Source organism: Hymenobacter plasmatis, assembly GCF_020711255.1.
GTDB lineage: Bacteria > Bacteroidota > Bacteroidia > Cytophagales > Hymenobacteraceae > Hymenobacter.
In genome coordinates, this window is record NZ_JAJFAW010000035.1 from 1 (window position 1) to 44,660 (window position 44,660).

Annotated in this window: 35 protein-coding genes, 1 tRNA gene and 1 other RNA gene; 22 read left to right on the forward strand and 15 right to left on the reverse strand. The window is 58.9% G+C overall.

Going from position 1 to position 44,660, the window contains the following annotated elements; all coding sequences use genetic code 11:
* Nucleotides 1-219 precede the first annotated feature (219 nt).
* Nucleotides 220-628: RNase P RNA component class A (gene rnpB / locus LJ738_RS19590), an RNA gene on the forward strand.
* Between the two features lie 173 nt (nt 629-801).
* Here the strand turns inward: rnpB and LJ738_RS19595 are convergent.
* Together LJ738_RS19595 and LJ738_RS19600 are read right to left on the reverse strand one after the other, a co-directional pair.
* Complete coding sequence (locus tag LJ738_RS19595; protein WP_227788046.1) at nt 802-1,260, reverse strand: c-type cytochrome; 459 nt, start codon at nt 1,258-1,260, stop codon at nt 802-804.
* An 8-nt stretch (nt 1,261-1,268) separates the two neighbouring features.
* Entirely contained in the window at nt 1,269-2,555 is a 1,287-nt protein-coding gene (locus tag LJ738_RS19600) for a PQQ-dependent sugar dehydrogenase (protein WP_227788047.1), read from the reverse strand.
* A gap of 296 nt (nt 2,556-2,851) precedes the next feature.
* On the opposite strand from LJ738_RS19600, the gene LJ738_RS19605 reads away from it, so the two are divergent.
* Nucleotides 2,852-4,015, forward strand: coding sequence for a sigma-54-dependent transcriptional regulator (locus LJ738_RS19605; protein ID WP_227788048.1), 1,164 nt, complete (start codon nt 2,852-2,854; stop codon nt 4,013-4,015).
* A gap of 223 nt (nt 4,016-4,238) precedes the next feature.
* Here the strand turns inward: LJ738_RS19605 and LJ738_RS19610 are convergent, their stop codons facing one another.
* Nucleotides 4,239-5,255: an acyl transferase gene (locus LJ738_RS19610; protein WP_227788049.1), complete on the reverse strand. Its 1,017-nt coding sequence runs from the start codon at nt 5,253-5,255 to the stop codon at nt 4,239-4,241.
* 118 nt (nt 5,256-5,373) lie between these two features.
* Between LJ738_RS19610 and LJ738_RS19615 the strand changes: the two genes are divergently transcribed.
* Nucleotides 5,374-5,952 (forward strand): hypothetical protein, encoded by a 579-nt coding sequence (locus LJ738_RS19615; RefSeq protein WP_227788050.1) that lies wholly within the window; start codon nt 5,374-5,376, stop codon nt 5,950-5,952.
* A 24-nt stretch (nt 5,953-5,976) separates the two neighbouring features.
* Here the strand turns inward: LJ738_RS19615 and LJ738_RS19620 are convergent, their stop codons facing one another.
* Entirely contained in the window at nt 5,977-8,397 is a 2,421-nt protein-coding gene (locus LJ738_RS19620) for an alpha-ketoacid dehydrogenase subunit alpha/beta (protein WP_227788051.1), read from the reverse strand.
* A gap of 247 nt (nt 8,398-8,644) precedes the next feature.
* Between LJ738_RS19620 and LJ738_RS19625 the strand changes: the two genes are divergently transcribed.
* The 10 genes from LJ738_RS19625 (at nt 8,645) to LJ738_RS19670 (ending at nt 23,762) form a co-directional block, all read left to right on the forward strand.
* The gene (locus LJ738_RS19625; RefSeq protein ID WP_227788052.1) at nt 8,645-9,415 is read left to right on the forward strand and encodes a DUF1573 domain-containing protein; all 771 of its coding nucleotides are present in this window, start codon (nt 8,645-8,647) and stop codon (nt 9,413-9,415) included.
* A 109-nt stretch (nt 9,416-9,524) separates the two neighbouring features.
* A complete protein-coding gene (locus LJ738_RS19630; protein WP_227788053.1) occupies nt 9,525-10,046 on the forward strand; it encodes a VOC family protein in 522 nt (173 codons plus the stop codon).
* Between the two features lie 125 nt (nt 10,047-10,171).
* Nucleotides 10,172-11,299 carry an alanine dehydrogenase gene (gene ald / locus LJ738_RS19635; RefSeq protein ID WP_227788054.1) on the forward strand — a complete coding sequence of 376 codons (1,128 nt, stop codon included), beginning with the start codon at nt 10,172-10,174 and terminating at the stop codon, nt 11,297-11,299.
* 239 nt (nt 11,300-11,538) lie between these two features.
* A complete protein-coding gene (locus LJ738_RS19640) occupies nt 11,539-13,452 on the forward strand; it encodes an LTA synthase family protein (protein WP_227788055.1) in 1,914 nt (637 codons plus the stop codon).
* A 203-nt stretch (nt 13,453-13,655) separates the two neighbouring features.
* Entirely contained in the window at nt 13,656-14,540 is an 885-nt protein-coding gene (locus LJ738_RS19645; protein ID WP_227788056.1) for a hypothetical protein, read from the forward strand.
* A gap of 373 nt (nt 14,541-14,913) precedes the next feature.
* Entirely contained in the window at nt 14,914-15,585 is a 672-nt protein-coding gene (locus LJ738_RS19650; protein WP_227788057.1) for a response regulator transcription factor, read from the forward strand.
* A gap of 270 nt (nt 15,586-15,855) precedes the next feature.
* Nucleotides 15,856-17,205, forward strand: coding sequence for a sensor histidine kinase (locus LJ738_RS19655; protein ID WP_227788058.1), 1,350 nt, complete (start codon nt 15,856-15,858; stop codon nt 17,203-17,205).
* Nucleotides 17,206-17,898: 693 nt separating this feature from the next.
* On the forward strand, nt 17,899-18,984 hold the full coding sequence (locus LJ738_RS19660; protein WP_227788059.1) for an efflux RND transporter periplasmic adaptor subunit: 1,086 nt from the start codon (nt 17,899-17,901) through the stop codon (nt 18,982-18,984).
* 151 nt (nt 18,985-19,135) lie between these two features.
* Nucleotides 19,136-22,324: an efflux RND transporter permease subunit gene (locus tag LJ738_RS19665; protein WP_227788060.1), complete on the forward strand. Its 3,189-nt coding sequence runs from the start codon at nt 19,136-19,138 to the stop codon at nt 22,322-22,324.
* The gene (locus tag LJ738_RS19670; protein WP_227788061.1) at nt 22,317-23,762 is read left to right on the forward strand and encodes a TolC family protein; all 1,446 of its coding nucleotides are present in this window, start codon (nt 22,317-22,319) and stop codon (nt 23,760-23,762) included. The genes LJ738_RS19665 and LJ738_RS19670 overlap by 8 nt, the downstream gene beginning before the upstream one ends.
* A 253-nt stretch (nt 23,763-24,015) precedes the next feature.
* Here LJ738_RS19670 and LJ738_RS19675 read toward each other — a convergent pair whose 3' ends face one another.
* Complete coding sequence (locus tag LJ738_RS19675; protein WP_227788062.1) at nt 24,016-24,369, reverse strand: hypothetical protein; 354 nt, start codon at nt 24,367-24,369, stop codon at nt 24,016-24,018.
* A gap of 208 nt (nt 24,370-24,577) precedes the next feature.
* A complete protein-coding gene (locus LJ738_RS19680) occupies nt 24,578-25,039 on the reverse strand; it encodes a type I restriction enzyme HsdR N-terminal domain-containing protein (protein WP_227788063.1) in 462 nt (153 codons plus the stop codon).
* Nucleotides 25,040-25,158: 119 nt separating this feature from the next.
* Here LJ738_RS19680 and LJ738_RS19685 point away from each other — a divergent pair, with 119 nt between their 5' ends.
* Together LJ738_RS19685 and LJ738_RS19690 are read left to right on the forward strand one after the other, a co-directional pair.
* The gene (locus LJ738_RS19685) at nt 25,159-25,929 is read left to right on the forward strand and encodes an AMP nucleosidase (RefSeq protein ID WP_068195905.1); all 771 of its coding nucleotides are present in this window, start codon (nt 25,159-25,161) and stop codon (nt 25,927-25,929) included.
* 170 nt (nt 25,930-26,099) lie between these two features.
* A complete protein-coding gene (locus LJ738_RS19690; protein WP_227788064.1) occupies nt 26,100-27,767 on the forward strand; it encodes an amidohydrolase in 1,668 nt (555 codons plus the stop codon).
* A gap of 191 nt (nt 27,768-27,958) precedes the next feature.
* Here LJ738_RS19690 and LJ738_RS19695 read toward each other — a convergent pair whose 3' ends face one another.
* From LJ738_RS19695 to LJ738_RS19710, 4 genes are all read right to left on the reverse strand, one after another.
* A complete protein-coding gene (locus tag LJ738_RS19695; protein WP_227788065.1) occupies nt 27,959-28,468 on the reverse strand; it encodes a DinB family protein in 510 nt (169 codons plus the stop codon).
* Nucleotides 28,469-28,520: 52 nt separating this feature from the next.
* Entirely contained in the window at nt 28,521-29,948 is a 1,428-nt protein-coding gene (locus LJ738_RS19700) for an MFS transporter (protein WP_227788066.1), read from the reverse strand.
* A gap of 358 nt (nt 29,949-30,306) precedes the next feature.
* A tRNA-Ser gene (locus tag LJ738_RS19705) sits at nt 30,307-30,394 on the reverse strand.
* Between the two features lie 118 nt (nt 30,395-30,512).
* Entirely contained in the window at nt 30,513-31,598 is a 1,086-nt protein-coding gene (locus tag LJ738_RS19710; protein ID WP_227788067.1) for an asparaginase, read from the reverse strand.
* A gap of 144 nt (nt 31,599-31,742) precedes the next feature.
* On the opposite strand from LJ738_RS19710, the gene LJ738_RS19715 reads away from it, so the two are divergent.
* Entirely contained in the window at nt 31,743-33,248 is a 1,506-nt protein-coding gene (locus LJ738_RS19715) for a malate:quinone oxidoreductase (RefSeq protein ID WP_227788068.1), read from the forward strand.
* 117 nt (nt 33,249-33,365) lie between these two features.
* On the opposite strand, the gene LJ738_RS19720 is transcribed toward LJ738_RS19715, so the two are convergent.
* The gene (locus tag LJ738_RS19720) at nt 33,366-34,103 is read right to left on the reverse strand and encodes an SDR family oxidoreductase (protein WP_227788069.1); all 738 of its coding nucleotides are present in this window, start codon (nt 34,101-34,103) and stop codon (nt 33,366-33,368) included.
* A gap of 132 nt (nt 34,104-34,235) precedes the next feature.
* On the opposite strand from LJ738_RS19720, the gene LJ738_RS19725 reads away from it, so the two are divergent.
* Nucleotides 34,236-34,790 carry a GNAT family N-acetyltransferase gene (locus LJ738_RS19725; protein WP_227788070.1) on the forward strand — a complete coding sequence of 185 codons (555 nt, stop codon included), beginning with the start codon at nt 34,236-34,238 and terminating at the stop codon, nt 34,788-34,790.
* Between the two features lie 92 nt (nt 34,791-34,882).
* Nucleotides 34,883-35,638: a hypothetical protein gene (locus tag LJ738_RS19730; RefSeq protein WP_227788071.1), complete on the forward strand. Its 756-nt coding sequence runs from the start codon at nt 34,883-34,885 to the stop codon at nt 35,636-35,638.
* Between the two features lie 91 nt (nt 35,639-35,729).
* Here LJ738_RS19730 and LJ738_RS19735 read toward each other — a convergent pair whose 3' ends face one another.
* Nucleotides 35,730-36,515, reverse strand: a complete 786-nt coding sequence (locus LJ738_RS19735; protein WP_227788072.1) for an arylamine N-acetyltransferase family protein — start codon at nt 36,513-36,515, stop codon at nt 35,730-35,732.
* A 42-nt stretch (nt 36,516-36,557) separates the two neighbouring features.
* Entirely contained in the window at nt 36,558-37,427 is an 870-nt protein-coding gene (locus tag LJ738_RS19740; RefSeq protein WP_227788073.1) for an SDR family NAD(P)-dependent oxidoreductase, read from the reverse strand.
* Nucleotides 37,428-37,520: 93 nt separating this feature from the next.
* Between LJ738_RS19740 and pncA the strand changes: the two genes are divergently transcribed.
* A complete protein-coding gene (gene pncA / locus LJ738_RS19745; RefSeq protein WP_227788074.1) occupies nt 37,521-38,144 on the forward strand; it encodes a bifunctional nicotinamidase/pyrazinamidase in 624 nt (207 codons plus the stop codon).
* A gap of 28 nt (nt 38,145-38,172) precedes the next feature.
* On the forward strand, nt 38,173-38,496 hold the full coding sequence (locus LJ738_RS19750) for a hypothetical protein (protein ID WP_227788075.1): 324 nt from the start codon (nt 38,173-38,175) through the stop codon (nt 38,494-38,496).
* A 20-nt stretch (nt 38,497-38,516) separates the two neighbouring features.
* On the opposite strand, the gene LJ738_RS19755 is transcribed toward LJ738_RS19750, so the two are convergent.
* Both LJ738_RS19755 and LJ738_RS19760 read right to left on the reverse strand, forming a co-directional pair.
* Complete coding sequence (locus LJ738_RS19755) at nt 38,517-39,710, reverse strand: acetyltransferase domain-containing protein (RefSeq protein ID WP_227788076.1); 1,194 nt, start codon at nt 39,708-39,710, stop codon at nt 38,517-38,519.
* A 199-nt stretch (nt 39,711-39,909) separates the two neighbouring features.
* Complete coding sequence (locus LJ738_RS19760; protein ID WP_227788077.1) at nt 39,910-40,980, reverse strand: metallophosphoesterase; 1,071 nt, start codon at nt 40,978-40,980, stop codon at nt 39,910-39,912.
* A 389-nt stretch (nt 40,981-41,369) separates the two neighbouring features.
* Between LJ738_RS19760 and LJ738_RS19765 the strand changes: the two genes are divergently transcribed.
* Together LJ738_RS19765 and LJ738_RS19770 are read left to right on the forward strand one after the other, a co-directional pair.
* A complete protein-coding gene (locus tag LJ738_RS19765) occupies nt 41,370-42,446 on the forward strand; it encodes a mechanosensitive ion channel family protein (RefSeq protein ID WP_227788078.1) in 1,077 nt (358 codons plus the stop codon).
* 547 nt (nt 42,447-42,993) lie between these two features.
* Nucleotides 42,994-44,319, forward strand: a complete 1,326-nt coding sequence (locus tag LJ738_RS19770; protein ID WP_227788079.1) for a glycosyltransferase family 4 protein — start codon at nt 42,994-42,996, stop codon at nt 44,317-44,319.
* The last annotated feature ends 341 nt before the right edge of the window (nt 44,320-44,660 follow it).

A 44,660-nucleotide genomic window follows, 5' to 3' on the forward strand; every position in this document is an offset into this window, starting at 1 on the left:
TTTCTGGCGCTCTTTGCGCGGCCTACGCTCGTTCATGGAATTCAGAACTAGTGTATAGCTCTGGCCGGACGAGACATTGATTAACAACTTCAATCCTACTTGGGAGGCGATTGATTTGGAAACATGGACGGGGTAAAGCCTAACGAAGCGGGCGAGATGCTTCGACAAACTCAGCATGACGGCCTGTGTGGATGTTCGGGAAGGTGTACCTTTGCAGCAGTGATGGGTCGCCCCACCGCGGCGCTTTCGGGCGACGAGGAAAGTCCGGGCAACGCAGAGCACCCTGCTTCCTAACGGGAAGGACTGGCGCGCATAATGCAAACCAGGACAGCCAGTGCCACAGAAAACTACCGCCTACGTACCGGCTTCGGCTGGTGCCGGCAAGGGTGAAAAGGTGCGGTAAGAGCGCACCAGCGGGCGGGTGACCGTCCCGGCTGGGTAAACCTCAGGGGTTGAAAGACCAAATAAGCTGGTACGCCGGCGCTCCTTCAGGAGCATCGGCACCGGGCGGCTCGTCCGGCGCCAGCGGGTAGGTTGATGGAGCCTTTCCGCAAGGACTGGCCTAGATAAATGGTGGGGACGCGCCCTCGGGCGCGGACAAAACCCGGCTTATAGACCCGTCACCAATCATCAAAAAGGCCGCCGCAACTTCTGTTGCGGCGGCCTTTTTGATGATTGTCTTAATTCATCTGTCATGCAGAGCGCAGCGAAGCATCTTCTCACGGCTCAACGATTTGTTCAGTCGGGATAAGATGCTTCGCTGCGCTCTGCATGACAGGAAGTGTGACAAGGCAAGGCATCCTACTTCTTATTCGCAACGCGCACGGCTTTCACCTCACTCGCTTTCACGGCGCTGGCTTTGTTGCCGAAGCTATTGCGAACGAAGGTGAGCACGTCCGCCATCTGCTGGTCGTTTAGGTAATCCTGCGACGGCATCACGTTGTTGTACGGTTCGCCGTTGATGTCCACGCCTTGCAGGCCGTTGAGCAGTACGCGAACCAGGCGGGTTTTGTCGCCCAGCACGTAGTCGGTTTTCGTGAGCGGCGGGTTCAGGCCGTCCACTCCCCCGCCGTCGGCCTGGTGGCAGGTGAGGCAGTATTGGGTGTATATGGATTTGCCCTGGAGCAGGGATGCGGCTGGCACACCTGCCGTAGCCGTTTTTTTAGCGGGGGTTTTGGCTTTGGAGGCCGGCTTTTTCTGGGCCAGGGCGGGGCCGCCGGCCAGGGCCAGCAGCGCCAGCCCAACGAGGGTCTTCTTCACAAACGCGCTTATTTCTTGTTGTACACAATGCGGTAAATCGTGCCCTTCTTGTCGTCGGAGACATAGAGCGAGCCGTCGGCACCCTGGGCTAAGCCGCAGGGCTTGTGGTCGGCGCGGCCGGTGGCCACTTTCTCAGACGAGCCGGCGAAATTATCCGCAAACACTTCCCAATCGCCGGAGGGCTTGCCGTCTTTGAACGGCTGGAACACCACGTAGTAGCCTTTCTGCGGCTCGGGGGCGCGGTTCCAGGACCCGTGGAAAGCGATGAAGGCGCCGTTGCGGTATTTCTCCGGAAACATTGTGCCGGTGTAGAACAGCAAGGCGTTGGGCGCGGTGTGGGCCGGGTAGGCCGCGGCGGGCTCGATGTAGTTGCCGGGCGATACTTTCTTGCCGTCGCCGCCGTACTCGGGCGCCATCATGCGCTTGTGCTGGGTGTTGTCGTAGTACATGTAGGGCCAGCCGGCGTTGTCGCCTTTTTTCAGCGCGTACAGGCACTCAGCCGGCAGCTCCGCCGATTGCTTGGTGTCGTAGAGCTCCGGAAAGATGTCGTGGAGCTGGTCACGGCCGTGCTGCATCACATAGAGCTGGTTGGTTTGGGAGTTCCAATCCAGCCCAACCACGTTCCGCAGGCCGGTCGCGTAGCGGGTGCCGGTACCGTAGGTCTGGTTGAGCTTATCGGCGCGGAACTGCCAGATTCCGCCCGCCGAATCCAGTATCGGGCAGTTGGGCATGCCCAGCGAGCCCTTCTGCCGGTCCTTCACCTGGCAGGAGTTGGAATACGCCCCAATGTTGACGTAAATGTTGCCCTCCTTGTCGAGGGTGATTGATTTGCTCTCGTGCTGGTGCCGGTTTATCAGGCCCGTGACGATTTTTTCGGGCTGCGTGGGGTTGGTCACCTCGCCTTTGCTGTTGAGCTTGTAGCGGAACACTTCCTCGTCGGAAGTAGCGTACAGATAGCCGGCGTTGGCATACACGCCCGTGCCGCCGTAGCTGCCAAAGCCGCCCGTGATGGTGGCTTTGCCGGTGGGGCCTTCGTGCAGTACCAGAATGCCTTTGCCCTCTTTGTTGGGCCGGTTCAGCTTCACGTAGATGTTGCCTTGGGGCGTCACGGCCAGGTGGCGGGCGCGCGCACCAGTTTCGGCCACCACCAGAGCACCGAAGCCGGCTGGCAGCTTTAGCCCCGCATTGTCCGCGTCAGCCGTGACTACGGCGACCTTGGTGGTCAGGGAGTACAAGGAAAGGCTCCCGACAATGGCCGTGGATAGCAGCAGGCCGCGGGATAGAGCGTTTTTCATGAGTTGAGCTGATTCAGTAAGATTGATTTTTGCGGTGGCGAGTGGCAATTGGGCTGATTGGGGAGCCAGTCAAACAGAAATTGAGCTGAATAAAGGCATTGCCCGCAGCTGGTACCTGCTGTCCTTCTTGGAAATGCTCCAACTCGATTAATCCAGTTGGGGTTTCCAGGTCAGCCGTAGCCTGCCCGGCGATGAGGCGAAGATAATGGCAGATGGCGACGGCGCCCGATTCTACGGTCCGCCTTTGTCGGGCTGCTTTTCGTTACTTTCGGCCCCGACTTACCTACCCATTGTCCATGCCCCGCATTCTCATCATCGACGACGAACGCGCGATTCGTCACACGCTCAAAGAAATCCTCGAGTTCGAAAATTACACCGTCGACCAGGCCGAAGACGGCCCCGCCGGCCTCGACATGCTCATCCAGCAGAAGTACGACGTGGTGCTCTGCGACATCAAAATGCCCAAGATGGACGGCCTCGAAGTCCTGACCCGCGCCCAGGCCATGGGCGCCGATGCTGCCTTCATCATGGTATCGGCTCACGGCAGCATCGACACGGCCGTGGAAGCCACCAAAAAAGGCGCCTACGACTTCCTATCAAAGCCGCCGGACCTCAACCGCCTGCTCGTGACGGTGCGCAACGCCCTCGACCGCACCAAGCTGGTGAGCGAAACCAAGACGCTGAAAAAGAAGCTCTCCGTCACCAAAGGCTCAGAAATGGTGGGTTCCTCGGCCGCACTGGCCGCCGTGCGCAAGGCCATTGCCAAGGTAGCCCCCACCGACGCGCGCGTGCTCATCACCGGTCCCAACGGTGCGGGCAAAGAGATGGTGGCGCGCCAGCTCCACGAGTTGAGCCAGCGGGCCAACGGCCCCATGGTGGAAGTAAACTGCGCCGCCATCCCGTCGGAATTGATTGAAAGCGAACTGTTCGGCCACGAAAAAGGCTCGTTTACTTCGGCCGTCAAGCAGCGCATCGGCAAGTTTGAGCAGGCCGACGGCGGCACGCTTTTCCTGGACGAAATCGGCGACATGAGTCTGTCGGCCCAGGCCAAGGTGCTGCGCGCGTTGCAAGAGAACAAAATCACCCGCGTGGGCGGTGAGAAAGAGATTCCGGTGAACGTGCGTGTACTAGCCGCCACCAACAAGGACCTGATGCAGGAAATCGCCGACAAGAACTTCCGCGAAGACTTGTACCACCGCCTCTCCGTCATCCTCATCCAAGTGCCCTCGCTCAACGAGCGCCGCGAAGACATCCCGGAGCTAGTGCAGAAATTCCTCAACGACATCGCCGCCGACTACGGCAACAAGCCCAAGAAAATCGACGAGGCTGCCCTCAAGTACCTGCAGGGCCTGGACTGGCGCGGCAACATCCGCGAGCTGCGCAACGTGGTAGAGCGCCTCGTGATTATGAGCGACGAGACGATTACTGAAGCCGACGCCAAAGCGTTTGCGGGGAAGTAAGGCCTCCGCGCTCGCCTGTCATTGCGAGCGCAGCGCGGCAATCCTTCCTGTTCTCAGCGACCAGCCTAATAATGTAACAAGCCCCGGCACTGCGCAGTGCTGGGGCTTTTTGCTTTAAAAAGAGCTTGTCACAACTCGGAGTTAGTCCCAAATAGAGGAAGGATTGCTTCGTCGTGCCTCCTCGCAATGACAACCTTATTCTAGCCCAATTTCAGCTCAATTTTTACACCATCTGATTGCACCCGCGCACATCGGAGTTATCCATTCGGCCCAGCACTTCAAAGGAACCATCGGGGTGCATGCGCGCCAGGTCTTTGGTTTCGATGAAGGCGCAGGAATCCACGTTGGCCAGATCGATGACGTTGATGGCGCCATCGGGGCGGAACTCGGCTACGGAGAACGGGTCGGAGGGGTCGCGCAGCAGCACGCGCATCACTTCGGGGCAATGGAAGCGGCCATCGCCCAGGGAGTAAGCCTGGCTGAGCAGTTCGGTCATGCCGTACTCGGAATGAATGCCGGCCGGGCCAAAGGCAGCCTGCAGCTCCTGATGCAGCTCTTCCCGAATCATTTCGCGGCGGCGCCCCTTCATGCCCCCGGTTTCGAGCACAGTCAGGCCCTGCAGCTCCGGCGTAGCTCCGGTTTCGGCCACGAAATTAAGCAGCGCATAGCTCACGCCGATGAGCATCACGCGGCGGCTGGACGCCAGCTTGGCCTCGGCCAGGGCTGCGCGTAATGCGGCGTGGTCGTGCAGAAAAAAAGCCTCCTGGGTCTGGCCCGAGCGCCGGGCAAAGTCGTCCACCATCGCCACCAGCGACGAATTTCCTTGCTCCAGATACGAGGGCAGCAGGGCCAGAAACGTCCAGCCTGTGAGCGGCCCGTAGCGCTGCTCAAAGATGCGGGCGGCGTTGTCCCGGTACAGGGCAGGGTCGCGCACGAGGTGGCGGCTGCGCTGCTGCAGGGTGGTGCCGCTGCTCAGAAACACTTCCTGGGTTTCCCAGGCCGCCGGGTCGGTGCGCACCTCGTGGGTTTTGAAAAACTCGATGGGCAGAAACGGGATATCCGCCATCCGGGAAACGGCCGCTGGATTACGGTCCGGCCGGGCACGACCCAGTTGAGCTAAATATTCGGCGTAGGGCGGGCAGTGGGTGGCCTGGTACCGAAACAAGTCCAGCGCCGCAGCCTCGAAAGTAGTCGCCGTGAGCAGCGGCAGGCGCTGCAGGAAGTCGGTACGGAAACTCATGGGCGAGCCACACGGTTAGCAACCAGATTCGAACCAACAAATCCAGCTATTCGTTGGAAACAATGTACTTTGGCGCTGTTTCGGCCGTTGTGCTCCTGTCTTTTCACTTCCTGTACTTATGAACCTGTTTCGTACCCTGAGCGGGGCTCTCCTGGTGGGCTTGACCGGTGCCGGCCTCAACAGCTGCATCAACGCCCCCGATTATCCCATTGTGCCGGAAATCGAATTTAAAGACCTCCAGGTGGGCAAGTACCGCCCGGGTGGTGGGCAGTTGGCCTTTGACACGCTCAAGTTTGCGCTCAATTTTAAAGACGGCGACGGCGACCTGGGCCTGTCCGACGACGACATCAAAAACGCTCCATTTAATGCGAAGACTGGCGGCCACAACAACCGCGGCTACAGCTTCAACTATTTCATTCAGCCTTTTGTAAAAAACGCCTCCGGCAATTTTGTGCAGTTCGTCAACGCCCCACCCTTTGGGTTTGTGGGCGAGTACGACGGCCGGTACCTGCGCCTCGACGGCGCCGATGCCAAGCCTGCTCCCCTGCGGGGCGTGCTCCGCTACAAGCTGCCCCTCGCCCTCGACGGCACCGCCTTCAGCCCCGGCCAGGTGTTTCGGTTCGAAATCAGCATCATGGACCGCGCCCTGCACGAGAGCAACAAAATCACCACATCGGAAGTGAAGTTGGGCCAGTAAAACCAGCCCAACTTCTTCTCCTGCTTAGTAAATCTCGGGAAACCGCTCGGGCTCGGCCTCGCTCATTAGCTCGTACACCGTGTCGAATACGTCTTCGGCGTTGGGCTTGCTGAAATAGTCGCCGTCGGAGCTGTAGGCCGGGCGGTGCGGCTGCGCGGCCAAGCAGCGCGGCTGCGCGTCCAGGAAGCGGTAGGCGCCCTGCTCGTCCAGCACCTGCTGCATCATAAAGGCAGTGCCCCCGCCGGGCACGTCCTCGTCGGCAAACAGTACGCGGTTGGTTCGCTGGATGCTGTCGACAATGGTGTGCTCCACATCGAAGGGCAGGAGGGTTTGCACGTCGATAACCTCGACGGAAATGCCCACTTCGGCCAGCTGCTTGGCGGCGTCCATCACGATGCGGCACATCGAGCCGTAGGTAACCACCGTGATGTCGGTGCCGGCTAGCAGCACCTCGGGCCGGCCCAGCGGCAGGGTAAATTCCCCCACATTGCTCGGAATCCGCTCCTTGAGGCGGTAGCCGTTCAGGCACTCAATCACCAGGGCAGGTTCGTCGCTGCGCAGCAGCGTGTTGTAGAAGCCGGCGGCCTGCACCATGTTGCGCGGTACGCACACGTGCATGCCCCGGATGCTGCCCAGAATCATGCCCATGGGCGAGCCCGAGTGCCAGATGCCCTCGAGCCGGTGCCCGCGGGTGCGCACAATAAGCGGGGCCTTCTGGCCGCCCTTGGTGCGGTACTGCAGGCAGGCCAGGTCGTCGCTCAGAATCTGGATGGCGTAGAGCAGGTAGTCCAGGTACTGGATTTCGGTGATGGGCCGCAGGCCGCGCAAGGCCGCCCCTATCCCCTGCCCCACAATGGTGCATTCCCGAATGCCGGTATCGGTCACGCGCAACTCGCCAAATTTCTCCTGCAGGCCCGCGAAGGCTTGGTTCACGTCGCCAATCTTGCCCACGTCCTCGCCGATGGCGAAGATGGTGGGGTCGCGCTGGAAGTTGGCATCGAAGCAGGCCTGTAGCACTTCGCGGGCATCCACCACCGGGGCGTTGGCCGCGAAGACCGCGGGCACCTCATCGATATTGCCGACGGCGTACTCGCTTTGGCTGAACAGGTTGGAATTGTAGCGGTCGGCGTTTTCGGCCAGCAGCTGCTCGAGGTGGCGCTGCACGCTGCGGCGGCCGAAGCTGCGCTTTTCGTGGCGCACGTGCCGCAGGATGCGGCGCATGGTCCGCACAATATCGGCCCGAATGGGCGTGGGGTTCACCTTGAGCTGCTCCACCATCTCGTGCAGCGTGTTTTCGGTGCCGGTGTCGGCCACCAGCCTATCAAGTAAGGCCACGGCTTCGTCGCGCTCGGCTTTGATGGGGTCGAAGAAGGCAGCCCAGGCAGCGGTGCGCGCAACTTTGATGGTAGCAGCGGCGGCTTTTTCAATGTCGTCGAGCTCGCCTTCGGTGGCGTGGCCTTCTGCCAGCAACCACTCGCGCAGCTTGTGCAGGCAGTCGTGGGCTTCTTCCCACTGCAGGCGCTCCTTGCTCTTGTAGCGCTCGTGCGAGCCGCTGGTGCTGTGGCCCTGGGGCTGCGTGAGCTCCGTAACGTGGATGAGCACGGGCACGTGCTGCTCGCGGCACACGGCGGCGGCGCGCTGGTAGGTATCCACCAGGCCGGCGTAGTCCCAGCCGCGCACCACGTAAATCTCAAAGCCCGGCTGGCCTTCGCCGTCGCGCTGCAGACCGGCCATTATTTCCGAAATGCTCTGCTTGGTGGTCTGGTACTCGGCTGGCACCGAGATGCCGTAATGGTCGTCCCACACGCTCACGAGCATGGGCACCTGCAGCACGCCGGCCGCATTCAGCGCCTCGAAAAACATGCCCTCCGAGGTGCTGGCGTTGCCGATGGTACCAAAGGCCACCTCGTTGCCGTTATTAGAAAGGTTGGTGAATTCGTGCAGCGCGGGGTTTTGGCGGAACAGCTTGGAGGCGTACGCCATGCCCAGCAGGCGCGGCATCTGCGACGCCGTGGGCGACACATCGGCCGAGGAATTCTTGGTCTTGGTGAGGTCAGTCAGGTTGCCGTCTTCGTCCAGCATGCGGGTGGCGAAGTGGCCGTTCATGGCGCGGCCGGCGGTGGCGGGCTCGGCTTCTACATCCGGGTTGGCGTAGAGCTGGGAAAAGTACTGCTCCCAGGTGAGCTGGCCAATGGCCACCATGAAGGTCTGGTCGCGGTAGTAGCCGGCGCGGAAGTCACCGTTCTGGAAGGCGCGGGCCATGGCCAGCTGGGGCACCTCCTTGCCATCGCCGAAAATGCCAAATTTGGCCTTGCCCATAAAAACCTCCTTGCGGCCGGCTAACGAAGCGTGGCGACTTTCCCAAGCCAGGCGGTAATCGGTCAGGAAATCGACCTTAGAAAGAGGTGCGGATAGCGCAGGCAAGGCGGTTTCGGCAGTGGGCATAGCGTAGGGAACGGAGGGGGTGGGATAAAGTAGGAAGGACGAACGGGCCGGAGCCGCGGGGCAAAAATACGGAATTGCGGCTGGGTGGGTGGTGCTGCAGGATTCGGCGTATATTTGGGTTTAAGGGTTTGGCGGGCCGGGCACTGGCTGCTGGCAAGGCCGCACCATTCCCAGTTTTGATTGTTAAACGTAAGGCGGCAGCGCGAAGCTGCGTTAGTGCTTAGTTGGCAGCTCAATTTTTATCATTATGAAACAACTACTTACCGTCTGCCTCCTGGCACTTGCCATCACCACCCGGGCCCAGGCCGTGATGAAGTTCGAAACCGATACCCACGACTTCGGCAAAGTAGCGGAGGGCACGATGGCAACCTACGAATTCAAGTTCAAGAACACCGGCAACCAGCCCGTGGTTATTGCCAACGTGCAGGCCAGCTGCGGCTGCACCACCCCGGACTGGACCAAAACCCCCGTGCTGCCCGGCAAAACGGGCATCATCAAGGCCATGTACAGCAGTGCGGGCCGGCCGGGCGTGTTCAACAAAACCGTGACCGTGACCAGCAATGCCGCCGAGCCCAGCAAGGTGCTCAGCATCAAAGGCTCGGTGCTCACCAAAGACGAAATCAAGCCCACCCTCACGCCAGCCCAGCTGGCGCAGTCGCCGCACCTGGTGCTCGACAAAAGCACCCACGACTTTGGCAAGATGGAAGCCGGCCAGCAGCCCGTTGCGCGCTTCACGGTGAAGAATACCGGCAAGTCGCCGCTGGTGCTGGGCGCGCTCACCTCTAGCTGCTACTGCGTGGGCTACAAAGCTACTCCCGCCCCCATTGCCCCCGGCCAGAGCGCGGTGGTTGAGCTGCTCTACAGCCAGCGCCAGCTCGGCCAGGTCAACGACGCCGTTACCATTACGTCCAACGACGTGAGCGGCGACGCCAAGGTGACACTGAAAGCCACCATCGTGCGCGACCTTAGCGGCAACAGCATGGTGAAGGAAAGCGGCACCGCCGTCCCGTTTAAGTAAAGCTGCGGGTTCTGGTGCACCTGTTTTTTGGGAGGCCCTGCCGTTTTGGCGGGGCCTTCGTTTTTGGAATGATGTTGGTACACGATTCTTCAACTAACCACTCAACCTCATGAACGACACCGCAACCAGCGCCCCTCCCGCCACCGGTACCCCCTACGTGGTACCCGCCCAAACGCGCATCGGCCACATCCACCTGCAGGTAACCGACCTGGAAAAAGCCCTGGCGTTTTACCAAGGCATTCTGGGTTTTCAGGTCATGCAGCGCTTCGGCGACCAGGTGGCCTTTATCTCGGCGGGCGGCTACCACCACCACATTGGGCTGAATACCTGGCACAGCAAAGGCGGGCCGCCGGCGCGCAAGGAAGGCGCCGGGCTCTACCACACGGCCATACTGTACCCCACGCGGGCCGACCTGGCGGAAGCAGTGCGCCGGCTGGCTGCGGCCAACTACCCCATTACCGGCGCGGCCGACCACGGCGTGTCGGAAGCTGTGTACCTCGACGACCCCGACGGCAACGGCGTGGAGCTGTACTGGGACCGGCCCCACGAACAGTGGCCCCTGACGCCCGATGGCGGCGTGCAGATGTATACCCACCGCCTGGATATGGCCGGGCTCCTGGCCGAGAAGTAGCGCCAGCCACAGTCATTTTACCGCACCGCTCGTATGCACCAACGCCCGGCTTACTGTGGCGGTCGCTTATCTTTGCGCTCAGAATTCTTACCTCCTGATTTCACTCCACTCCCACCACTCTTCTCATGATAATCGGCGTTCCTAAGGAAATTAAAAACAATGAAAACCGCGTGGGCCTCACGCCTGCCGGCGTTGCCGAATTGCGCAAGCACGGCCACACGCTGCTCGTGCAAAGCACCGCCGGCGAAGGCAGCGGCTTCTCGGACGACGAGTACAAAACGGCCGGCGCCACGCTGCTCTCTACCATCGCCGATGTGTACGAGCAGGCGGACATGATTATCAAAGTAAAAGAGCCGATTGCTGAAGAGTATCCCCTCATCAAGGAAAACCAGCTGCTGTTCACCTACTTCCACTTCGCCAGCGGCGAGGAGCTCACCCACGCCATGATTGAGCGCAAGGCCATCTGCCTCGCTTATGAGACGGTGGAGCTGACCAACCGCGCCCTGCCCCTGCTCATTCCGATGAGCGAAGTAGCCGGCCGCATGGCCCCGCAGGAAGGCGCTAAGTACCTCGAGAAGCCCCTGAAAGGCCGCGGCATTCTGCTGGGTGGCGTACCCGGCGTGAAGCCTGCCAACGTGCTGGTGCTCGGTGGTGGCGTAGTAGGTACGCAAGCTGCCAAAGTAGCTGCCGGCCTCGGTGCCCAGGTTACCATCATGGACATCAGCCTGAACCGCCTGCGCGAGCTCGACGACTTCATGCCCAAGAACGTGGTGACGCAGTACTCCAACGAGTACAACATTCGCGAAGCCATCAAGACGTCGGACCTGATTGTGGGCGCGGTGCTGATTCCCGGCGCTAAGGCTCCCCACCTCATCACCCGCGACATGCTGAAGACCATGCGTCCCGGCACCGTGGTTGTGGACGTGGCCGTGGACCAGGGCGGTTGTATCGAGACCTGCCACCCCACCACCCACGAAAACCCGACCTTTATCATCGACGACGTAGTGCACTATTGCGTGGCCAACATGCCCGGCGCGGTGCCCTACACCAGCACCCTGGCCCTGACCAACGCCACCCTGCCCTACGCCGTGAAACTGGCCAACCTGGGCTGGCAGGAAGCCTGCCGCCGCGACGAGGCCCTGCGCCTCGGCCTGAACGTGGTACACGGCGAAGTGGTGTACAAAGGCGTAGCCGAAGCCTGGGGCCTGCCCCTGGTGAACGTAGAAAGCGTACTGGAAGCCGCTACGGTTTAAAGTAAACGTTCCTTACTAAAAGTTGAAAAGCCTTCCCGACTTGAGCCGGGAAGGCTTTTTGCTTAAAATGAAGCACTATCCGCCTCTTGTTGGGGTTGCATCAGCTGGACTTTCGGCACTGGTTGGAGCATCTTCGCCGCTGTTTCGGTGTTCTTCGCTCTCGTCAGCTACGCTTTAGCTCAGATTAGCTCAGCAGGGCAACTGCTGTCGTTGAGCCGCTATTCCATACTTATTTATTGATGTTTCTATCGCCTGCCATCCGTTTGCTGTTGCGCCGCTTCGCTTTGCTGCTGGGGGTGTACACGTTGCTCCGGCTGGGATTTTATCTGTTCAACCTCGGCACGTTCCGAGGCATTGAGGCCAACGCGTTGCTGCTGGCCTTTGTGCACGGGCTGCGGTTCGACGTTTCGGCGCTGCTGTGGCTCAACCTGCCGCTGGTGCTGCTTTCGCTGCTGGTGCCGGTGTCGTCGCGGTACGGGCAGCAGTGGCTGCGCGGGCTCTTTGTGGGCCTGAATGCCTTTGGGTTCCTGCTCAACGTCATCGACTGGCAGTACTTTAAGTTTATCGGCCGGCGGCTCAGCAACGAGTGGCACACCATCGGGGGCGACATTCAGCGCCAGGCCGGCCAGATAGTGGGCCACTATTGGTACCTGCTGCTGCCGCTGGGCGCGCTGATATACCTGCTGTGGCGCCTGTGCCCCATGCCCGACCCGGCAGCCGCAACGCCCCCGCCGAATACCCGGCGGCAGTGGGTGCTGCGTGGCCTGGAAGCGGCGGTAGTAGTTGGGCTGGTGGTGCTGGGCCTGCGCGGCGGCTGGCAACTCAAGCCCCTGCGCACCGGCTCGGCATTTGAGCAGCAGCCCGCCGTACTGGGCCACCTGGCCCTGAACAGCACGTTTACTGTGCTCAAATCAGTGGATGAAGTGCCGATGGAGCGCATCGGCTTCTTCCCAACTGCTGCGGCCCTGCGCCCCGCCCTGGGAGCTGCCGCTTTGCCATTGCGGCCCGCCACACCCGCCATGCCCGACAACGTGGTGGTGCTGCTGCTGGAAAGCTTCGGCTCCGAATACACTGGCGTAGAAAACGGCGGCAAGGGCGGCTACACTCCGTTTTTCGATTCTCTGGCCACCGCACCGGGCGCGCTGCTCATGCGCGAGAACTATGCCAACGGTCGCCGCTCCATCGAAGCGCTGCCGGCAGTGCTCTCCGGCCTGCCCTCGATAATGGACGAGCCATTTATCACCTCCAGCTTCCAGACGGCCGAGCTGCACGGGCTGGGCGAAATATTGGGCCGGCACGGCTACGCCACGGCCATGTACCACGGCGCCGCCAACGGCACCATGGGCTTCGATATGTTTGCCGGCATTGCCGGGATGCAGCACTACTACGGCCTGAACGAATACCCCGTCGGCATCGGCAGTCCCGACTACGACGGGCACTGGGGCATTTTCGATGAGCCGTACCTGCAGTATTTCAACCGCCAGCTGGCGGCCACTAAACAGCCGTTTTTCGCCACCCTGTTTACGCTCAGCGCGCACGACCCCTTCAAGCTACCGGAGGCGTATAAGGACAAGTTTCCGGCTGGCACGCTGCCCATTCACCCCACCATTGCCTACACGGATTTGGCGTTGCGGCGCTTTTTCCGGGCGGCCAGCCAGCAGCCCTGGTTCGGGCACACGCTCTTCATCCTCACCGCCGACCATACCTCGCAATCAGACCAGGAGGGCTACGAAAACCCATTGGGCAATTTCAAAACGCCCCTGCTATTTTTCCACCCGGGCCAAACGCTGCCAGCCACCAACACCCACCGCATCACCCAGCAGGCCGACGTGCCGGCTTCGGTGCTCGATGTGCTGGGGCTGCGGCAGGATCAGCAATTGCTGCTGCCATTCGGTTCCTCAGTCTTCGACGCGGCCAGTCCCGGCCGGGCCATTTTCCGCGACGGCGACTCCTACTTCCTCGTGCACTCGGATTTTGTAACGGAGCTCACCAACTCCAATACCGTGCGGCTGTACCCCTACCAGACCCACTTCATTCCCACCAAGCCCGTGGCTAATCCCGACCCGGCGCTTGTGAAAAAATACGGCGATGAGCTACGCGCCTGCGTGCAGTTTTACGTCAACGGCCTGCTCGACAACCGGCTGTATAAATGATTGAGCTAATGTACGCTTACTCCTTTCGCAAGGAAACTGAGTAAGTAACATACAAGCAAGCTGCCCTGATTTTCATACAAGCGCGAGCTGAATAATCAGTTGTATTATTAATAAAATATATTATATTTATAAGAATAAAGTGTGGGTTTGCGTGCCGGTCTCGGGCAAGAAATAAGGTGGCGTTTGTTACTGGATTGATAAGTATGACCGAAGAGTCTCTGATACCCGAAGACGAGCCTTTGGCAGATTCCAGCGGCCCTTCTGCCGCCGCAACGGCAAGCCATGCGATTCCCGAATCTACCGGGCCAATGCTCCCCTCGGCCAGTGCAACTATGGAAGTCCACCACCACGCGGCCGCGCATCATAAAAAGAAGTGGAAAGAGTATCTGCTGGAATTCTTCATGATATTCCTTGCGGTTACGCTGAGCTTCATGGCCGAGAACATCCGGGAGCATTATGTGGAAGGTCAGCGCGAACGAGAATACGCCCGGTCGCTTTATGATGACTTGCGCGTTGATACCCTGACCATCCGCCGAACACTTCGGGAGAAGATTTGGGCGGGCCAGAAAATTGATAGCCTGCAAAGGATATTAGATGCAAACACTATCGCGGAGAACAACGAGCGAATTTATTACTATGCGCGCGTCATGAACCTAGCAGATGTGTTTACTGCTCAGGATGTAACTTATACGCAGCTACTCCAATCGGGCAATTTTCGCTATTTCAAAAATGCCGGTCTGTATAAGAGATTATCTGATTATTATAATCTGTACAAAAGGTATGAGGGTATGGAACAAGGTGGATTAGCACCATCTGACGAATTGTATATTACAGAATCGCAGTTGTTTAACGCCCGTGATTTTAACAGCCTCTATGCGCCAAAGGCGTTTAGCTATTTTGCGGTGCTGCAGCGCCCTAACCACCGTTTTGCCCCGGTGAAGCAGGATGCCCAGAGTCTAAACTTGCTAAACCTACGCGCTGGCAGGAGTCAAGAGTTGATTGGCGCTTCGATTTTCTTCTTGAGCGCGCTGGAGGCAAATTCCACTACGCTCCTTCATGACCTGAAAACGGAATACGATTTGGAATAACGGCACCACGCTTATGGAGCAGGACCGAGCCAAGTTTCCGAACGGCAAGCGGGCACTGAAGAAGTGCTGCTCAAGCCACCTGCACTATCATAAAGCCCAACAAACTTTATCAAACTGATTTCAGCTCAATTTCAGCCATAATTCGTTTTTTGTGCACTGTTCATTTTCCGCTTGCTAAGTAGCCGTTCAAAAGCAAATGGGTTGTCAGGCAATGGCTTAAACCCATACTGACAACGGATAACGAGCAACTGACAGCAATTGCCTGACAACTTAGTAGCGGGCAGCGCAAACGCCTGGGGCTGGGGTAATGGAAGTCGTCGTATGGAATCGCCACGCAGCTACCTTTGCGCTCCTTCGCGCAAGCTGCTATTTTATGAGAATCTTACTGGTAGAAGACGAAGCCAAACTCAGCTATTTCGTTCGCAAAGGCCTGGAGGGCGAAGGCTACTGGGTAGATGCCGCCTTCGATGGCCAGTTGGGCCTGAGCATGGCCCTGCGCGGAGAGTACGATTTGGTCATCCTGGATGTCAGCCTGCCCCAACTCAACGGCTTCGAGGTGTGCCGCCGCCTGCGGGCCGAACGGCCCCAGGTAGCCATCCTGCTGCTCACGGCGTTGGGTGGCATTGCCCATAAAACGGAGGGGTACGACGCGGGCGCCGATGACTACTTGGTGAAACCCTTCGAATTTCAGGAATTGATACTGCGGGTGCGCGCCCTCTACCGCCGCTACCACGACGCGGGCCCTGGCCGCACCCTCTGCGTAGCCGACCTCACCCTGCACCTCACCACCAAGCGCGTGGAGCGCGCCGGCCGCCCCATTGCCCTCACCGCCCGGGAGTATGCGCTGCTCGAATACCTGCTGCTAAACCACGGCCAAGTAGTATCGAGGGTCGACATCGCGGAAAAAGTCTGGGATTTGAAGTTCGACACCAACACTAACATTATCGATGTGTACATCACCTACCTGCGTCGTAAGATTGACAAAGACTTTTCGCCTAAGCTCATCCACACGGTAGTAGGCATGGGCTATGTGCTAAGAGACTGAAGGGTAATAATTAAAGCGGACTTCATCCACAAATTGGCACTGACGGGGAATGAGACAAATGTGACGCTGTCTAGGCTCGATTTGCTGGAAAGCACCGAGTTTATCCTCTTACCAATTCCACAGCCCTTAACTGGACGCTACCGAGCTTCTTAGGTTCCTGACGTGCTCAATAAAAACCGCCAATGCCAACCTTGTGAAACCCGCCACCAAAAATCACCAATTCGTCTCTTCCCTTTGTCATTAGCGACTCGCCACTAGTTATTAAATAAAGTGTCAATCCGCACCCGCTTAACGCTTTTCTTCGCCGGCCTGATGCTGGCCCTGGTTGCGGCGGTGTCGTGTGGGGTGTACTTTTTTGAGCGCAACAGCCAGCGGAACCTGTTCGAGGGGCTGCTGCTTCGCAAGGCCGAGGCCACGGCCAAGGTGTATGTGCGTAAGCACGAACGCCTGGAACCGACCGATGCCATCCTGCTGCTAACCCAGCAGAACCAGTACGAGGCCATCTACAACGAAGGCAATAAGCTGGTGTATGCCAGCCGCCCCAACCCCGAACTACTAATCACCCCCCGCTTTCTGCAGCGGGCGCGCGCCGCCGGCCGGGTGCATCTGAGCCAGGAGCGGGCGCAGGGCGTTGCGCTCTTTTACCAGGATGGCAGGGAACGGTTTGTGGTGGTGGTAACGGCTGAAGACAAGTTTGGCCAGGAGGCACTCCTACGCCTCCGCAACAACTTGTTCATTACCAATATACTGGGATTGGCGCTGGTTGTCGCGTTGGCTAACCTTTTTGCGGGCCACGCACTTAGGCCGGTGCAGCGCCTAAGCCGGGAGATTCAGGCCCTCTCCTCCCGCACCCTCGACCAGCGGCTTTCCACCGGCAACGGGCGCGACGAGCTGGCCCGTCTCTCAGCTCAATTTAATGCCCTGCTCGCCCGTCTGGCCGATACGGTGGCCCAAAACCGCAATTTTGTGTGGCATGCTTCGCACGAGCTGCGCACGCCCCTGGCCAACCTGTTGGGCACACTCGACATCTCCCGGGCCTACGACGAACGGCCCCAGGAACTGCGGGCCACCCTCACCTCGGCCACCGAGGAGGTGCGCCGCCTCATATCGCTCACCAATGACCTGTTGCTGCTGGCCGAATTGAGCCAGGAGAAACCCGCTCATGACCTGCTGCTGGAGCCCGTGCTCCTCACCGAGCCCCTGCTCGATGCCGTGCAGGCCGTGCAGCGCCGCTACCCCGCCACCACCATCGAGCTGCACCTGCCCGAGGCCGTGGAGGACTGCCAGGCCCGGGCCCACGCCGAGCTGCTCACCCTGGCCCTCATCAACCTGCTCGACAATGCCTGCAAGTACTCGCCCCCCGGCTCACCGGTGCTGGTGAGCCTGGCGGCCAGCCCAGGCGGCTGCACCTATACCGTACGCGACACCGGCGTCGGCATCGGCCCCGATGCGTTGCCGCACATCTTCGAGCCGATGTACCGGGCCGAGGCCGTGCGCGCCCGCTTCAGCGGCAACGGCGTGGGGCTCAGCCTGGTGCAACGCGTGGCCGAGCTCCACGGCGGCGGCATTACCGCCAAATCGGTAGTCGGGGAGGGCACGGAGTTTAAGCTCTGGCTGTGAAGGATAAGCAAGTGAATTGCCCAGATTAGAAACTTCTAATCTCATTCCAACCCCACGTTAATACGGCCCCCGCACCTTTGTGCTTTTCAAGCTAATAGAGAAGCACAACAGTCAGGTGACGCAGGCTCGAACGTTTCGGGTAGGCACGCCGACGCACCGCCTTTTAAAAAAGCTCGTCGGCCCAGCATGTATGCCAAGGCCTACATAGCCTGCTGAAGGCGAGCACTATCCAAGGCAAAAACCCTCTCTGAAAGCTGTAGATGCAGGAAAAAATTGAATGCATTTAAACATTGCTTCATATCCGCTTCATGCCACGTGGACTTGGTTTGTGCCGTCAACCCACGACATAAGCGGCGCAGCATCGGCACTCCCACCCCTCGATTTGCTTTCCCGGCTTGGATTGGCACCGGCGCTTTTGCCGGCAACTTCTGGCTTGCTGCTACTTGAGCCAAGCCCACTTCCACGCATGTACGAATCCGAGTTAGGCAGCCCTGGAAAGTCGATGAATGGCATAGCGCGGCACCGATACCCTTCGGTCAGCCACCAGCCCAATCGACAGCCCGCCTGCCTGATTAGCCAATTGGCCCAAGCCCCTCCACACATCACGGGTCAGGCAGTCACCGGGCAAGCCTCTTGCCCGGAATAAAATATTCTATGCCCAACCAAATGCCTGTCTTATTACCTAAGGTTCTTATGAAAAGAGTGTTCATGCTGCTGAGCTGCGGTGTTTTGTTCTATACCACCGGCTGCAAGGAAGAAAAAAAGGAAGTAGAAGAGCAGATTAAGCTGGTCGCGACCAGTCCCCTACAGAAGGACACGACCATCACCAAAGAGTACGTGGCCCAGATCCACTCCTTCCAGCGCATTGAGCTGCGGGCCTTGGAGAAAGGATACCTGGAGAAGATTTTTGTCGACGAAGGCCAGCACGTATCGCAGGGCCAAACCATGTTTCAGATTAAGCCCACGATATACCAAGCCGAGCTGAAAAAATCGCAGGCCGAAGCCAACTACGTGGGCCTCGAATACCAGAACACCAAGAAGCTGGCTGACAAGAACATCGTATCCGGTAGCGAGCTGGCGCTGGCCCAGGCCAAGTACGACAAGGCCAATGCCGACGTGTCATTGGCCCAGACGCACCTGCAGTTCACAACGGTGAAGGCCCCGTTCAGCGGCATCATGGACCACTTCCAGGGCCGCCTGGGCAGCTTGGTGGATGAGGGCGACCTGCTGACGACGCTCTCCGACAACAGCAAAATGTGGGTGTACTACAACGTGCCGGAAGCCGAGTACCTGGCTTATAAGCAGCACGCCAAAGCCAGCGACAAAGCCACGCAGGTGAAGCTGCGGATGGCCAACAACGAGGAATTTGACAAGACTGGCGTGGTACAAACCATTGAGGCTGATTTCAATAATGAAACCGGCAACATCGCCTTCCGCGCCACCTTCCCCAACCCCGACGCGCTGCTGCGCAACGGCGAAACCGGCAGCGTGCTCATGACCGTGCCGCTGAAAAACGCCCTCATTATCCCGCAGAAAGCCACGTTCGAAATCCTGGAAAAGAAGTACGTCTTCGTGGTTGGGAAAGACAACGTGGTGCACCAACGGGAAGTGGGCATCGCCTCCGAAATGCCCGACCTGTACATCATTACTTCCGGCATCACGGCCAACGACCGGATTTTGCTGGAAGGCCTGCGTAAGGTGAAGGATGGCGACAAGATTAGCTACGATTATAAGGCGCCGATGACAGTCATTTCGCACCTGAAAGCATACAGCGAATAAGCTGACGGACCCAAGCGGCGGTCATGCAGAGAGCAGCGAAACAGCTTGCGCGGGGCAGTAATCCAATCGATATAAAGGATTCGTGGTGGCAAGCGAGATGCTTGGCTGCCCTCTGCATGACGCCCTTTCCTAATAAATAACCAGCCAGAATATGTTTAGTAAATTCATTCGTAGGCCAGTATTTGCCATTGTTATTTCGATTGTCATCCTGCTCATGGGCGGGCTGGCCATCATGAAGCTGCCTACGTCGCAGTTCCCGGAGATTTCGCCGCCCCTCGTGATGGTGAGCGCGGCCTACCCGGGCGCGAGTGCCAAGGTGCTGACCGAATCGGTGCTGATTCCGCTGGAACAGGCCGTGAACGGCGTGCCGGGCATGAAATACATGACCTCCGACGCCGTGAGCGCCGGCGAGGCCAACATCCAGATTGTCTTTAACCTGGGTACCGACCCCGACCAGGCCGTGGTGAACGTGAACACCCGCATTGCGCAGGTGCTCAACCGCCTGCCGGAGCTGGTGCAGCGCGAAGGCGTGGTGGTAAACCGCGTGGTGCCCAACATGCTGATGTACGTGAACTTGTACTCGAAAGACAAGAACACGGACATGAAGTACCTGTTCAACTACGCCGGCGTGAACATGATACCTGAGCTGCAGCGCCTGGGCGGCATTGGCCGGGCCAGCATTCTCGGTAGCCGGCAGTACGCCATGCGCGTGTGGCTGAAGCCCGACCGGATGCGCGCCTACAACATCTCGGTGGATGACGTGATGAAGGCGCTGGGCGAGCAGAGCGTAATCGGCTCGCCGGGCCGTATCGGCCGCTCCGATGGCGGGCAGGCGCAGTCGCTGGAATACGTGTTGAGCTATCAGGGCCGCTTCAACGATGTGGAGCAGTATAAGAACGTCATTCTCAAGGCTAACCCCAACGGGGAAAGCCTGCATTTGAAAGACGTAGCTAATGTGGAGCTGGGCTCGGAATTCTACGACATCTACTCCAACCTGAACCAGTACCCGTCGGCGGCCATCGTGCTGAAACAAACCTACGGCTCAAACGCCTCGGACGTAATTAAAGAGGTGAAAGTGAAGCTGGACGAGCTGAAGAAGACCTTCCCGCCCGGCATGGACTACAAAATCACCTACGACGTATCGAACTTCCTCGACGCCTCGATTGAGAATGTAATCCACACCCTGCGCGACGCTTTTATTCTGGTGGCATTGGTGGTCTTCCTGTTCCTCGGCGACTGGCGCTCGACGCTGATTCCGGCGCTGGCCGTGCCGGTGTCGCTGGTGGGCTCGTTCATGGCAATGCAGGCCTTCGGCCTCACCATCAACATGATTACGCTGTTTGCGCTGGTACTCTCCATTGGTATTGTGGTCGACAACGCCATTGTGGTAATCGAAGCGGTGCACGCCAAGATGGAGGAAGAGCACCTCTCCCCCTACAACGCGGTGCGCAAGGTCGTGGGCGAAATCAGCGGCGCCATTATCGCCATCACGGTGATGATGACGGCGGTGTTTATCCCGGTATCGTTCATGAGCGGCCCAGTGGGCATTTTCTACCGCCAGTTCTCGATTACGATGGCTACCGCTATTGTGATTTCGGGCCTCGTGGCCCTCACGCTGACGCCGGTGCTCTGCGCCATGATTCTGAAAAACCACCACGGCCAGCCCAAGAAGAAAACGCCCATTCAGCGCTTCTTCGACTGGTTCAACCGTGGTTTTGAGAAGCTGACCAACGCCTACACCGGCCTGCTGGAGAAGATTGTGGCCAACCGCATCATCACCTTCGCCATGCTGATTGCCTTCGGGCTGGGCATCTGGGCCATCACGGCCAAGCTGCCGGCCGGCTTTATTCCGAGCGAAGACCAGGGCCTGATTTACGCCATTGTGCAGACGCCGCCCGGCACCACGCTAGAGCAGACCAATGCCGTATCGCAGCGGCTGCGCGAGCTGGCCAAAGACATCCCCGGCGTTGCCAACATCTCTTCACTGGCCGGCTACGAAGTACTTACCGAAGGCCGCGGCTCGAACGCCGGCACCTTGCTGCTCGACCTGAAGCCGTGGTCGGAACGCAAGGAATCTATTGCCGACATCATCGGCAACCTGGAGAAAAAAGCGAAGCAGATTCCCGGCGCGACCATCGAATTCTTCGAGCCGCCGGCAGTGCCGGGCTACGGTGCGGCGGGTGGCTTCCAGCTGCAGTTGCTCGACAAAACCAACTCCGGCGACTACAAGTCGCTGGAAAAGGTGAACGAGGAATTCATGGCCAAGCTGAAGAAACGCAAGGAGCTGGCCGGCCTGTTCACCTTCTTCTCGGCTGATTATCCGCAGTACGAGCTCAAGATTGACAACGAGCTGGCCATGCAGAAAGGCGTGAGCATCGGCAATGCCATGAATACGCTGAGCGTCATGGTGGGCTCGACCTACGAACTGGGCTTCATCAAATACCAGCGCTTCTTCAAAGTGTATGTGCAGGCTTCGCCCGAATACCGGAAGCTGCCGCAGGACATCCTGAACATGTGGGCGAAGAACGACAAGGGCGAAATGGTCCCGTTCTCGGCCTTCATGAAAATCGTGAAGTCGCAGGGCGCCAACGAAATCAACCGCTACAACATGTACACCACCGCCTCCATCCGGGGTGGCGCGGCCGAGGGCTTTAGCTCGGGCGAGGCCATCAAAGCGGTGCAGGAAGTGGCCAAGGAGCTGCCCCACGGCTACGACATCGACTGGGGCGGCCTGTCGAAAGACGAAGTGGGCCGTGGCAACGAATCGACCGTGATTTTCCTGGTGGTGCTGGTGTTCGTGTACCTGGTGCTCGCCGCCCAGTACGAAAGCTTCCTGCTGCCACTAGCCGTTATTTTCTCGTTGGTGGCGGGCGTGTTCGGGTCGTTCCTGTTCATCAAGCTGACGGGCCTGGCCAACGACATTTATGCGCAGGTAGGCCTCGTAATGCTGGTCGGTCTGCTGGGTAAAAACGCGGTACTGATTGTCGAATTCGCGGCCCTGAAGCACGAAGAAGGCATGTCCGTCCGCGACGCGGCCATTGAAGGCGCCAGAGTACGTTTTCGCCCCATTTTGATGACGTCGTTCGCCTTCATCGCCGGCCTGATTCCGCTGGTGATGGCTACTGGCGCGGGCGCTATCGGCAACCGCACCATCGGTAGCTCGGCCCTCGGCGGCATGCTGTTCGGCACCGTGTTCGGGGTAATTATTATTCCCGGCTTGTACTACTTCTTCGGCACGTTGGCCGGAGAAAGCAAGCTGATTCGGGACGAAAACGAATCCCCGATTTTCGAAGGTGTTGAGCCTCGCGTACTAATCGAAGAAACAGAGCCTTATGCTTAAGAAACGCATTTATCAATGCCTGAGTGCTGCCGGCCTAGCATTAGCCGTCGGCGCTTGCAAAACGCCGGAGCTGGTGGTGAAAAACGAGAGCCGCAACACGCCGGCCAGTTATTCTACCGCTACCGCCGCCAGCCCGGACAGCGCCAACATGGCCCGGGTGCAGTGGAAGCAGTTTTTCACCGACCCCAACCTGAAAAGCCTGATTGAGACGGCCCTGCAAAACAACCAGGAGCTGAACATCACGCTGCAGGAAATCGAAATTGCCCGCAACGAAGTGCGCGCCCGCAGCGGCGAGTACCTGCCCTTTGTGAGCATAGGGGGCCGGGCCGATGTGGAGAAAGTGGGCCGCTACACGCTGCAAGGCGCTACCGAGGAGCAGGTCGACATCAAGGAAAACCGCCGCACGCCCGACCCGCTCACCAACTTTCAGCTGGGCGCTTTTGCCACCTGGGAGGTGGATATCTGGCACAAGCTGCGCAATGCGAAGAAGGCCGCGGCCATGCGGTACCTGGCCTCGGTGGAGGGCAAAAACTTCATGGTGACGAACCTGATTGCTGAGATTGCCAATTCGTATTTCGAACTGCTGGCACTTGATAATCAACTGGCCATTGTGAAGCAGAACATCGGCATTCAGAGCAACGCGCTGGAACTGGTGAAGCTCCAGAAGGAATCGGCGCGCGCCACCGAGCTGGCCGTAAAACGCTTTGAGGCCCAGGTGCAGCACACCAAAAGCCTGCAGTACAAGCTGCAGCAAAGCATCGTCGAGACCGAAAACAAGCTCAACTACCTGGCGGGCCGGTACCCGCAGCCGGTGGCCCGCAACGACGAGTCGTTCAACGATTTGGTGCCGAGCGTAATCACGGCCGGCATGCCCACCCAATTGCTGACCAACCGCCCCGATATCCGGCAGGCCGAACAGCTGTTGGTAGCGGCTAAGCTGGACGTGCAAGTGGCCCGTACCAACTTTTATCCGTCGCTACGCCTCACTGGTGGCCTTGGGCTGGCCGCTTTCAACCCGGCCCTGCTGGTCTCCACCCCGGAATCCATGTTGTATTCGCTGGGCGGCGATTTGGTGGCGCCGTTGTTCAACCGCAATGGCATCAAGGCCTTCTACTACAATGCCAATGCCCAGCAAACCCAGGCGGTGTACAAGTACGAAAAGACCGTATTAAACGCTTACGTCGAGGTTTCCAATCAGCTCGCCAGCATCGGCAACCTGGCAAAAAGCTACGATGCGAAAGCCAAGGAAGTAGCCGCGTTGAATCAATCGGTCGAGATTTCCAACAGCCTCTTCCGCTCCGCTCGTGCCGATTATACCGAAGTGCTGTTCACGCAGCGCGACGCCCTGGAATCGAAGTTTGACCTTATCGAAACCAAGATGCAACAGCTCAATGCCACAGTCAATGTGTATCGGGCTTTGGGTGGCGGCTGGAATTAACGAAGCTTGGCAACTACTTAAGAAGCGGTTCCGAAGCCTTCGCATTTAATTTCAACTGAAAGGATGACTACGCTTTGGAGCATACCATGCTAACAGCTGTCTGATACAGGAATAACTGCTGCTCTCATAAACAAAACGCCGACTGTGTCATTCACGGTCGGCGTTTTGTTGTTCACCCAATGGATTTTATCGAAACACTCGTCTCATATTTCAGCTCAACTTTTCGACCGTTTAAATAGCACACAAGGGTTATTTAATCCGCATTATATAAGTCGTGCAAGTATCCCGTTTCTTCGTTTGGAGAAAGCACCACCGTTTCTCCCTTCTGGCTATAGCGCAACTCAAAGTCGCCACTATTTCTCTCTACAACTCGAACGCCATCGAGCACGCACAAGAAGCCAAACAAGGCTTCGTCGACCGCTTGTTCGATGACTTGGGCAACCATCTGCTTGTCTGAGTCGGCTAAGGCATTGTGCCATGCCGACAGGGCCACAAGAGACTTGTCTGGTGAACGACCGGGGACATGGTGCAGCAACGTTTCAATGCTGTTAATTGAGGTGTTACGAACGACTTCTTTCAGAACGTCAATGAAGGTATCGGTAGTCATGGCTTCGTGTTTGGGGGCTGCCCTGAAAACGGGGCTACCAAAGTACTACGTGGCCCTTTCGTTCATTGAACCGTCGTTTTTATAAACCGAGTCCCGTTGGGGTTCGCTGTTGCTATTCTATTAATCTGCTCGCCGGTCCAGCACAAATTCAAGAACCACTTCACGAAATCAAAGCACAGAAAACAGTACTTGAGCTAAAGTTCGTGAACTACAGCTGCACCGCCACGGCAAACGGCGGAATTTCCTCCAGCCGCTCGTTGGTGCGCTTTTCAAAGTTCACGCGCCAGCAGTAGTGCACCAGGCCGTTTGTGAGCAGCAGCAGCGGGGCGCCAATGGTTTGGTTGTAGGTGGTGGCTTGGTGAGCCACGGCGGCCGTGATGGGCACGGCTGGCGCTTTGCACTCCACCAGCAGCAGGGGCTGGCCGGCGGCATCCAGCGCCAGCAGGTCGGTGCGCTTCTGGCGCTGGTTGTAGCGCAGGCCGCGCTCCAGGGCCAGCAGGCCACGCGGGTAGCCCAGGTGGCCGGTGAGGTAATGCACGACGTGCTGGCGCACCCATTCCTCGGGCGTGAGCACGACGTGCTTGCGCCGCAGTCCGTCCCAGATGAGTGGTTGGTTCGTGGCCGATTGCGTAAGTTTGGCGTCGAAAGGCGGCAGGTCCAGAGCTTGCATCACCTCCAAAGGTACGGGGCCAAATCGAGTGACTGAGTAGCTGAGCGACTGAGTGACTTCGGGTTTTGCGTCCTTTCTTCCACCCCTCACTCAGTCGCTCAACCACCCCGTCACTCCTTATGAAGACCAAAGAAGAAATTGTTAACAACTGGCTGCCGCGCTACACCGGCGTGCCGCTGAATGAGTTTGGGCAGTACATCCTGCTCACCAACTTCAGCAACTACGTGTACATGTTTGCCGAGCAGTTCGAATGTGAAGTGCGGGGCCTCGACAAGCCCATGCAAACGGCCACGGCCAACGGCATCACCATCATCAACTTCGGCATGGGCTCGCCCATGGCTGCCACGGTGATGGACCTGCTCTCGGCCATCAAGCCCAAGGCGGCGCTGTTTCTGGGCAAGTGCGGTGGGCTGAAAAAAACCAAGCTTGGCGACCTGGTGCTGCCCATCGCGGCCATTCGCGGCGACGGTACTTCGGACGACTACCTGCCCAAGGAAATTCCGGCGCTGCCCTCCTTCCGCCTGCAGCGCGCCGTGTCGTCGATGATTAAAAAGCACGAGCTTGATTACTTCACCGGCACCGTGTACACCACCAACCGCCGCGTGTGGGAGCACGACACCGAGTTTAAGGACTACCTGCGCCGGGTGCGCGCCATGGCCGTCGACATGGAAACCGCCACCATTTTTGTGGTCGGCTTCATGAACGACATTCCCCACGGCGCCCTGCTGCTGGTGAGCGACAACCCCATGACCCCGGAGGGCGTGAAAACCTCGGAATCGGACTCGAAAGTGACCACCGATTACGTGAAGCGCCACCTGCAAATCGGCATCGAGTCGCTGCAGGAGCTGCAGTTTTCGGGGGAGTCGGTGAAGCACATGCGCTTCGAGTAAGGCGATAAACGCCCGTCGCGTGTCATCCAACCGTCATGCTGAGCGGAGCCGAAGCATCTCGCGTGGGGTAGTAATGCCTTCGATTGAACGATTGAATTACTATTGCACGCGAGATGCTTCGGCTCCGCTCAGCATGACGTTCTTTTTATTTCCAAAACACTCGGTTTCCCATGAGAACCTTTACCAATCTGTTGCGGCAGAAAGCGGGCATTTCGGTGCTGGCGCTGGGCGCCCTGGCCGGCTGCCAGGCCAAGCGCGAGCCCGTGGATTTGCTTGTTACCAACGCCACGGTTTACACCGTTGATTCGACCTTTTCCAAAGCCCAGGCTTTTGCGGTGAAAGACGGCAAGTTTGTGGCCGTGGGCAGTTCCGATGACCTCAAGGGCCGGTACGCCGCCACAAAGGAAGTAGACGCCAAAGGTCAGTTTATCTACCCCGGTTTTTACGATGCGCACTGCCACTTCTACCGCTATTCGCTGGGCTTGAGTTCGGCCAACCTAGTGGGCACCACTTCCTGGGAAGATGTGCTGCAGAAGCTGCAGGCGCATCGCCAGAAGTTTCCGCAGGCAGCTTGGCTACTGGGCCGCGGCTGGGACCAGAACGACTGGCCAAACAAGCAGTTCCCCACCAAAGACGCCCTGGACCGGTTGTTCCCTGACGTTCCGGTGGCCATAATCCGGGTCGATGGCCACGCCGCCCTTGTCAACCAAAAGGCCCTGGACCTAGCCGGCATTACGGCCGCTACGCCCATTAGCGGGGGTACCATCACGCGCGACGCCCAGGGTCGCCTTACCGGCCTGCTCGTCGACAATGCCACCCGCCTGGTGGGCAAAGACATCCCGGACCCCTCCACGGCCGAAGCCAACCAGTTGCTGCTACAAGGCCAGCAAAACTGCCTGGCCGTGGGCCTCACCAGCCTCGCCGATGCCGGCCTCGACAAGGCCAACATCGACCAGATGGCCGCGTTGCAGCAGCAGGGCCAGCTCAAGCTACGGCTCTACGCCATGCTGGCACCTACCCCAGCCAACCGGGCTTATTACCTGAAAAACGGCCCAATCCTCACTGACCAGCTCACGGTGAATTCCTTCAAAGTGTACGCCGATGGGGCGCTGGGCTCCCGCGGGGCCTGCCTGGTGGAGCCCTACGCCGACCGGCCCAAGGAAACCGGCTTTTTGCTTTCAACCGTGAAAGAATACCGCGCCCTGGCCAAGGAGCTGGCCGCGTCGAAATTCCAGATGAACACCCACGCCATCGGCGACTCCGCCAACCGGGTTATCCTCAACATTTACGGTGAGGCGCTGCACGGCCAGAAAGACCGCCGCTGGCGCATCGAGCACGCCCAGGTCATCACGCCGGCCGACATGCCCAAGTTCGGGCAATATGGCATCGTGCCCTCGGTGCAGCCCACCCACGCCACTTCCGACATGTATTGGGCTGGCGAGCGCCTGGGCCCGCAGCGCGTGAAAACGGCCTACGCCTACGCTGAGCTGCTTAAGCAATACGGCCAGCTGGCGCTGGGTTCCGACTTTCCCGTGGAAGACATCAACCCGCTTTATGGCTTCCACTCGGCCGTGGCCCGGCAGGATGCCAAGAACTACCCCAAAGGCGGCTTCCAGATGGAAAACGCCATTTCCCGCCCCGATGCCCTGCGCGGCATGACTACCTGGGCCGCCCACGCCGCCTTCGAAGAGAAGCGCAAAGGCCAAATCAAGCCCGGCATGCTGGCTGATTTCGTGGTGTTGGATACCGACTTGCTAACCGCGCCCAACGAGAAGCTGCGTGGCGCCACGGTGCTGCAAACCTGGATAGGCGGGCAATCAGTATTTGAGCGCAAGTAGGCCCGTCTGTCATTGCGAGCGCAGCGCGGCAATCCTTCCTCTCACTGCGACCAATCCTGAGAAGTGACAAAGCCTTTTACAGTAAAAGCCCCGACTCGTAGCAGAGCCGGGGCTTTTCACATTACTAAGGTAGTTGCTGAGACCAGAACAGATTGCCGCGCTCCGCTCGCAGTGACAGGCGAGGAGCCGTTCTACTTCTCGTCGGCGCTGGGACCGTAGAGGCCGGGCACCGGAATATCCAGCAACCGCAGGTATACCGTGAGCTGGCCGCGGTGGTGAATGCTATGGTTGAGCCCCATGATGCGCACTGCCGCGGCCTTGGGCATCTCCATGATGGTGTGCTCGCCGCGGTGCAGCTTGAAATTATGGGTCAGTTTTTCGTCGTCGCTCTCGTGCAGCGCCTGGCGTAGGGTGGCGCTGTACTCGTCAAAGCGGGCAAGCAGCGCCTCGTGGCTAGTGGGCGTGGGGCCGGGCTTGGGAGCATTGGGGTCGAGAAAGTCGCGCGAATCCACTTGTACAAACAGAGTATTGAAAGCCAATAGGTTCACAACGTGGGTGGCTAGCTGCCACAGCGACATGCTCTTGGGGTGGGGCTTGTAGTCGGCTTGGTCGAAGGGGACCCGTTCGATTGTTTTGCGGGTTTGGGCCAGTTCATGGTCGAGCTCGGCAAGGATGTTTTGTTGGATGGAAGAGGTGTGCATGAGGTGCTAAAAGGATGGACTAAACGCTGCGAATTACGCAAAAAACCAACGGCTACCGGGACATGGGCGCGCCCATTTCGGCGGCAGCCGAGGCGGGCGGTGGGCCGGGCAACGCAATGGGGCCCAGTGAGTCTTCGCGCAGCTTTTTGCCGCGCAGCTGGAGCAGGAAGTACAGGCCCAGAATGAAGAACACAATCAGGGCCAGCAGGCTGTTGCGCATCGAGCCGGTAACCTGGTTGATGATGCCGAACGTGGCCGTGCCGATGACGATGCTCAGCTTCTCGGTCACGTCGAAGAAGCTGAAGAAGGCGGCCGAGTTGGGCGTGTTTTCGGGAATAATCTTCGAATAAGTCGAACGGCTCAGGCTCTGGATAGCGCCCATAGTGAGGCCGATGATGGAAGCCAGCGCGTAGAAGCTCCAGCCGGCCTGCACGAAGTAGCCGGCAATACATATCAGCATCCAGATGAACACCGACCAGCTCAGCGCCCGCGTGTTGCCGATACGCTCGGAGAGCTTGGCAAACAGGTAAGCGCCCGCGATGGCCACCACCTGCAGTAGCAGAATGGTGAGAATCAGCGCGCCCGATTCGAGGTGCAATTCATCGGTACCGAAGAGGGTGGCCACGTACATCACCGTTTGCACGCCCATGTTGTAGGTGAAGTAGGCGAGCAGAAACTTCTTCACGTTAGGCAGCTGCTTGAGCTGGTCCCATACTTTGCCCAGCTCATGAAAACCGTTGAGCAGCCAGCCGCCCTTGGCTTCGGGCGCATCGGCCGGGCGGCCGCGGTCGGGCGGCAGCGTGGCAAAGGGAATCTGGGCGAAGCCGGCCCACCACAGGCCAGTTAGCAGGAACGAGAGCTGCGCGGCCCGCTCGGCTCCAATACCAATTTTATCGTGAAACTGATTAATTACCAAGCAGGTAATCAGGAGGATAACCGAGCCGATATAGCCCATCGAAAAGCCCTTGGCCGAGAGCGAATCAAACTTTTCTTCTGAGCTGATTTCGGGCAGGTAGGAATTGTAGAACACGATGCTGCCCGAAAAGCCAACCGTAGCTGCCACGAAAATGAACGTGGACATGGTGAGCGTGGCCGGCGAGAAGAAGAACAGCCCCGCGCACGAGAGCGCTCCGATGTAGCAAAAGATTTGCAGGAACAGCTTCTTGCGCCCCGAAAAATCGGCCAGCGACGTGAGGAACGGGCTGACAATAGCAATGAGCAGGAACGAGGCCGAAATGGCGTAGTTCAGCAGCGAGGAGCCCGGCACCTGCATGCCCAGGAAGCTCACGGGGCTCTGGCCGCTGTCGGTGTGCGTTATCTGCTTGATGACGCTGGACCAGTAAATCGGAAAAATTGAGCTGGTAATCACCAGCGGATACACCGAGTTGGCCCAGTCGTAGAACGTCCAGCCGGTGGTGATGCGCTTGTTGTCTTTTTCGATGGCACCGGAAGCGGTGGCCAAGGTTGGGGAAGAGGCCATAAGGAAGGGCGCAGGTTGGAGCTTATATGCGGGCAAGGTAATGGGTTTTGGGCGCTTGCACCTTGGCCCGAGCTCCGCGGTAACCTCCACATTGGGCGACTTGCGAGTGAACGGAGTCGTGGCCCTTCTCTGGCGGGTTTCATCGTCGGTGAACCAGCGCTTGGCGCGCTCGCCCCGTGCCTTGCCTAGCAATGAGCTTCTGAAGCTATAGACTTAGTGGTAAGCACCTGAAGTGCTGACGGCAGGACCGGTAACAGGCTAAGAACTCGGGAGCTGTTATTAAAGCAGCTCAACTTACGAGAGCTACCTAATTAGCACAATAAAAAAGCCCGTCTCCTTACAGGAAACGGGCTTTTTGTTGAGGGGATGGGATTCGAACCCACGATGACCTTTTGAGCCATACACACTTTCCAGGCGTGCTCCTTCGACCACTCGGACACCCCTCAAGGATGTTGGTTGATGGGGCAAAGATAGAGCGCAGTTGGCAGTTGTTGGTTGTTAGCTGCCAGTTTTGTGCGCCTAACCTGGCCTGACAACTGACAACCAACAACTGACACCTAAAAATCAGGGCGTGATTTCGCCGCGCAGGTCCTGGCCCAGCAGCTCCCGGGTGCGCTCCTCCCCCAGCCCGAGGCCCAGCACAAACATCAGCTTCGTGACAGCGGCTTCGGTGGTGATGTCGTCGCCACCCACGATGCCCAGCTCGGTGAAGTGCGCACTGGTTTCGTACTTGCCCTGCACCACGCGGCCCTCTTCGCACTGGCTCACATTGAGCAACCACACGCCGCGGGCGCGGGCATCGGCCAGGCATTTCAAAAACCACGGCGCCGTAGGCGCGTTGCCCGAGCCATAGGTTTCGAGCACGCAGCCCCGCAGGCCCGGGATGCCCAGAATAGCGCTTACCACGGCTTCGGTGATGCCCGGAAACAAGCGCAGGACGGCAACGCCGGTTTCCAGGTTGGTGTGCACTTTAAGGCGGGCGCCGGGCAGCAGGCGGATGCTATTGTCGTCGAACTCCAGGCTGATGCCGGCCCGGGCTAGCGGCGGGTAATTTTCGCTTTTGAAAGCGGCAAACTGCTGGCTTTCCACTTTTTTGGCGCGGGTGCCGCGAATGAGCACATCGTTGAAAAACACGCACACCTCCGGCACGCGCACGGTGTGGGCGCGGGGGTGGCGGGCCGCCGCAATTTCCAGCGCCGTCACGAGGTTGCGCTGGGCATCGGAGCGGTTGGCCCCCACCGGCACCTGCGCCCCGGTGAATACTACCGGCTTGCCCAGGTGCTCGAGCACGTAGCTCAACGCCGCGGCCGAATACGCCATGGTATCGGTGCCGTGCAGCACCACAAAGCCATCGAAATCGGCGTAGTGCCGGCCGATGAGTTGAGCCAGAAACAGCCAGTCGTCGGGCGTTACGTTGCTGCTGTCGATGGGCGCGGGCAAGCTTAGCAGCTCCAGCTGAAACGGCAGGCGGGCCAGCTCAGGCATCTTGTGGTCGAGGCGCCCAAACTGCATGGGCACCAGCTCCCCGCTGCGGTTTACGGCCATGCCCACCGTGCCGCCGGTGTAAATAATGAGCAGCCGGGGCGCCGCGGTGTTGGCCGGGTCGGCGCGGGTGGGCAGGGGCAGCAGCGGCAAATCGAGGTCGGGCATGGGAGGAAGAACGAAAACTCCCCTGCTTACCAAGGAGGGAAGTGCCGTTGGCTGCTGCAAGGTAGTGTGCTGGTTTTTTTCGTCAACCAACAGCCCTTGCCCGTTATCGCTCGTATTGCCTACGGCCCTCCTATTACCATTTTTATGACTCCAACGGACCAAGACCCCACCAAACCCGTCACCGACGTCGTCATTATTGGCGCGGGCATCATGAGCGCCACGCTGGGCGTGCTGCTCAAAGCCCTGGACCCCAACGTAACCATTGGCGGCTACGAGCGCCTCGACGCCGTGGCGGCCGAAAGCTCCGACGCCTGGAACAACGCCGGCACCGGCCACTCGGCGTTTTGTGAGCTCAACTACACCCCCGAGCGCCCCGACGGCTCCATCGACATCAGCAAGGCCGATAAAATTGCCGAGCAATTTGAGCTCAGCAAGCAGTTCTGGGCCACGCTGGTGCAGGAAGGTCAATTGCCCGACCCTACTTCCTTCATTCGCACCATTCCGCACATGAGCTTTGTGTGGGGCGCGGCCAACGTGGAATACCTGCGCAGGCGCCACACGGCCCTGCTGGGCTCTCCCCTCTTCCAGGGCATGGAATTCAGCGACGACCCCGCCCAGATTGCCGCCTGGATTCCGCTGGTGATGGACGGCCGCGACCCCGCCGTGCCGGTAGCCGCCACGCGCATGCCCATCGGCACCGATGTCAACTTTGGCTCCCTCACCCGCTGCCTGTCCAATTACCTGAAGAGTTTGCCCGGAGTTGATTTGAACCTGGGCCACGAAGTGGAGGACTTCCGCCGCAAGGACGACGGCATCTGGCGCATCAAGGTGCGCAACCTGGCCACGGACGAAAGCCGCATTGTGCGGGCCCGCTTCGTGTTTATTGGGGCCGGTGGCGGCACGCTGCCGCTGCTTGAAAAAACCGACATTCCGGAGGCCAACGGCTTCGGCGGCTTCCCCGTGAGCGGGCAGTGGCTGAAGTGCCAAAACCCCGCCGTGATTGCCCGGCATGAAGCCAAAGTGTACGGCAAGCCCGCCGTGGGTTCGCCGCCCATGTCGATGCCGCACCTTGATACCCGCCAGATAAACGGCCGCAAGGAGCTACTCTTTGGGCCCTACGCGGGCTTCAGCACCAAGTTTTTGAAGAAAGGCTCTTATACCGATTTGTTCCGTTCCATTGAGCTGGGCAACATCCGGCCGCTGCTCTATGCCGGGGCGCGCAACCTGGGTCTTACCCGCTACCTCATTGGGCAGGTGCTGCAATCGCCCGAAGAGCGCACCGCCGCCCTGCGCGAATATTACCCCAAGGCCAACCCCGACGACTGGCAACTGGAAGTGGCCGGACAGCGCGTACAGGTCATCAAAAAGGACAAAAAGAAGGGCGGCGTGCTTGAATTTGGCACCGAGATGGTTACCTCGGCCGACGGCTCCATGTCGGCGCTGCTTGGGGCTTCGCCGGGCGCCAGCACCGCCGTGGCCATCATGCTGGATTTGGTGCAAAAGTGCTTTCCCGACCGGGCCGCGACCCCCGAATGGCAGGCGCGATTCCGCCAACTGGTACCATCTTTCGGCAAGCACTTGGCCGCCGACCCGGCGCTTACTGCAGAGGTGCGTGAGCGCAGCCGCCAGGCCCTGAAATTGGAGGCGTAAAGCCCGCAAAGCGCTTGTCATGCAGAGCGCCGCGAAGCATCTTATCGCCGCTGAACGAATTGTTCGAACGTGATAAGATGCTTCGCGGCGCTCTGCATGACAGCCGCTTGAGTTACTCTAGCGGTTGTTCATGAGCCGAAACCGCTCGTCCAATTCGGCGCGGGAGGCCAGTCGGGCTTGCTCCGACGTGCCGTAGCCGACTTCGTGCTCGCCGGCGGCCAGGCGCGCCATCACGGAATCGGCAAACTCGTTGACGGGAGCGCCGAAGGTGTGCAGCCCGGGTCCGCCGAGGTCGGTATTGACTGCCGGAGGCACAATTTCGAGCACCGAAATGCCGGTGGGCTGCAGCTGGTGACGCAACGACAGGGTGAACGAGTGCAGCGCGGCCTTGGTGGCGCTGTAGATGGGCGCAAACGCCGCGGGCGCAAACGACAAGCCCGACGTGACATTGATAATGGCGGCCTGGGGCTGCTCGCGGAGATGCGGAATGAGCAGCATAGCCAGGTGGATGGGAGCTTCCACATTGATGGTGATTTCCTGGCGGAGTGTTTCCCAGTCTCCGGGGCTGTCGGCCAGTTGGATCCGGTTTTGGATGCCGGCGTTGTTTACCAGCACGTTGAGGCGCGGGTATTGGGTGGTGGCCCAACGTACCAGCTCCACCCGTTCGGCCACGTTGGCCACGTCGCACTCGCGGGTGATGAGGGCCGGGTAGAGTTGCTGGGCTTCAGCGAGTTTGTCGGCCCGACGGCCACAAATAATGACGGTGCTGCCGGCCTGCAGAAAGCGGGCGGCCAAGGCCAGCCCAATGCCGGAAGCGCCGCCGGTGAGCAGAACCGTGTTGTTGGATAAGTTCATGAAAAGAAAGGGTAGTAAGTGGAAGTTGGCCGCTAACAAGTAGCGGCGGCAGATAGTTGAGCTGGTAGCCCGGCCGGGGTCTTATCTTTCGGGCTTATTGCTGCAACTAAGCTTACGCGCCTCGCGCTTTTTATGATTGAATTAGAACCCTTCACCCCGGCCGATTTCAGCGAACTCATGGCTTGGGTCGACGACGAACGGCTTATGAAAGAGTGGAGCGGCTCGATGTTTTCGTTTCCCCTTACCCAAGCCAGCCTGAACTGGTACGTGGAAGATGCCAACAATTTCACCGACCCTAACGTATTTATTTACAAGGCCGTGGAATCCAAAACGGGCGTCACGGTCGGCCACATTTCCCTGGGCGGCATCAGCCAGCGCGACCGGGCCGGGCGCATCACCCGCGTGCTGGTGGGCAAGTCAACGGAGCGCCGCCGGGGCATCTGCCAGGGCATGGTGAAGGCCTTGCTGCGCATTGGGTTTGAGGACCTGAAGCTGCACCGCATCAGCTTGGGCGTCTACGACTTCAACCACGCGGCCATCAATTGCTACCTCAAAGCGGGCTTTACGCAGGAAGGTGTGCTGCGCGACGTGGTGCGGCACGGCGACGAATACTGGTCGCTCATCGAGATGGGCATCCTGGAAGACGAGTGGCGCGCCCTGTACCCGGCTGCTGAGAAAGCAGCGTAGCTCAAGCTCACGGCCTGATACTTGCAGTGAGCTGGAATACGGCAGTAAATCGAGAAAAAAAGCTATAAATTGAGCCTGCATTTCTACTTCTCATGCTTCTCATTCCCATGAACTTTCGGCTATTACCGCTGCTGGGCCTTTTGCTGACTGGCGCTACCGCTCACGCGCAGCAGGGTAGTCAATCGGGTGGCGTCGCGGCCCAAGCCAACCTAAACGCGTTGGTGGCCGGTGCCCCCGCAGTACTGCCCCGGGGCGAAAGCTACGGCCTGAAGGGCTCGCCCTACGCCGACAACCGCTGGCTGCCCGCCCTTATCACCCTGAACACCAATACGCCTCTGGCGCCGGTACCGTTGAAGTACGACGTGCTCGAGCACCGCTTGCTTATGCGCACGTTGGCCCGGCCCAAGGATTCGCTGCAACTCGACGACCGCCAGGTGGTGCGGTTTGTGTTGCAAGAGCCCGCCACGCCATTCGGCCCCGCCAGGCAGCGCGTATTTCGCCGCTTCTCGGATGCGCCACTCGAAAAGCACCGCACCGACTACGTAGAGGTGCTGCACGAAGGCCAGTACTCCCTGCTGAAGCACTACATCAAAACGCTGAAGAAAGCGAACTACCAAGGCGCCTACAGCACCGACCAGCGGTACGACGAAATCGAAGATAAGACCGTGTACTATGTGCGCTCTGCCACCGGCAGCCTGGTACCGGTAAAGCTGGCCCTGAAGCCCCTGCAAGCCGCCGCCCCCACGCTCGCCGCTGCCCTGAAAACGGCCGCCGCCGCGAAAAGCCCCAAAACGGAAGCCGATTGGGCTGATGTGCTTAACGCGGTTGACGCCAGCACCGCGAAATAGCTGAATTTTGAGCTACTAAACGTAGCCCCAGCGGGTACAACCCCGCTGGGGCTACCGTGTTAAGACAGAGCTCGTCGCTTAGCAACTTGAGCTAAACAGGCAATGGCGCGGGCAGACGGATGCCAAAATGGGTTTCCAGGGTCTGGGCGTAAGCATCAGAATCGGCCAAGGTAATGGCGGTGATGGAACCATCGGGCCGCCGGATTTTCAGCTCGTTATCAACGAGGCTGGCGCGAAAATCGGGGGCGGCCAAGGTGGTGATGCGCTTCTTGCGAAACGGCGAATCCGGCGACTGCGAATAATAGAAATTCATCATCTGGAAGTCGCTGGGCTGAGCCTCGTCGAGCGTGAATGTGTAGAGGCTCTGCCACACGCCCTGCATGTGCAGTTGCAGATGGTAGTTGTGCTGGGGCGCGGCTTGCAGGCGATAGGCATCGAAAAACTGGCGGTGTTCGGGGCCGGCCTCCAGGGGAATTGGCTCAATTAAGCCGTTGGTCCCAAAGCCCAAATCCACCAGCCAGGGCTGCCCGGTTACTTCCACTAGCAGCACCTCGTGCGCGCGGGGCCGCAGCGGCGGACCGGCCAGCAGGTTGCGGCCCACCAGGCACGTCACCCGAAAGCCCAACTGCTGCAGTACTAGCCGAAACAAGCCGTTGAGCTCGTAGCAGTAGCCGCCGCGTTTCTCCTGCACCAGCTTCTGCACCAGGCTGGCCGGGTCGAGGCCGATGGCGCGGTTGAGGTGAATGTCGAGGTTTTCGAACGGGATGCTGAACGCCTGCGCCCGGTGCAGTCCCACGAGCGTTTCCAGCGAGTGCGTGAGCGGGCCCTGGTAGCCAATGCGGGCGGTGTAGGCGGCAAGGTCAACGGTGGCAGACATAGACGAACAATAGCGGTTAGGCAAGCAAGTTGCGGCAGCTAATTACGCCAGAACCGACGTGCCCGTCAACTGCTCGCTCAGTTTCCAGAGCTGCCGGGCGTTCTCGGGCGTATTGAAGGGGTGCTGCACGGGCACGGCTTTTTTCTTGGCAAAGTAGCCGCCACTTACGTTCGCCACCTCGGGGGCCGAGGCCAGAAAAATGCTCGTTTCGGCGCCTTTTTCCACCGAGAGCATAAAAGGGCGGGACATTTGCGTGAGTTTGCCCAGCCACCCGCCGGCGCTGTCGCCGAAGTTGCTGGCCACGGCGCCGGGGTGCACGGCATTGGTGGTCACGTGGCCGATGCCGTGGGCGCGCAAGCGGCGGGCCATTTCCTGGGTGAACATGATGTTGTAGAGCTTGGTGTTAGCGTAGACCCGGGCTGCGCTGTAGTGCTGCGCCGATTGGATGTCTGCCAGGTTGGGCTTGGCAAATTTGTGGGCCAGGGAGGCCAGATTCACCACGCGGGCGGAGGGGCTGGCCTGCAGCTTCTCGAGCAGCAAGGCCGTGAGCAGGAATGGCCCCAAGTGGTTGGTGGCCAGGCCCAGCTCGTTGCCATCGACGGAAAGCTGGCGCTCGGCCCCGAAAATCAGCCCGGCGTTGTTCACCAGCACATCCAGCCGGGGGTAACGGGCGTTGAACTCGGCCGCAGCCCGGCGCACCTGCTCCAGGTCGGCCAAATCGGCCAGCAGCACGTCGACGCGGTCGTGGCCGGCGGCGGCTTTGATTTCCTGTTGCGTGGCCTCGGCCTTTGCGGCGTTGCGGGCCAGCAGCACCACGTGGGCACCCATGCGGGCCAGCTCGGTGGCCGTTACTTTGCCAATGCCGGAGGTAGCTCCGGTAACGAGCACAGTTTGATGATGTAGGTCGGGCATGAGCGAGTTAAGTTGATGATTAAGGTGTAAGCGCGTAGACGTAACTCGCGGCGCCATACTTGAGTTTAGTAGGCCCTGGCCAGCACGCATTCCATGAAGACCCTCCTGCTCATCGATATCCAAAACGATTTTGTGCCCGGCGGCCGCCTGGCCGTGCCCGATGGCGACGCCATTATTCCGCTCGTCAACGCTTTGCAGCCGCACTTCGACCTAGTGGTGGCCAGCCAGGACTGGCACCCGGCGGGCCACGAGAGCTTTGCCAGCAGCCACGCCGGCCACGAGCCGTTCAACCAAATTGAGCTGCACGGCCTGCCCCAGACGCTCTGGCCCGACCATTGCGTGCAGGAAACTGCCGGCACCAACCTGCACCCGGCCCTCGACACCCGGCGCGTCGAGGCTATTTTCCGCAAGGGCATGGCGCCAGAGATTGATTCCTACAGCGCGTTTTACGACAACGGCCGCCGCAAATCCACAGGCCTGGCCGAATACCTGCGCGGCCGCAGCGCCACCGATGTGTATCTGGTTGGGCTAGCCGGCGACTTCTGCGTGTACTTTTCGGCGCTCGATGCCCAGGTCGAAGGCTTTGCCACCCATTTCATCACCGACGCCACCCGGCCCATCAGCACCGAAGGCTTTCAGACGGCTCTCGCCGATATGCAAGCCCGCGGCATCCGACTCCTGGAAAGCCAGTCCCTTCTGGCCCCAAAGCTTCAATAGCCCTCACCAGCTCTCCTCCCCTGCGCTCATGCTAAAGCCCTTCGCCTTCCTGCTATTAACAGCCCTCGCCAGCTGCCAGCAAACGCCGCCCACCACGGTTTCAGCCCAACCCGACGCCACGCAACCGGCCACGCCGCTTTCCCAGGCCGATGCCCGGGCGGCCGTGGGGCGCTACCTCGAAAGCCAGCCCAATGCCAAGCTCTACGTGCTCGATTCGGCCCGGGTCAACGACAACGAAACCACATGGCAAGTCCTGGTGCCGCGCACCGACTGGGCCCAGCGGATGCCCAATAGCGCCCGCTTCGAAGTAGACAAAGCCACGGGCACCGTGCGCACCGCGCCGGTGAAATAGCCGCTCCCGCTACGCTGGGCCTACAAATACGAGAGCCACCAGTAGGAATGCCGCTGCTTGAAACCCTGGTACCACCGGCATGGCAAGTAGAGCAGCACCACCACCGAGGCCCACACCAGGTATGCCCGCGCCAGGCTCGGCTGATACCCCGCGGGCCAATCCTTTACGGCGGCAAACGAAAAGTTGAAAGGCTTGCCAAAAGCGAAGGTGGTCCAGACCCAGGCCGCGCCGCTGATGAGCAGCAAGTGCATCAGGTAGTAGAAAAACGGCACCTGCCCAAAGGTACGCAGCACCTGGCTGAGCCGGTTGGTAGCACTTTCGGCGCCGCTCAGCAAGAGCAGCGCCACCCCCAGCGTGAGGCACAGAAACAGCAGCGACGGCGGGTATTTGGTGACGTTGATAAACGACAGCACCGTGTAGGCCAGGCCCCGCGGCTGCACGCTCCAGGGGCTGGGGTCGCCGTACCAATTGGTGGCCCGCAGCGCCACAAACAGCACCAGCAGCCCCGCCCCTGCCAGGCGCAACAGCTGCTTGCGCTGCGCCAGCGGCCGCCGGAACCACGGCCCAATAAGGTAGCCGGCCAGCATCACGCCCAACCACGGCCCAAGGGAATACGCCACCAGCAAAGGCGGCAGCTGCGGCACCGGCAGCACAAACGGTGTATTGTGCAGCAGCGCCCACACCGCATTGGCGGAAGTGACCGGCTGGATGACGGGCAGCAGGTTGTGCCCCGCAATGATGACAAACGCCAGCGCAGCCAACAGCCCGCGCGGCAGCCAGATAAGGCCCGCCAGCACCACCATGCCCCAGCCAATGGCCCAGATAACCTGCAGCAAGAGCAAATTGTAGCCCCACTGCAGTAGGAAGTTGATAACCACCAGCTCCAGCACCACCAGCCACAGGCCGCGCGTGAGCAGAAAGCGGCTTACTTGGGCCCGGCTGGGCTGTTTTTGCTGATAGAGAAAGATGCTGGTGCCCGAGAGAAACACAAACGTGGGCGCGCAGAAATGCGTGACCCAGCGCGTAAAAAACAGCAGCGCCGAAGCGTGGGCCACGTCTTCGGGCCGCACCCTGGTCGGGCTCCAAAGCTCGCGAACGTGGTCGAGCGCCATGATTATCATCACCAGGCCCCGCACCACATCGATGGCTTGCACGCGGGATGCAACCACCCGGCTCAATGCGGGCGTGGGTGGCAGGATAGTAGTCTGGAGCATAGGCGAAGGGCCCGAGGAATGGGTGGGAAGGGATGCCAAGTTAGAAATCTGCGGCCCAAATACTTGTCGCCTTTAGCAAAATATATTAGCAAACTTCGCTGCCACCTGGGCGCGCACGCCAGTTGCTTCAACTCCCCCAGAATCCTTGCCTGCTCCTGCTTTCGCGCCACCAGCGTCGGGCGGAACTCCCGCGGTGGCTTTAGCGGGCCACCGTGCGCATCACTGGCTGGTAATGGCCGCTCCGGAGCTGCACAAAGTAGATGCTGGCCGCCAGGCCGCCCCGCTTGTAAACCACCTCGTGGTGGCCGGCCCGCAAGCGGCCTTGCTGCAGCACGGCCACTTGTTGGCCCAGGGCATTCAGCAGCCTGATTTCTACCTCATCATCGCCGGGCAGCGAGAACTCGACCCGGGCGTTTTCTTCAAAGGGCGTCGGGTAAACGGCCAGTAGCCGCGGCTCGGCGCTCAGGCCGGGCCGGAGGGTAAAGGAATCGACCAAGTGCCCGGTGCGGGTGTAGAAACGCACGCAGAGGCTGTCGGGGCCGGCGTCGAACAGTTGCGCGCCGTAGTCGGCATTGTAGCGCACCATGCTGCCGCCGATGGCATTGGTCACGCCGTAGATGCTTCGCCCGCCCAGCCCATTGACGCAATACGTGAGGCCGCCCACCACCAGGCGCTCGTAATGATGGTCGTGCCCGGCCAGCACCAGCGAGGCACCCCACTCCTGAAATGGCCAGCGCATGCCCAGGTTACTGCCGTGCGAGCCCGACGAATACGGCGGCTCGTGGAAGTACACCACCTTCCACGGAGCCCTAGAGGCCGCCAGCTCCGCCTTGAGCCACAGGGCCTGCCTGGAGGTGCTGCTGGTGCCGTCGACCTCAGTGGACTCGCTGTTCAGCACAAAGAACTGCACCTGGCCGCGCACAAAGCTGTAGAACCGCTCATTGCCGGGCAGGGTAAAATAATCGGTGTAGGGCACCCCGCCGCCGGCGCTGGTGTCGTGGTTGCCCAGCGCCGGAAAAAACCGGTTGGTGGGCGACCCGCTCCCATACGCCCCCTTGTAAGCGCCGATGAACTCGTGGTAATACTGCCCGATATTGGCATCGATGGTGCTGGCGGCGCCCTGGTCGTAGTTGTTGTCGCCCAGGGTGATGATGAACTCGGGGTTCCAGCTTTTTACTAGCCGGGCCACGTCGGCCTCCAACGTACTGGCGTAGCCGTAGTCGCCTATGGCGGCAAAGTGCTGGGCTTCGGCAGCCTGGGCTAAAGCCAAAGCGCATACCGCACCGAGTACAAAAGCCCTTTGAATTAGACGTAAAAACGGCATCTCAATAGCAGAAAGGTCAGTTGGGCCAAACTTTCGGCTCTACTTTTTAGTGCCGATTCGGATAAGATTCCTGTCTGCAGTTTGCGCTTTATTAGATTGGTAGAGCCAGGCAAACTTGTCTTAAAATGGCTTCGCCAGTAGCCACCGCGGCTGCTAGTGCCGCAATTAGGACCTGCAGTGCCAGGGCCTTCCGCATCTTAGGCCCCCCTCTGGCCCTGCCCTGGCGACCGCACCACCGTTAACCTTTCCTACCCGTGCGAGGTAAACTCACTTCATCGGAAAGTGGGCCACCGGCCTGCGCAGCACTTAGCATGAAAGAAGAGTTTGCTCATTTTTTGACCCATTTCCCTGGCTTTGTGGCCACCCTGGGCATATTGCTACTGGGCGTGGTAATTGGGTTGGTGGCCAGGCTTGTGATATCGACGGTACTCCAGACCTACAACCGACGCGCTAACTCGGAGCTCATTACGTCAATCAGGCGGCACCTGCGCCCGGCCAGCGGCTGGTTTTTTCCGGCCCTGGCGGTGTCGTTGCTCCTGCCGCTGGTGCAGCTGCCGCCTCAGCCGTTCGAAGTGCTGCGCCGCCTGGTCGAGATGGCCCTGATTACCACCTTCGCCTGGGGCCTCGTCAAGTTAACGGATGTGGTGGAGGACGAGGTGCTGCGCCGCTATGAGCTTAACACCACCGACAACCTGCGGGTCCGCAAGCTTTTCACCCAGCTCCAGTTCATCAAGAAGCTGGTCATGTCGCTTATCGTATTCGTGGCCGTGGGGCTGGTTTTGATGAGCTTCGAGACGGTCCGCCGCCTCGGCACCGGCCTACTCACCTCGGCCGGCATTGCCAGCGTTATTGTGGGCTTTGCGGCGCAGCGCTCCATTAGCAACCTGCTGGCGGGCTTTCAGATAGCCTTCACCCAGCCCATCCGCATCGATGACGTGCTGGTGGTAGAAGGCGAGTGGGGCCGGGTCGAGGAAATCACCTTTACCTACGTCGTGCTCAACATCTGGGACGAACGCCGCCTGGTGCTGCCGCTCAATTATTTCATCGAAAAGCCTTTCCAGAACTGGACCCGCAACAGCAGCCAGATACTCGGCACGGTGCTGCTGCAAACCGACTACACCGTACCCGTCGAGGCTGTACGCTCCGAGCTGCAGCGCATCGTAGCCGCCAGCCCCCTCTGGGACCGGCGCGTGTGCGTACTCCACGTCACCGACTCCAAGGAACGCACCATGGAGCTGCGTGCCCTAGTAAGTGCCGCCAACGCGAGCGACGTGTGGGAGTTGCGCTGCACCGTTCGCGAGCAGCTGGTGGGCTTTCTGCAGCGGGAGTTTCCCGGGAGCCTGCCCCATACCCGCGCCGTGGTGGAGGGGCCCGCGCCGGTGCTCAAGCCTTACCTGGGCACGCCGGCTTAGGAGGAGAACCAACTGCGCCAAAGTTAGTACAATTTGGGCATCACCTAATTGTTGTTTAGCAATTACAGATGGCTGCGTTAAATCATATGCTAACCCAACTTTCAAAAGATAATCATCATTTTAAATAATAGTGCATCAATATACGCAAGACTTATTTCGAAAGCACAAACCCAAACAATTAACCAAAACAGCAATAACACAGCAATAACACAGCAATAACACAGCAATAACAATATTCACATTTCCGAACTCGTAGCAAGAAGCTAAGATATACTGAAGTCCAGCTTAATTTGCCCGTAAAGTTGAATATCATGCTCACTTTGGGGAGAGTTTCCTTATACATTTTATTTACACAATATTTTTTAACAGTTCCTAGCTTAAATTATGAATTTAATACTTAATCAATAACGAATTTTAATGGTTGTGTTAAAGCGGAGAATAAGCTCATCACGCAGTAAATAAAGTGTAAAAAACAGCATTAATGCTGTTAATTCACGTATCATCCGAAAGGTAATTTGCATGCAGTTAGCCATTTAACTTCAGCTATATGCTATATCCAAAGCGCCTCCAAATTGCCTTTCTTACATCAACCAATCCGAAAGACCGACGTTCTTGGTCAGGGCTTCACTATATGCTTGGACAAGCATTAGAGAAACATGTTGGCGACGTAGAATATTTGGGCCCGGTATCAATGCGGTACTTGTTCTCCTTTGGCGATTTGGCAAATAAAGTCATTAGTTGGCTAAGCGGTGGCAAGCGTTACCATTACAGTATCAGTGTGCTAACTGCACGCATTTACGCGGCTGTTTTCAAGGCGAAGCTGCGTGGCAAACACTTCGATTTTATTTTTGCCCCAGCTTCATACACAGAAGTTGCTTTTCTGCGCACCGACATTCCAATTGTGCAATGTGGTGACTCCACTATTACGCAACTTATCGACTATTATTCGGGCCTATCAAATTTACTTGAGATATCTAAGAAAGAGCTAACATATGTAGAGCAACTTGCCATTAATAAGTCCAGTCTCCTCGTGTATTCATCAAAATGGGCAGCTGAATCGGCTATCCATGACTTCGGTGCTTCAATGGAAAATGTGGTAGTACTCCCTTTTGGAGCCAATCTGCCCACGGTACTACCCAGAGAAGTGGTATTGAAGCATCAGAAAGGCACCGTTTGCAACCTGCTTTTTGTGGGCGTGGATTGGGAACGCAAAGGCGGAGAAATCGCATTCGAGACCTTGGTCGAACTAAATGAATCAGGTGTAGATGCGCGGCTAACAATATGCGGTACTGCGCCCCCAGTCGGCTTTAAGCATGAGAAACTAACAGTAATTCCATTTCTTGACAAGAATGATACAAAGCAGCTCGCGCAGTTAACACAGCTATACCTAGATGCAGATTTTTTCCTGCTCCCAACCCGAGCAGAATGTGCAGCAATTGCTTTCTGCGAAGCAAGTGCTTTTGGAGTACCATCTTTTACCACCGATACCGGCGGCATTGCTGATTTCGTGGAAGATGACGTAAATGGCTATCGGCTGAGTTTAGCAGCACGTGGCAGCGACTTCGCTCTAGCAATCAACCGAGTATTTGAAAATCAAGAGGTGTATAATCGGTTGCGCATTTCCTCGCGTCAGCTTTTCGAACAGCGACTTAACTGGGACGTTTGGGGTAAAGAGATGAAGCTGATACTTGAAAGCCATTTTCGGCCTCATTTGCGCAATTCACGGTTTAGAGCTCACCCTAGTTCCGTGTCGCGTGTGAGAGCGAAGATTAAAGAAAAAATGTACAAACAGCAAACTATTAGCGGTTTTGAAAGGCGTGTAAAGAACCATACCTGTCCTCCGGATAAGTGCGGAATTTCAAGAAACCGATAGGCCTTTCAAGCCTTAAATGCATTGATGAGCTTGACTTGAGGTTTTTTATGTGAGCGACTAGACTAATTTATAATCTATATATATATTATAAATTATTTAGATTGGCTTACTGCCTATGCCAGATAATTCTTGCAATAAGTAATGTGATTGGCCCTAAATCCAGACCGATTTAAAAGGTCGAACAGCATTCATCATTAGATAATATATATAAATTGGTTACAGTATTATATTATAGATTCTATTTACAATCACCTCCCCCAGCCCTAGACGGTGTTATGAACTTGTGAGCGAAATTAGCGGGTATGGAAGTTACCCGCCGCGCCTATCCCAGCGACGTCACC

What these genes read in the sequence shown, in the direction of transcription:
- LJ738_RS19605 (WP_227788048.1), top strand. Translation starts at nt 2,852, where the DNA reads ATGCCCCGCATTCTCATCATCGACGACGAACGCGCGATTCGTCACACG.
- LJ738_RS19725 (WP_227788070.1), top strand. Translation starts at nt 34,236, where the DNA reads ATGATTGAATTAGAACCCTTCACCCCGGCCGATTTCAGCGAACTCATG.
- pncA (WP_227788074.1), top strand. Translation starts at nt 37,521, where the DNA reads ATGAAGACCCTCCTGCTCATCGATATCCAAAACGATTTTGTGCCCGGC.
- LJ738_RS19750 (WP_227788075.1), top strand. Translation starts at nt 38,173, where the DNA reads ATGCTAAAGCCCTTCGCCTTCCTGCTATTAACAGCCCTCGCCAGCTGC.
- LJ738_RS19640 (WP_227788055.1), top strand. Translation starts at nt 11,539, where the DNA reads ATGTTTCTATCGCCTGCCATCCGTTTGCTGTTGCGCCGCTTCGCTTTG.
- LJ738_RS19620 (WP_227788051.1), bottom strand. Translation starts at nt 8,397, where the DNA reads ATGCCCACTGCCGAAACCGCCTTGCCTGCGCTATCCGCACCTCTTTCT.
- LJ738_RS19740 (WP_227788073.1), bottom strand. Translation starts at nt 37,427, where the DNA reads ATGCCCGACCTACATCATCAAACTGTGCTCGTTACCGGAGCTACCTCC.
- LJ738_RS19675 (WP_227788062.1), bottom strand. Translation starts at nt 24,369, where the DNA reads ATGACTACCGATACCTTCATTGACGTTCTGAAAGAAGTCGTTCGTAAC.
- LJ738_RS19600 (WP_227788047.1), bottom strand. Translation starts at nt 2,555, where the DNA reads ATGAAAAACGCTCTATCCCGCGGCCTGCTGCTATCCACGGCCATTGTC.
- ald (WP_227788054.1), top strand. Translation starts at nt 10,172, where the DNA reads ATGATAATCGGCGTTCCTAAGGAAATTAAAAACAATGAAAACCGCGTG.
- LJ738_RS19630 (WP_227788053.1), top strand. Translation starts at nt 9,525, where the DNA reads ATGAACGACACCGCAACCAGCGCCCCTCCCGCCACCGGTACCCCCTAC.
- LJ738_RS19710 (WP_227788067.1), bottom strand. Translation starts at nt 31,598, where the DNA reads ATGCCCGACCTCGATTTGCCGCTGCTGCCCCTGCCCACCCGCGCCGAC.
- LJ738_RS19665 (WP_227788060.1), top strand. Translation starts at nt 19,136, where the DNA reads ATGTTTAGTAAATTCATTCGTAGGCCAGTATTTGCCATTGTTATTTCG.
- LJ738_RS19720 (WP_227788069.1), bottom strand. Translation starts at nt 34,103, where the DNA reads ATGAACTTATCCAACAACACGGTTCTGCTCACCGGCGGCGCTTCCGGC.
- LJ738_RS19735 (WP_227788072.1), bottom strand. Translation starts at nt 36,515, where the DNA reads ATGTCTGCCACCGTTGACCTTGCCGCCTACACCGCCCGCATTGGCTAC.
- LJ738_RS19695 (WP_227788065.1), bottom strand. Translation starts at nt 28,468, where the DNA reads ATGCACACCTCTTCCATCCAACAAAACATCCTTGCCGAGCTCGACCAT.
- LJ738_RS19680 (WP_227788063.1), bottom strand. Translation starts at nt 25,039, where the DNA reads ATGCAAGCTCTGGACCTGCCGCCTTTCGACGCCAAACTTACGCAATCG.
- LJ738_RS19615 (WP_227788050.1), top strand. Translation starts at nt 5,374, where the DNA reads ATGAACCTGTTTCGTACCCTGAGCGGGGCTCTCCTGGTGGGCTTGACC.
- LJ738_RS19755 (WP_227788076.1), bottom strand. Translation starts at nt 39,710, where the DNA reads ATGCTCCAGACTACTATCCTGCCACCCACGCCCGCATTGAGCCGGGTG.
- LJ738_RS19660 (WP_227788059.1), top strand. Translation starts at nt 17,899, where the DNA reads ATGAAAAGAGTGTTCATGCTGCTGAGCTGCGGTGTTTTGTTCTATACC.
- LJ738_RS19650 (WP_227788057.1), top strand. Translation starts at nt 14,914, where the DNA reads ATGAGAATCTTACTGGTAGAAGACGAAGCCAAACTCAGCTATTTCGTT.
- LJ738_RS19730 (WP_227788071.1), top strand. Translation starts at nt 34,883, where the DNA reads ATGCTTCTCATTCCCATGAACTTTCGGCTATTACCGCTGCTGGGCCTT.
- LJ738_RS19700 (WP_227788066.1), bottom strand. Translation starts at nt 29,948, where the DNA reads ATGGCCTCTTCCCCAACCTTGGCCACCGCTTCCGGTGCCATCGAAAAA.
- LJ738_RS19715 (WP_227788068.1), top strand. Translation starts at nt 31,743, where the DNA reads ATGACTCCAACGGACCAAGACCCCACCAAACCCGTCACCGACGTCGTC.
- LJ738_RS19645 (WP_227788056.1), top strand. Translation starts at nt 13,656, where the DNA reads ATGACCGAAGAGTCTCTGATACCCGAAGACGAGCCTTTGGCAGATTCC.
- LJ738_RS19690 (WP_227788064.1), top strand. Translation starts at nt 26,100, where the DNA reads ATGAGAACCTTTACCAATCTGTTGCGGCAGAAAGCGGGCATTTCGGTG.
- LJ738_RS19685 (WP_068195905.1), top strand. Translation starts at nt 25,159, where the DNA reads ATGAAGACCAAAGAAGAAATTGTTAACAACTGGCTGCCGCGCTACACC.
- LJ738_RS19610 (WP_227788049.1), bottom strand. Translation starts at nt 5,255, where the DNA reads ATGAGTTTCCGTACCGACTTCCTGCAGCGCCTGCCGCTGCTCACGGCG.
- LJ738_RS19770 (WP_227788079.1), top strand. Translation starts at nt 42,994, where the DNA reads ATGCTATATCCAAAGCGCCTCCAAATTGCCTTTCTTACATCAACCAAT.
- LJ738_RS19670 (WP_227788061.1), top strand. Translation starts at nt 22,317, where the DNA reads ATGCTTAAGAAACGCATTTATCAATGCCTGAGTGCTGCCGGCCTAGCA.
- LJ738_RS19625 (WP_227788052.1), top strand. Translation starts at nt 8,645, where the DNA reads ATGAAACAACTACTTACCGTCTGCCTCCTGGCACTTGCCATCACCACC.